Here is a 57,671-nt window from a genome sequence, read left to right on the forward strand (position 1 = left end):
GACTTAGAGTTGCTGTTGCTGGACGTACTAGAAACGTTGAGCGTGAAGGAACTGGAAGTGCAAACCCAGGGCGGGCATTGGTATCTGCTCCGCATCCGTCCCTACCGCACACTCGAAAACCAGATTGATGGCGTGGTCTTGGTGCTCATGGATATTGATGCCCTCAAGCGTAGTGCCACGACACTCGAAGCGGCGCGAAACTATGCGGAAGCGATCGTCGAAACGGTGCAGGTGCCGCTAGTGGTGCTGGAGTCTGATTTGCGAGTCAATAAAGCCAATCGCTCGTTCTATGACACGTTTCAGGTCGCACCGCTCGAAACTGCCCAAACGTTGATCTTTGAGTTAGGCAACGGGCAATGGAACATTCCTGGACTGCAAGCGCTACTGGAGGATGTGTTTAGCCATGATGCGGTGCTGCAAAACTTTGAGGTCGAGCATGAGTTTGAGCGCATTGGGCAAAAAACCATGCTGCTGAATGGTTGGAAGATTCGCCAAGACGGAGAGACTCAACGGCTTTTGCTGTCGCTCGAAGACATCACCGAGCGCAAGTACTTTGAAACGGAGCGCTCACAACTTCTGAGCCAGGAACAGGCGGCACGGCAGGCAGCGGAAACTGCCAGTCGTGCGAAAGATGAATTTTTGTCGAACCTCTCCCATGAACTTCGCAACCCGCTGAATACGATGCTGGGCTGGGCACAAATTCTCCGCCAGCGCCAACAGGATGACGCAACAGTTGAGCGGGCACTCGACATTATAGAGCGGAGCGCCAGAGCGCAGTCTCAACTCATTGAAGACATGCTGGACATTGCGCGGATTACCAGCGGCAAGCTGCACCTCAGCACACACCTGCTGGATCTAAGCACCCTTATCAATAATGCAGTCGAGTCTGTCCAACTGGCTGCCGACGCTAAAGCGATTCAAGTGGTGGCGCAAGTCAACTCTGCCACCGTGGTGGGGGATGTTGATCGCTTGCAGCAAGTGTTGTGGAATCTGCTGTCTAACGCCATCAAGTTCACACCAGCCGGTGGACGGGTGGACGTCACGTTAGCAACGGTGCAGAATCATGCCGCCATTCGCGTGACGGATACAGGACAGGGCATTCGGGCAGAGCTACTGCCTTATGTGTTCGATCGCTTTCGTCAGGGCAATTCCAGCACTAGCAAAGATAAGCAGGGGTTGGGTTTGGGGTTGTCGATCGCCCGGCAGCTTGTGGAACTGCATGGCGGCACTGTGCAAGCAGAAAGCCCTGGCGAAGGACAAGGCACTACGCTGACTGTACGCTTACCGCTGCGATCGCTGCCCGTAGACATCACACCACCTGGTGCGCTAGAACTGACCGCGATCGAGCCTCTAGCGGTTGAGCCTCAGGCGTTGCCTTCGCTGGCAGGCTTAACCATTCTGGTGGTTGATGATGAGGTGGATAGCCTCGACCTGAATCGCTGGACGCTGGAAGATGCTGGTGCCACAGTGGTCGCTGTGACCGCAGCCAGAGACGCGATCGCGGCTCTCACGGCGTCTCCTAAGCGGTATGATGTGCTCTTGGCAGACATCGGTATGCCGGATGAAGATGGACTGATGCTGATCCGTCAGGTGCGAGCGCTGGAGGCAGCAGCGGGAGGACAAATTCCAGCCGCGGCTATCACTGCCTACGTGACCGAGCGTGAACGGCAAGGGGCGATCGAGGCTGGGTTCCAACGACATCTGGCTAAACCGTTCGACTTGGCACAGTTGCTCTGGGTGGTGGCTGACCTAACTGGACAAGCCAGGGATGCGTCAGCCAAGCGTCAAAATTAGTGACTGGATAGGGGTTGCCAAAGACTCTGACTGCGTAAACTGTTAGAGGACTAAAGCCACCCCACCAACAGTCAGAGTTGGCTTAGTTATAGCATCAGAAAAATTCTGGTCGTTAGTGAGCAGTTGGAGTGAACTGTCCCATTCTGCAAAGTTAGCTTTAAGTTCTGAAAGCCTGATCTGGAAGAACTTAAAGCTATCATTACCTCTTTAGGACTACCAACGGATGAACTGCCCATTGTTTTTCATTTCACGGTACTGTTGGTACGATCGCTTCTATAACTTAATGAAAGTTTAATAGCGGGTTTGTAATCAAGGCAGTTGATCGCCTCTTCACTCAGCGCTTTGTAGGGATGAACAGGGCATTTTAGATGGTAATCATGAGTAAAAAAGGTGCAACGGGAGCACGGAACCTGGTGCAATCGTTGCACCTTTGTCCACCCCTGTGTGGCAGCCTTGCCAATTGACCATAAGAAGCTAACTAGAACAAGCCAAAGGCAAACGGTAAAAATAGTGCTCGTCATGACTGGGGTAGCATCAGCAAAAGGGGGATCGGTATGAGAAGCACTTGGGGTTGCATAGAGTTGTCGCCAGGTCGCTGAGAACATTGGAGTAAAAGGGCTGTAGACTTTGTCTAGCTAAGGGCTTTACGGCTGCACCCCTTCCTGACCTGAGTGGCGATATGATCACGCTCAGATCAACAGCTCGCTCTAGTCGCCGTATAGATGGGTTGCAGTTCTACCGCACCTGGTGCTTGAGGTTGCTCCAGGTTCGACCCATACAAATCGACAAAGCGCTTAAAGAGCTGCATTGTTTTGTGATTCACTTGACCAAGCTGGGCAGAACGGTGGATCTTTGCTTTGTTCAGCTTTTGGAGGTAAGGTAAATCCTCAAACACGGTTAAGCCCGCAGCAAGATGCAAGGCAATTTGCAGCAGCGGTCTTGGTAAAGCCAGATTGCTGTAGATATCAATGAATAACTTGTGCTCGTTCTGGCTCAACGGTAAGACGTTGAAGAGCACAGCAATTTTATTGCCGTTATGAACAGGAATACTCAGTTCAATGGTGTAAGGCGTGTGCAGCGTGAGCTCTACCTCAACTACAGGCTGTCTTACCAGGCTGAGTACATTAGGTGAAGCCTCTAGAACCGTTTGAAATTTCAGGCTACCCCCGATTGCGGTTGCTTCAAACTGACTCACATCAATCACTTTCAGGTTGTTCAGGCTAAAGCCATGCACTGATTCCAAATGCTTTAAATTCAACAGGTGATAGATCTGACACAGGTAAGGAATCGGTAAAACATATTCCTGAGTAATCAAGTGATATTTTTCCAATTGAAGCATTCTTGCCTCAGTTTGGTGACGATAAGCTGCGTGCTGAGGCGTAGTGGAACTCAGTTTGTAGTGCTTGAGCGTACTGATCTGATCGGCGCTTAAACGTTCGGTTGCCATCTTGGCTGGCTTTAGATCAAGCCATACAATGAAGAGCAAAGCAACCAGAAGCACCTGGGCAAGCGCGATCGCGCTTGCCCAAGTGCCAGCAGCAAAGCAGGCAAGGCTGCGATCGATAAGGGCAACCATCCAAGCAAAACTGCCAAAGTTCCAGAGTCTATCCCGAAGGTTGGTCACAAGCAGAGGCACTTTAGCCAACGCGCTGGTACTCATGCCATCATCCGCGTGATGGCGTTGTGTATCGTTAGTCATAGGTAGTTAAGATTGGTTTGCAGGCAAGCCCTTGCTGTACAGGCCGTCTGTTTCGGGCGACAGAGTAGTCTTAAAAAGCAGCAAAGCGCTGCTCTTTAGACCTTGATTGAGAACACACAAACACTACGATTGCGTCACAAGCTTGACCGTCGCGTTTTGTAAGCCGGGACGCTGCACGGCTGCTAACGTCTGATACACGGCATATTTTTGGTTGATGGCGTTAAGCAATTGAGACATATCGTGCTTTCTAGCCATGCCCCAGAGGTCGGTAATTAAATCAAGCGAACCGTCCTCGTTCTGAGACCAGCCCATGTCATAACCGCCCTCAAGCACGGCAACAATATCAGCCCGAACGTGTTGGCAATTAGAGCCACGCACCATCGCATCAGTCTGAACAACAAAGCCCAGTTGACGGAGAGAGTCTTGCAAAATAGCAATATCGGTCAATTTGCTGCGGAAAGTATTGAAGTGAGACATTGTAGATTCCTTAAGATTGAATGTTAACAATCAGTGAATGCAATGAACTGGAACTGCTGATGAACGCTCTTCACTCATCGTCTTTGTATCGATTGGTTACGAAGAAACAGTTGTGTAAAGATTTGTGCTTCCTTCAGAATGGCAGCCGTATGTTCGAAATTGAGTATAGGTAAGGGTTGCTTTTCTGTAGGAGTTGTAGAAGTTGTATAAGTAGCGTCAGAAGGTCCGTAGATTCACTCGGAAGACTGAAAGCGGCTCTACCAAATTGGGTAAGAAAACGATTACGATCAGCCAATAGTAAGAGTTTCACCTCTTAGCGGTGGTCGCTGTTGATCAACGATTGAAAGCGCCAATTAGTGCTGGACGCTGAATGTACAGCAGCATTCACGAGTCGGGCTTCGACGTAAGCGCTCAACCGAATGTAGCCAGAAGTCAGCAGTGAAAAAGGCTTCTGGGATGGCTTTCAAACTGAGTGACGTACTTTATTTACTTAAAAGTAATTTATGCTTGGACGCGACATCATTGTCATTGGCACGTCAGCCGGCGGACTCAAAGCACTCGGCACAATTTTAGGCGCGTTGCCTCCTAACCTGGATGCGACTCTCTTCATCGTGCGGCACCTCGCTGCCGATCAGCCCAGCATCCTGCCCCAAATTCTTGCCGATGTCGGCTCTCTCCCGGTCTCTCACCCTACTGACGGCGAAGCCATTCAAACGGGACACATTTACGTTGCGCCGCCCGATTACCATCTCTTGGTCAACCAAGGCTCGATGCGCGTGGTGCGTGGACCGCAAGAAAACCGCTTTCGACCCGCGATCGATGCGCTCTTTCGTTCCGCTGCCCGTGCGTATGGTGCCAGAGCCGTGGGTGTTGTGCTCACTGGCTATTTGGATGATGGCACCGTGGGCTTGCAGGCAATCAAGCAGCGTGGCGGCGTAGCGATCGTGCAGGACCCCAACGAAGCCGAATATCCCAGCATGGCCAAGAGTGCGTTGCGGTACGTGAAGGTTGACCACTGCCTGCCACTGGCGGAAATCTCAGACCGGCTTGTGCAGTTGTCCCATACACCTACCGCTGAGGCGGAGATACATCCTATGAGTGACGCGCTCGACATTGAAGCCAAAATCGCGGAACAGCAGATGAATACCCAGGAGTTGTTAGAGCACGTCGAAGCGATCGGCACTCGCACGACTTACACCTGCCCCGAATGCAACGGCAGTATCTGGCAAATTGGTCAGGACGAGCTACTCCGGTTTCGCTGTCACATCGGGCATTCCTTTACAGCGAATGTGTTCCTAGCAGAGCAAACGCAGAATGTTGAAAATGCGCTGTGGACGGCGGTGCGGGTCATGGAGGAAAAAGTCACCTTTTCGCGTCAGATGGCGGAGCAGATGAAAAACTACAACTTACAGAAGGCAACAGCCAAATACGAAGAGCACGCCAAACAGCTGGATGCTGAGGTGGCACTCATTCGAGGCATTATTCTCGACGGCTTTGCGACTAAACGCGCCGTTGCCGCAGTCGAAGAGGAGCAGCCAGAAGCACTGTAGCGCCAGACCTGCCGCCTAAAGTGTGAAACTGAGCACGGACACTAGACGCGTTCTGTGTGTTCCGTTAGGCTTGCCACCAGGACAAAAACGTTCGGATCCCACCCCGTTGGCCCACAGCATTTCCTCAAAGCACAGGCACTGAAGTATCATGCTGCTGGTTAAGACCCGTTGGCTCAGTTGGAGCCGCTTTGATCGCTAAGCGATCGCACCTAGTAACCTCGACTAGAGCCATAGTCGAAAAGTTTGTGACATAAACTTCCAGTTGGGCTTCTGGTAGTGCTTCAAACAAAAGTCGCTCTCTGGGAAAAATGACGCGTTCGAAGTACCAGTTTGGCAGATTGGTAATCCGAACAAGCTTAATTTTCCGAGTGTTATTGGAGTAGTAGCAGAGAATGCGATTCGCACAATCAGCAGGCAAGCTATCTAAAATTTGAGTCATTGTGATGCCTTTTATAAGGTTTACGACCAGTGCAGTTTTGTGGCGATCACGCCTAGCAGGACGACCAAACTGAGCGCTCACTGAAAAGAGTTAACACCCTGAAAAAGTTCCTGCTAGGCCCAGGTAAACAGAGAGCCAAAAGCCACTGCCTCTAGCCCCTTGTGCTTGTTGCCGCTGGTCATTGAAAGTGTTAAGTTAGGTCGCTACAAGCTAGACCAGAAGCGGTAAATTTGGCTTTTGAGCAAATGCAGTACATTAAACTTCTTTAACTCAAAAGAAAGTAAGTCTGACGTTAAAAAGCAGTATGCTCCTTCACTGTTAAAGCTCGTGTCTGAGTTCATGCCTTACTTGCGTCTAACTTAGACAAAGACAACTAAAACATTCAAAAGTTACAGACGAGGCTTGACTGCTTTACCTAATCAGATACAGAACTTCTTTGGTGCTTTCTGCTGTAGTAAGAACCATTAAAGCTGGTTAGAGGAGTCTGATTCATGGCTGCAATCCGCGTCACAGGACCCAAGTTTCGTCAGACCCAATGGGTGAGTTTTATTGGTGGCGAAGGGGCTGTGCGAAGCTACACACCTGGCGCTGGCAGCTGGACTTACCTGATTGAAATGACACTGGGTCCAGAACCCAACTTTGGCAGAGTGGGCGCCGAAACAACAGTGATGCTCAATGAGGCCGATCTGCGTGCAGCCTGACCTCAAAGCGAAATTATTCACAGAGCTTCTAGTGGCCTTGCTCGTCGTGATGCTCTGGATCAGTAGCTTGGTCTTGCTTTCACTAGACATCACTAGACATCGCTCCGCTAGCAATCATCGGGAGCGTGCCTGCTGTGTGAGGGCGAACGTGTATGCAGACTGGGTGCTTTAGCGTGGCGCCTGCTGCCATACCGGAAGTTGTGGTGCCGAGCCAGCACCGTTGCCATCACTGGGTCGGACCATGAGCACTTACACTGTACGCACTCTTGCCCGAGCAGAAGCGCTCTCTTAATCACTGGCAGCAACATGAGTAGCCTTGGCTTCCCTGGTATCACCTACCGTTGGTTCGGCAACTTAAACCACAAAGGCACCACGCTTCAAAGTCTTTCAAGGCTGGTGTGTTAGCAGCCCTGAATTTAAACCAAGGTTAAAGCAACGAGGAGTTACCGATGTGTGGTTCAAGGTGCTGGCGAGCGAACTCAAAGACTGAAGGTGAACTGATACTATAGCCATTGCCACTAAGGTTGCGGTGAACTCTAAAACTCACTAAGCAGCAGCGTCCGTTTGCAAAAATGCAATGCCGCAAGCTTTATGGCGACCGCTATACATTTAAGGAAACGTTCCGCCGCTCCTTGGCTGCCTTACACGGCCTGCCCTCAGTATCAGGTGCCTGATGATCCCCTTCCTCATGGTTCCAGGGGTGGGGTACCGATCAAAAGCTGAGGCAGGCGGGTTGGACGTTAGTGCCCACGGCTCAAGCACAAAACGCTTTGATGCGACCGGCAGTACAACAGGTCTAAACCACTGTTTGCTTCAAGAAACCAACCCATTGCCGCTCCTCAAGCTCTTTTTGAGGCAGTAACAACGCCGCTTCGATCGCTTGCCGCACAGCAGTCGTCACGGCACAGTTGCTGTTAAGGCAATCAAGTAAGAGCTGACTCGCGTCATAGTACTGTTGCAAGCACTCTTGCTGCTCTGGGCTCAAAGGCCATGACTGCTGAGTTTGACGGTGCTTTATGATCGCCGCTTTTAACTGTTCTAGCCAAGCTAGATAATTTGTTTGCCACCAGGCCTGCACACTTTTTTGGCTTTTGGTTCGCTCAGGGAGTTGCGCTTGCAATGCTTGCAGCGCGTGATGTAACTCCATATCAAGCGTCATAATCAGGGCATTGTTGAGGGCCTCGACACAGGCTTGTGCCAGGGTGGGATCAGCGCTGGAGGCAAGAGCACACTTCAGCATTAAGTCATCTAACACCATGTCCAGAAAAAACTCCTGGTTCAAAGTGGAGTTAAGCGCTAAGAGCGGGACAAGATGGGGCTTATTAGCAAGGGCAAAGTAAAAAGCGCGGATGGCAGCAGGCGGTGGCGGCGTCGCCAGAGACTTCTCGCTTACCCAGGCTAAGAACTTCTGTAGAGCGGGATCGTGAGCCACGAGCGCCTCCCTTTGTTGCATCATTAACTGCAACAGGGAGTCTGCATTACTCAACATGGTCGCCGTCAACAAAAAGATTTCTCGCCAGCGGGGTTCAGTCAGATGCCTGACTAGCTCCTCTAACGCTTGATTGGAGGCTTGGAGTTTGTGACTGGCAACAATTTTGCGAGCCGTAAAATATTCTTGAAACGTCAAAGAAGAGAAGGAGAAAATGCCTTGCACTCGTTCTGCTAGCAGCCCGTGTTGGAGTTCGATCGCCTTGAGCATGTCTTCACTCTCTAACTGTAAGACTTCTGGCTCTTTCGAAGCATTTGGTAAGCCACTGAGATAAGCACTGATGTGCTGTTCCACAGCCTGTTGGGCAAAGAAATAATCGCCTTGCTCAAAGGTGACGGCGGCAATCTGACTCAGCAGTTTCAGCTTTTGGGGCAGTAAAAAGCCGTGAGACATGGCGTCCCGCTCAAGGCCTTTAGTTTCGTCCCATTTACGCAGCAAAAGATCTAAACATTGCTTAGAGAATTCCGCTCGCTGGGTGGGAAACTTGCCCTGCTGCTGAAACACCCAGCAGATAAGATGCAGAAACAGCGGTGTCACCGCCAGCCGACGGAAAGACACATTTTCTGGCCAGTGTAATTGCTGGACAAACTGTGCTGCCTGCGACTGTCCGTCCTGCCGCTGCGGTTTCGCCAGGGTGGTAAACCACTTTTGAGCAAACGCCTCCATCTGGTCTGACGTAAAGGGAGCCAGCTCGACATCAGTGAACCGTCCAAGCTGAGCGGCTTTCGTGGCGGTACGGCACGTCACAACAAACAGATTCTGTTGATACTTTTCAGACAGTCTGCGAATTTCCTGCCCAATGACCCGACGCTCTGGCAGCAGCACTTCGTCTAACCCATCGAGCAAGAGCAAGACTCTGCCCGCTTGCAGTAGCGTTTCCAGCACAGACGAGTCTGCCAGACCAGATGTGAGGAATTCGTCACGCAGATAGTTGAGCAAGCTGAACTCGCCTTCGGCTCGCGCTTCAGCGGCAAAATCCCTCAAGGTGACAAAAACGGGCACCCGCTCAGCGGCAAAGCTGCCTCGGTTACACCACGTTGCTAGATGTTGCAAGAACGTCGTTTTACCTGCCCCTGGTTTCCCCAGTACCCGCAGCTTCGAGTAGATCTCGACGGCTTGCAGGCCCGCCATTTGAGTTTGGGATGCGTCTCTTAAGCCAAAGTGATCAAATTCTTTCGGTGTGAAGCGTTGCAGATCAGCTAACTCTAACCACTGCTGGCTCGGAAGCTCCTCCAGCATATTGACAGCAATATAAAGGTCGTCCAGTTTGGCAGGGCGGCTCATATCCAGCAGTTGCAAGGTGCCACATTGCGCCTGGATTCTAGCCTGACGCTGTGCTCGCACCTGTCGGACGAGCGTGTCGATCGCTACAGCCGGCGCGTTTGCTCCTGATTCCGGAAAGGCGGCAGGTGGATCAACCGCAATGGCTCGCCAATCCAAATCTAGAATGGCACAAAGCTCCTGAAAAACCTGACGCTCAACGGGTTGTCCTGTGAAAAACCGCCAGACCGATTGGCGTGTTTTTAACCCCACTTCCCACGCCAGATTTTCTTGCGTCCACCCTTTAAGGTCAAACGCGCGTTTGGCTTGTTGAGTGCCGAGTAGTGATGCTTGGAGCGAGCGCTTGACCATAAGAGAGAACTCCTGGTCTTGCTCTCCACAACTTATACATCATGACGTATGACTTGACAGTTTGCCTCTGTAGCGCTAATCCTTCGCTTGACTGAAAGCCGGTGATGGAGCCAAGCTTTTCAAGCGTTTGGCACCTTCGACGCCCCACAGTCCCACCTTAGTCCGAGTTTTTGGGGTACTTTTTGAGACTTTGTCTCAGTGAGCTGCAAGTCAGACATGTACTCAAACATGATCTCTAACATCAATGTGTCAGCCTAGTTTTGATGGCTACATTGCCGAGCGAGACCGAGCAGAGAACTTCAACATGAATGAGACGGAGTCAGTCTTGCAGTCTACTCCACGCTCCCAGGTGGCAGCGTTGAACCTGGAGTTAGAGCAACAGTCACAAGACCAGGTAGCACAACTGCAGCGCTCGTTGGAGTTAGCGCAAGTGCTGCGACAGGTGACGGATCAAATGCGCCGCACCCTGGACTCAAAGACGGTGCTGACCACGATTGTGCAAGAAGTCCAAACGCTACTGCACACCGATCGGGGCGTGATGTATCAGTTTGGGCAGGCTTGGCTGGGTGAGGTCGTAGTGGAAGCCGTGCGAGCGCCGTGGCACTCGCTCTTGGGCAAGCAACATCAAGATGATTGCTTTGCAGCCGAACACGGGCAGCAATATCTGGAGGGGCGCGTACGCGCCATCGCTAATGTCATGCTCTCTGACCTGACGCCCTGTCATAAGGCATTGCTGCAAACCATGCAGGTGCAGGCCAATCTCGTCGTGCCCATTCGCATCGGCAACAACCTTTGGGGCTTGCTCATTGCCCATGAGTGTAACGCTCCTCGCGTCTGGCAACCGTTTGAACTCGATTTACTGCAACAACTGGCTGACCAAGCGGCGATCGCGCTGCACCAAGCGGAACTCTACGAGCAAAGCTGCGTGGCTACGCTTACGGCGAGGGCACAAACGCGGGCGCTGCAGCGGACCACGATTGAACTCACTCAAACGCTGCAAAGGCTCCAGCAAACGCAAAGCCAACTGGTTCAAACCGAGAAGCTGTCTAGTTTGGGACAACTTGTGGCCGGCGTCGCCCATGAAATCAACAACCCGCTCAGTTTCATTCAGGGCAATCTGGCCCATGTCGCGGCGTTGAGGAAGGGCGTATTGTCTACGACGAGCAATGGGGATTCATCTCAGGCGATGAGCTAAAGACATAGACCGCTTGCAGGAAGTATAAGGAGGGAGCCAGTTCAAAGTTGAGGAGCGCGGCAATAATTAGGTTGAAGCGTCAGCTAAAGCGTCTGCGTCGGTTGCGCTAGCGGTTAGCTAAAAGACGAAAGGTTTGCAAGCGACGGTGGATATATTCAGCCACAATCCGCAAGCGCGCTAGTACTATACTTTCGGTTCGGCTGCTAGTCCAACCCCTTAGCTGGCTAATCTTTCTAGGTTTTCCAATGTGGCAACTAAGAACCCCTATCACTCGAAGAGCAGCACTAGACTTTTCGGCTTCTGAACAGTCTAGGGTTACTGTAACCCAGCTAGGCGATGATAGCGTGCAGCTGATTAATGCCGTTGAATATGTCAATTGGGGAAAGGCACAGCTCCAGTTCTTGGTTTGTGAAGATTGCGGCTATGTGGGATGTGCACCTGAAGGTTGGGTTGAACTCAAACGAGCCGACCCGTTAGTCCTCATTATGCCTGCGTTTACGAGCATCGGTGAAGCGTCTGAAATCATACACAGTGAATATTCACCGCCTTACTACCTTGTGGAGAGAGGCGCGATCTACGTGGAGCAGGAAATTTATACTAAGACATTTTGTCAAATCGCTGCGTTCCCTCGCTTGGAAACGTTAGCGCCCTTATCGGCTTGGGAAGCAGCCAAGCTCTTTCAGTTGGAAGCCCCCAGCCGTGTTTTAGGCCATCTTTCGACGCCTCTACAGTTCAATCAAGCGCTTGTGATTGCTTCCTCTGAGGGCAACTTCAGAGAGCAGACAAAAGCGTTAACCGCGTTAATTAACCGCTTATTAACGCAGCTTCATCCAGCTAAGTTGCAGCGCGTCACAGAGCAGGACCACATTATTTCGCTGTCTTTAGATCTGGCTGGGTTTCCTGAATGGCAAGCACTGAGTTATAACGGGTCACGCTATGCCTTATACCTTGAGCCGGGGTACGTCATTGAGTAGTCAAATGGTTGCCGCCTCACCCTGCATGGCACCGGACGGCGGCAAACGATCAGTTAGGCTTGAGATGAGGCTTGAGAGGAGAGGCACAGCCAGTACCTCTCGCCGTTAAGCTGTGGTAGGAGGGCATATGGGTTTTTACGATTGTTGCTGCATGGTGACCGGCGTCAGCCTTAAGGGTGCGAGCGCCGTTCTAGTCATTCTCGAAGGGACTAACGGCACGTTTCTTCCTGCTGCTCTCGCCATCAAGGGCACCTACAACCGTCTCGGTGCCATTGATACGCTTGAGGAGGACGAGAATGTGGCGCTCATCGAGGACTACTTGCGGCGCCAGCTTGAAGCTGGCGAGTTCCTTGTACAGCACGACTATCTTGAGCCCGGTTTAGACTACGAGCAGTACAAGGCCGAGTGGTTCCTTGAGGTCTTGGAGAGAAACATTAATGATGATCCAGAGACAGCACTCTTGAACCACCAGCCTCTAAGTTTCGCACTCGTCTGTCAGTCTGTATGGCAGTCGCTAGTCAGTTCTCAGTTAGGCGTGACTGCCGCTCCTGACAAGGACTTGTTGCGGGAGTTGTTTGACGGACGAACCATGCCTTACCACCTCTACAGCGCGCATCTCCCGGCCGGCCGGACACAACTGCTAGAGCTCCACACAATGAGCGCGTTCCTCAGTGCCCGCGGCATCCCTTGAGCAGTGGCCGAGGCTGGTGGTCAAGACGACCCTGAAGAGATGCAAGCGTACCTCCGGCTTGCCCGCGCCACGTTTGCTGGTTGTGTCCCTGTGCTGCAGGGCTTAGATGCCTACGCCCGTGAGGTTGAGGACTTGCTTACCGAAGGCTGAAACGCTCTGGCAAGCACAGCAACAGAACGCCACCGAGCAGTGCGCTGTACCTGACGATGCCCTGCAAGTCCTGATGTAAGCGTCGGCGCGGCAGTTCAAGTCCACAGTGACCGGCGTCTGCTAGGTGCTGACCGTCCATAGACTCAAGGCAAGTGCCAAAGGGAGGCGTACTTGCCCAGCGAGCAGCGGCATGATCAACTTACGGTTCAAAGGGCAAAAAAGCACCCGCTCGCTCTGACCGGGTTGGTTCTAGGGTGCCATTGGTAAGCACAGCTAACGTTCATATGGCGCTTCCTCTGCTGGACTAGCCGTCAACTGGCACAATTGCTAAAAGCCCTGCACCGCCGCTCTTTTCCTCTTTAATCCCGTTGCACCGTTGCGGATTGAGCAACTATGCGAACTGGCAGAAAAGCAAAACTGCTGCTGTGCAAAGTTTTCAAGGATCGTGCCAGTTTGTGGCTAGTCCAGGCTTAGTTTTAGCAGCGGAAAAATTCTGGTCGCTAGTAAGCAGTTGGAGTGACCTGTCCCATTTACGGAGCCTAGTCGATCATGGCTGAGGAACCTGTAAGGGCGCAAAATCGTTGTTTGTGATTCGGACTGTCCCATTTAGGGGTGAAAATGGGACAGCTCAAGCCGCTAGGTAGATAATGGGAGCGATCGCTGAAAGCTTTATTTCATGAGCTTTCTAGCCTTAACGACCACTTTTTGTCCGTTGCTATAACTAAGCCCTGTACGGCTTTTGTCTATGTGCTTGTGTTTGGGCAAGACAGTCTTGAGCGACGTACCGCTTCAATTACCCCTATCTACCACGTCTAAGTGTCTTGTTTCTTCGGATTACAAATTGCTATTCCTGTAATATGACACCTAAAGCCGCAAAGCCAGCACTGGCGAACAGAGCCGATTGAAAGCCTTCGGTTGCAGCAGATAGTAAGTTTTCTGAAGGTACATTAGCACCTGCCGAAAGCGAGTTTGTACGAGCTGTTGCGATCGCCATGACAGTCGCTAGCCCCACCGCAGAACCAATTTGCTGAAAGGTGTTGAGTAGACCCGACACTAACCCCTGCTCGTGACCTTCAACTCCGGTAGTCGCCAAAATCGTGACTGTAACAAAGCAGGTAACAATGCCTAATCCAACGAGCACGGTTCCCGGTAGAAGATCGTGAACAAAAATGCCATTGGTGGACAGGGCTGTTAATTGCAACAGTCCGATCATGGATAGAATTAACCCGATCATCAGAGTGAACTTCACCGTTGTTCGATGAACCAAGTGAGATGACAAGGGAGCAGCGACGATCGCCGCGACCGCATGAGGTAAAAAGGCGATTCCAGTTTGGAACGCGGTGTAATGCAAAATCTGCTGCATATAGAGCGTGAGAATAAAAACCATCGATGCACCAATTGCACTCACGAAAGCAGCAACTTGACTCGCTGCCATGAGTGAACGTTGAGCGAAAATATGAAGTGGCACCAACGGAACGGAGACCTGAGACTCAATCCAGATAAATAGCGCAAATAGAGCGATCGCCCCCATGCCTTTGAGAGCGGTTGCAGGAGATGCCCATCCCACTTCTGGAATTTGCACCAGCGTATAAACCAGCAGCATTAAGCCAAGCATCACCACGACAGTACCCGCTAAATCAATCTGTCGTTTGACTGTGGCTGCACGGCTTTCCTGAAGTAGAAAAGGAGTCCCAACCATCAGAGCTAATCCGATCGACACGTTGACAAACATCACCCAGCGCCAGCTTAGGGAATCTGTTAATAGCCCCCCCAGTAATACTCCAGCCGCAAATCCTCCGGCTGCCATTGCACCTAATGCACCTAATGCACGACTCCGTTTGGCATTTTCCTGGAGTGTACTCAAGACAATTGCCAGAATTGCAGGGGCAACCAGAGCTGCCCCCAATCCCTGAAAAGCTCTAGCGGCAATCAAGGCTACTTGAGATGGGGAGAATCCACCGACCAGCGAAGCCAATGTAAATACCCCCAATCCTAGTAAAAGTAGGCGACGACGACCAAACAAATCAGCAGCTCGACCGCCTAACAGCAGAAATCCACCAAATGTTAGAGAATAGGCGCTGACAACCCACTGTAGCTGTTGAGGAGAAAAGCCCAAACTTTGCTGGATTGAGGGCAGCGCGACATTGACGATCGAAAAATCGAGCACAATCATGAACTGAGCAGCGCAGAGAAGCACCAGCGCCAAGAATTGATAAGTTTTTGACGAACGGCTGACGTAAGTTTTCTGCATACGTGTGAGAGCGCAAATTGTAGTGTTGGATTAATTGATGGAATACAACTATTTGAATGCCAATCCTGATCCGATTGAGTTTATGAATAGTAAATCTGGTTGTTGAGCGATGACAGGTTCTTTTGTCATGGCAAGCTGTTCGAGTAGATCTATTGCTAAAGAAACCGTATTGCAACGAGCAATTTCAGCTTGCAGACCTTGGGCATTTTCTCGGTAATGCGGTTCACTCAACATCTGTTTCACTGCCGTTCTAATTTGAGTCGGTGTTGGTGTTTTAGTTCTTAAGTCAATGCCAACCTGTGACCAAGCAATTCGCGCACACACCTCAGGCTTTTCTTCCGTCTGTCCTGCTGCCACCATTGGAACACCAAAGGCTAACGCCATGTGAGTGCCGTTGTACCCCCCATTTGTCACCATCACATCCACATGCGGTAACAGACAAGAATGGGGAATAAACGGTTCAAGCCGGACATTTGCTGGTAAGGAATCAAGGGCAATTGCGTCGATCGGTTGTCCACCTGTTGTTGCGACCACTAGCACCTCCTCCTCTGCCAATGCTTGCAAGGTTGGAATCAATAAATCACTTGCCTCAGTCGCAACTGTGCCCTGAGTGACATGCACTACAGGTTTACTGCTCTTTAAGTCATTCCACCAACGGGGAGGAACAAACTCAGTTGGAGGTTCTGTTAAAACAGGTCCAATGAAATGAAGTTGTGGTGGGAGATTTCGCCGTGGGTATTCAAATCCTGAAACCGTGGTTTGGAGGTAGAGATAGGGGGAAACGACACTATCGAAAAAGAACTGAGAATCAGGCGGCAAGCCAAGACTGGCTCGAAGTGTGTTTAGATAAACGGTTAAATCCTTTGCGAGAATCTGCTGGAATAACCAGTTCAAACAATTATTTCGTAAGCGTCCTAACACCGACGTTGCCGGGGGCATCGCTAATCCAAAGGGAGCTGTATCGTTGCTCGTAATTGCCAACGGCGTTACGCCCAAGGTTGCCCAAGCAGGACCACCCTGTTCGTGCGTCCAAGCAGCCCCCAAAAAACAGACATCAGCCAGCATTACATCCGCCGGAAATTGCTTCAAAATTTCGAGATAGTCCTTGACCTGAGCTACGGCTGAGTCGCCAAATAGATACTTAAAGCCAAACTTGAATTGCGCCAATCCGGTGAGAGAATTCTGTTTCGCCAACAGCTCGGTTAGCAGACTAGTGGGATCAGTCAAATCAAACCCAGTTTTAATCGGCACAAAGTGAGCACCGATCGCCTCAACCTTCGTTTGAAACGCTTTTCCGGTGTACCACCAAACGTCATGTCCCCGCTCCACTAGAGTGCGAGCGATTGGCAAGGCAGGATTAACGTGCCCGATTACGGGAATAGTTCCCACAAGAAATCGTGCCATGATGTCTCCTTAAAATGGCGTCTTGTGCAATGACAGCAGCACCGATTCACGGCAGCTTCATCCCCGTGAATATTTTTTCAATTATTTAATGCTAGATGAAACAAGAATACCCCTTCACGTTTTAAAATACGAAAAGGTCTTCGCGTTTGTCAAGGAAATAGCGATTCATGTCGAGCGATTCGTCCAAAGCCTCCTCTTTACGGCGGCTGCCACAACAGGATCGCAGTGCCAAGCGAGTAAACCACATTTTGAATACGGCAGATGCTCTGTTTGCTGAGTTGGGGTTTGAATCGGCAACGATGGTTGAGATCGCTGCCCGTGCTCAAACGTCGGTCGGCTCCCTCTATCGTTTCTTCCCCGATAAAGTGTCAATTTTGGAGGCATTAGCCCTCTGTTATCTCGACCAGTTACAGCAAGTCATGGCAGAGTTGCATACGCCAGCAGCGATTCATGAACCATTAACAACCTATGTCGATCGTGTCAGCGCTGCATTTAATCAATTTTTCCTCAGCCACCCCGGCTTTCGCACCATCTTTGTCGACTCCTATGGAGTATCGTCTGAAATATTAGCAATTAAGACACAAGTGGATCGCCAAATTGCCGAGCAACTTGCTACTTTTTACGCTCAACGAATTCCAAATTTAACAACTGAAGATGCCGAAGTAATTGCGTTGGTGATGGTTTCAATTGTGAGTAAGTTACATACTCTAGCATTCAGTCGCGACGAAGAGTTTCAAGCACGAATGATGGTGGAAGTAAAACGATTAATATTACTTTATTTGCAATCCTATTTATCGAGTGGTGAATCACCTTAACACATGTTCTGTCTGTTCTACTGACGAGAGGCTTGTAGGAAAGTCGTAACTGTAAACTCGACAACTTGTTCAAGAGTGTAATCAGGATAACTGCTTTAAGGTCTCCCTAATTGCTGAGCTTCTTACAGAGTAATGTTTTTAGAATTTATCGATTTATAAGAGATTTTTTGAAGAAGAGCATGTAAAAATAGGCGTTTCAAACTTTCGTGGCACTAAATTTCACACATCCTGATTACACCTCATGTAACAATAAGCCCTGAGCCGGACGGGGCTGTGGGAGTGCGTTCGGCTTTGCTGTCTCGCAGAGAATCACTCTAAATCTCAGCATCTTGTATATCAAAGTGAACGACTCGAGTGATAACTTCGGAGACGTCTCTCGTCCCGATGTTGCATTAGGGTGATGAGCGGTATCGATAAGCGTTGAGAGCCCCAAGAGGTATTAGGGTGAAATCGCCCCTGTTGTATCAATACCGTCAGGTGAAAGTCCTCTAACCCAAAACAAGCCGCTATAAAACTCATCCTGTGACTTCAGTTCAAATCCACTCAGCAGCATCCCCAGCCATACTTCAATCCGCGGCATTCCTACCCCCTGACACAGCTGAGCAAACTGCACTTGACCTGCGGCAGTTGTCCTTAGTCATCGGGTGATTGCGTTAACCCAAGCAGACACGTTTTCGTCGTGGGGTGTAATCAGAATAGGTGAAATTTAGTGCCACGAAAGCTGGAAACACCAGATTTTACGTTCCTTACGGGGTTCATATAGAAAATAGGTAATTTCTAAAAGCCTTGATATGTAATGGTTACAAGAGTTGGTGGCACTAAAAAACACGTATCCTAATTACACCTCTCATTGACTAGTTGCTGTTTTTGCAACTAATCAACAAAATTAGCCCTATTTCGGGTCGAACGCTGAGATCTCTTCTATGTAAAGCTTTAACACCCGTATGATAAACTTTTACACTGATCTCGGCACGATGCCGGATACGCCATTGGCGAAAACTCGTTACCCCGCTTTACGGAGCTTAAGCCAAGATCGCATAGTCTTTTCTCTCATGAATTCGTCAACAGTATCCTCGCTACCTTTGCCTCTAGAACGACGCGGATTAACCGAAAGAAGTGAGAACATCCCTTTAAGCTGACTGTACTTTTCCAAAGTCTTAAGTAGAGGATGAGGGTGCCGAAACTTCCCTAACAATAGTTAGAAAAGCTTGTGTGATAGGATACACGGTGATTGCTCCAGATATGCGCGGCTATGGTGACTCTGAAAAGCCGGAGGGTGGCTATGACGCCTACATGCTGGCAGAAGACTTCCATCAACTGATTGCACAATTGGGGTTCAAGCAGATTTATATCGCCGCCCATGATATGGGTGCGCCGCCTGCGCTGATTTATGCAGGTGAACATCCTGATGAAGTCTTGAAGCTTGCTTATCTGGCTGAACCCGTGCTGCTAGAACAGCATCTACAGCAGATCTTTCAGTTTGCTCCTGACACGTTAGCCAAGGGTGGCTTGTGGTGGTGGACGTTTAGTTTGACAAAAGGCTTACCTGAAACCCTGATTGCTGGTCATGAACGGGAGTTCCTGACTTACTTCTACAACACCTATTGCTATGACCCAGCCTCGATTGAGGCCACCGCGATCGATGAATATCTGCGGACCTTTGCTGCACCCGGTGGTATCAGCGGGGCGCTCGGAGTCTACCGAGCAATTTTCGAGACAATCAAACAAACTGAGCCCTTCGCTCAGCACAAAATTCAAACTCCCATACTGGCACTTGATGGCGACAAAAGCATGGGTGAGCGTGTGAAAACAATGCTTGAGAGCGTTGCCACTAATGTTCGCGGTGGAGCAATGGAACGTTGCGGACATTTTATTCCCGATGAGCGTCCTGATGAGTTAACTGATCGATTACTGAAGTTTTTTGACGAAGTGTAAGTTTCACCAGGAGTTAGCAATGACACAGCAATTAGCAGGCAAAGTGGCGATCGTCCGGACGGTTCGGGCAGTATCGGTTCTGCCATTTGCAAACGATTGGCAGAGGAAGGCGCGAAGGTTGTCGTTCATTACGGTGGTCATGCGGATGCGGCAAATGAAATCGTCAACGCTATTCAAGCAAAAGGTGGCGAGGCAATCGCCATTCAAGCAAACCTCAGTCATGTGGATGAAATCACGAAGCTATTTGACATAGCCCAGCAGCAGTTTGGTAACCTCGATATTCTCGTTAATAATGCGGGGACTGGCGTGAGTGGTGCGGTGGCTGGAACGGATGAAGCCGCGTTTGATAAAGTGTTTGGGCTAAACGTGAAAGGCACCTTTTTCTGCATGAAAGAAGCTGCCAATCGCCTCAACTTAAACGGGCGAATTGTAAATATCTCGAGCGGTCTGGTGGTGCGTCCCCTGCCAGGCTTCAGTTTGTATTGCGGCAGTAAAGCGGCGATCGAGCTAATAGGCAAAGCCCTATCAATGGAAGTGGGTGATCGCGGCATCACCGTTAACACTGTCTCACCAGGACCGACCGACACCGAAATGTTTGGTAGTTCGGGGGATGATCCCAAAGCGGCGGCTGAGCGATCGCCCTTCAACCGACTGGGCAAGCCTGAAGACATTGCGGATGTGATTGCTTTCGTTGTCAGCGATCAATGCCGCTGGACTACAGGACACACGTTTCAAGCAGGCGGCGGCTATGTTTAATTCACTCGTTAAAGTAACCATTCATCGCGCATCACCTCGACGATGCAGCTTTTGTTTTTAAGCTTTGATTGAGACCTTAAGTAGTGTTTTCAAACCCTCTCGATTCCCCATCATTGCTGCAAACCTAATTTGGCGTTCCCGTAGCAATCGGACCAAAAACAACGCTTGTATTTTAGAAGAGGGTGGTAGACCAAGACAACGCAGGTGCTAAGCAGCCACCCCTCGCAAAGGTCACCACTCAGGCAATCGCAAACTCGAACAGTTGCCTAGGCATCGTCGCCTGCATTATGCAAGCGCGAGTGTGAGAGATATTCTTTTAATGAAGGGGTTAATGAGGAGTCGATAGTATCAGCGAATATGCTACAAGTAGGATTACAAAGATGAAGCAAGCACTTCGACGCTCGCTTTTCGTTGCTGCTTACTCCTTATGGTAAGTTTGCGAGTGCCGTTGTCATACATTCGTCAACAGCATTGAGAGCGACTTAAGTCCCAAAATGGTTATGGGCCTCAGGATGCGCTAGCACAGACGATCAGCCTCTGTTTTTCCACTTCTACTCATTAACTATTGACAAGGAAGTTAATGAGTAGTAGCACCTACGCAGATCTTAATGATTGGGAAATGGCTAGTAACCAGAATCTACTGCAAGTACTTGTATTTTCCAGGCATCATTTGATTGAGGTGGAATCCGCCATCAACTTGCGACGATAGCTGTATTGACCATAGACATTGACTAGATAAGGCATGGCATACGTGATCGCTGTAGAAATCCATCGCTCACGAGACATTTCCCCACGCAAGAGCGCAGGAGCATGATTGATTAAGAAAAGCAGAGAACCAACAAATACAGCCGTCTTCACACCTGTAGGGATCAATTCTGGATCCCACAAGCTTGCAATATAACCCTTTACTATTCTCATAGATAACCAGCTTAAAACTGCGAGCATGACTCATTGAGCATAAAGCAGAGCGTATCGTTCGATTGGTGCCTAGTTTACAGAACTGTCTACAAATGAAGGCTTTGATCAAGCTTGGAAAACAGCAACTTCTTCTAAGTGACTGAAGATCTACAGCACAGTACCGACTTGGCAATCAAAGTTGGTACTGTGAGCTTCTGACAATTTAGCCTTTGAGAGGAACTTGAATTCTAGCGGTTCCAACGGGAATTTCTCCTTTTAGTCCCGTGCGTCGGGCCGTAATGCCATAAAACAGCGTGTCTCCACCTGAGGTTGTCATTCGCACTCCTCTAAACTCGACTTGTAAATAACTACCAGGAGCAACGGGTTGGTCAAACGTGATCGCTAAACGCTCTTTGCTGACGCTGACCTTAGATGGTACTGCCTTACCAGACTGGTCAATCACCTGCACTGAGTCAAAGCGCTCCATTTGGCTAGGAATAGAGACCATCAGCTCTTGCAACGACATCCCAATCACTGCAACTCGAATAAAGTGCGTACTGTTTAACACACCGGAGTTGGTAATCATGGGTCCCGTGAAGTTGAAAACCATTGCTGTTTCATGCAGTGGTGCTTGTGCCTGCACTCTCGTTGCAGGTTCAGCCATTGCTGCTGTTGCTGTGGTGAGTAGTAGTGCCGATAGTCCACCATAGATTAAGCTTTTCATACGAGATCCTTTTCGGTGAAGTAGGTCAGTGACTGGTCTAGTGGAATACTTTCACAACCGCTGCTCTATAGATTCAACGACTCAGATGAGCTAGGACTGACCTGAAAATTAAAGTAACCTGAGAAATTAGAAAGAATAGTTGAATGACAGTCATTTCTAAAGCAAGAAGCCACCGTCGCTTTTTAAGCAGAAGCAATAGCCTCGCTCAGGAAAAACTCATTTTTCTTAAGAACAGTTCCACTACATTGAAAGCAGAGATCAAAAATAGGATGAGAAATTGTAAAGTCTTGTAACATGTATGAGAGCACAGATTACAGTTCAATCAATACCTAATTAAGGCAACCCCTTTATTCTGACCCTGCCTGTTTTAGGAGAACCCTATATGACAGCTCATATCCTTTTAGTTGAAGATGAAGTTAAGCTCGCCCGGTTTATCGAACTGGAGTTGGATAGCGAAGGCTATCAGGTGACTGTAGCGCATGATGGAATGTCAGGACTATCTCTGGCACGAGAATCTGAGCCAGATTTAGCGATTCTCGATTGGATGCTGCCAGGCTTAACGGGCGTAGAATTCTGTCGTCGCTTACGGGCTACGGGGAGCAAAGTGCCCGTCATTTTGTTGACTGCACGGGATGAAGTGGGCGATCGTGTCGCGGGTCTAGATGCGGGAGCTGATGACTATGTGGTTAAACCCTTCAGCATTGAAGAACTGCTGGCGCGCATTCGGGCTCATCTGCGACGCACCCAAGAGTTGGATGAGGATGTGTTGCAGTTTGAGGACTTGACTTTAAACCGCCGTACGCGGGAGGTCTATCGTGGTCAACGCGCGATCGACCTGACCGCAAAAGAATTTGATTTGTTGGAATATCTCTTGAGCCATCCCCGCCAAGTTTATACCCGCGATCAAATTCTCGAAAACGTCTGGGGTTATGACTTCATGGGCGATTCCAATATCATTGAGGTCTATATTCGCTATTTGCGGCTGAAATTAGAAGAGAGGAGCGAGAAGCGGTTAATTCACACTGTGCGTGGTGTAGGGTACGCACTGCGGGAGCAATAAGATAACAACGAATCTTCAAGTGGGCGGTCGCTTTCCTAACATTACCCTGCCAAATCACCAGTATGAGCCAGTAACGCTATCTCAGCTCACTCAGCCCGGACTGGTGGATCAAAAGCTGGGGTTCTTTGATGGGACCCATTAATTCTGGTTTTTTATCGAGGGTTCTTTTGTCCGCGCGATCACCAACAGTTGCGTCAGCTTGTGCAGTTTCAAGATGAGTTAGCGGTCAACTATTGTAAGCTTGCTGTTGTTAGCGCCGATTTGCCGATCGTGCAGGCGGCTTTTCGAGCCGGATTGGGAGCACAATGGCAATTTCTCTCTGATGAGCAGCGAACTGTAATCAAACAAATCAATATTTTGGATGAAACAGAAGGCGAATATGCCTACCGCGCTCAACCTTACACGTTTGCTTTGCGCCCTGATCGCACAATCCACACAATCTACAATGGCTGGTTCTTTGGGGGGCGACCGACGATCGAAGAGTTGAGATATGACCTGCGGGCAATGATAGAAATGCGATCGGATTACTGCTACGAGGTGTACAACGCTCCAAGCGTGAAACAGATCCGGCTTCCGCAGCAGGAGTGGCTTGGTGGTGCACCACCACTGGGTGCAAATGGATTACCTGTCGGTCAGGGCGTTGTGCATTGGTTTGATCTACAAACAGGAAATGGATTAATTGTGAGAGATGGCACGAATGATGAAATATTTTTTAATTTCACAACCATTCCTGGTGAAGGCTACCGCATACTGCGAGCAGGCACACTCGTGAAATTTGAAATTGTTGAGAGTAGTGCCGATTTCACAGCACGCAATGTGCAAAAACAATGATGGCTGGCACGCTGGAAGCCGATTACTTCATCAGCGAAACAGCTTTTAGCGACTTCCACCTCCCGATTCCCGATATTCATTCGTACTGCTGTACACAGTTCATTGCAGCTATTTAAGAGTTGCAGGGTTCGGTGATATCTGAATAGTGCAAGGGTGTTTGTCACACTGTTGTCCGTAGAGCTGGTTGATATAAGGTTCTTGCCACGTCAGAGGGACTTCCAAAAGCGCCTGAGTACCTGTTATGCCCTGACAAATGAAAATGAGAAGTGCGATCGAATTGAGAACGATGTGGACAGTGCGCCAACGATTGGTTCTGTCCTGATAAATCTCTCGTAGAATTGCCAGCGAAAAAATCATCAACAAGGCGGCTGTCATGCCGTAGTAATAGTGGGAAACATACCACTGATCGGTTTTGCGATAAACCCCATCCTGACAACCAAGGATGACCAGGGCTGCGCCTACAAGGGTTGCGAAGGCTCCTCGCCATAGCCGTGTTTTGGCTCGATAGAGTAATGCTAAGGATGCGATTGCCACACCAAAGACACTAACGATCAAAATGACGTTTAGCGGCTGCTTCTCCCAAATTTTATTGTCAAAGATGGCACCAAAGACATCGTTGCCCAGAGCCAACAGCACAAGTCCAACGATCGCTCCAGTTAACCAACGACCTAATTGAACATGCTCTTGTCCTACAATTGGTGGAATCTTGCTTTTCCCTTCAGTAGCCGTTTGTAACCGACGTTGACGGGTTTGAAGCGCGCGATTTACCACAATCCCAAGTAGTGGAAACACTACAACTACAGCAAACACTGGATGCAGCAGTAGGATCACATCCCTAAATTCCATACAAACTCCTTAAAGAATGATGTCGCACGGTTTGGGAGTCAGAAAGCGCTTTTCTGCCAGGTTTCAGCTCCTGACCCCTCCACCCTGTCTTTTATTTCACTTCATTAGGTGGAAATTGTGCTACTCTGCCCCGTTTGACTGCAACCACCACATCATAGTGAGAGCAGTACGAAAAGGTAACATCATTGGCTTTGTTGTACAAATTGACGACGTGACCAGCACCACCAACTTGAATACCGATTGGCTCTAAATTGCCATAGAAGAACCGTCGCAATTGATCACCGCCACCAATCTGTCCTTTGTTTTTGGTGATGAGATCAATCTTTTCTTGAACGGAGGGTCCAGCTTGTTTTGCTTCAGCAGCAGTAGCAGAATTCACTGACAAAGAATGCATTCCATTCAACCCGACATCTCCAACCGTAACCAATCCAACCATCGCAAGACCTGTAAGCAGAGAAGCTACTTTCATGGGTTACTCCTAGTAACGATTGAACCGTAATGCAGTCTTCTTCAGGTGAAGCCAATCGGCTCACTGCTCAAAGCATCGCAGGCAGTACTGAAACGCCTCTGAAACAAAATCAGGCATTCCCTGAATTTCTCCTGACAGGCTTCTCAGACCAGACTCAGCAGTTTCTCAGATTATCGCTAGAAGGAGGGTATGCTCGATGTAGGAAAAGGGGATACGGAGACACGGGGATGACCCGTTTTCTGGCTCTTTCGCCTTCTCCCCCTCTCCGCCGCCGCCTGTCACTGCCCCTATGAACTCTAGAGAGGGTGTTCATGCAGCTACAGGTGAGCGAGGAAGTTAGAGCGGTTTAGCCTGTGTTGGCAGAACGAGTGTAAACACACTGCCTTCATCCAGCTTGGATCGCACCGTAATGCTGCCGCCCATTCCTTCTACTAGTGTTTTGACGATCGCCAGACCTAGTCCATGACCTCCAGCTGAGCGGGCACGCGCTTCATCCACCCGGTAGAAGCGTTCAAAAATGCGGCTCTGGTCCTGGAGCGGAATACCGACTCCTTGATCGCAAACCTGAACAATTGCCTGTTGCTGGGCGTGATCAACAATCAATTCAATCGGTTGGTCAAAATCAGAATATTTCACCGCATTATCAATCAGGTTAATCAATACTTGTTTCAGACGATCGCGGTCTACGATTGCTAAAACGGGTTCTCTGATCTCCACTCGAATCAAGCGATCACTAAATTTCTCTGTCATGTCAGCCAGCTCTGCAACCACGTCAGCCAGTATGACTGGCTCTAAGTGATAGTGCGTATAACTACTATCAGCTCGTGCTAGATCGAGCAGATCTTGCAGTAGGCGCACGGTGCGATCGGCCTCGGCGGCGGCCGTTTCTAAGGCTTCTTTTTGATAAGCGTTCAGGTTAGTACTACGACGTAGTATGCTTTGCAAGTAGCCCAGCACAACGGTTAAGGGCGTGCGTAACTCGTGGGAGACATTGCTGACAAACTGTCGCTGCTGTTCCCATGCCTCTGACAGCCGGGACAGCATCATATTAAACGTTTGTGCTAATGCTTTGACTTCGCTCGGAGCAGACCTCAATTGCAGTTTGGCTTTACTTAAATCGTCGGCTGAAATTGCTCCTGCCATATGGCTCATGTCCTGCAACGGTTGCAGTGATCGCCGAATTCGTAGGGCAATTGCCACCATTGTAAAAATAGTTGCCAGGGTGCAAACAGCAGCTAACCCTTGGACGGCGCTGATTAATTGCCGCTGAGCGGCTGTGACATCCTGCGCCATATAGACTTTACCCAAGAGTCTTCCTTTGGCGGTTACTGGTCCCTGATACAAAATGAGATACCGGCTACCCATCTGATAGACTTGGGGTTTGAGCGGCATCTCAGCGATCGACATCAACTCGTCCGTTGCCCTAAAGGATGAATGCGTTTCCGTTGATTCAGCGAGCACCTTTTTGCCATCCGTACTTTTAACCCAAATCGCTAATCCAGGCACCGACACATTATTGATCGTCTTTTGCAGTCCAGCTTCAAGCGGCAACATTTCGCTGTAGAGTTCTACGTCGCGGGGAAACCGCGTTGCAATGTATTCCACGCTCTGAGTATGCGTTGTAATCAGAAGCTGCTGCATCTTCCAGCTTGTCCAGACAGCGACACTGCTCAAGCCCAGAATGGAGAGCAACGCGATTTCTACCGTTAAGCGAAATTGAAGCGAAGACGAGTCAAAATGCCTTTGCTTAACGTGACGGATTGCCCCCCAGAGCCTATGAATCAGTTGCATTGGAACATCATTTCATTCCGTTCATTGGTCAATTGCTTGTGAATCCACACAATCAAGATGCTTGGTCAGCATCCTCACCAGTGCATTGATTGCGAGTGCGGATCGGTCAGTTCGCTCGTTACAACTATCCTACCGATGCCTTCCTGCAGGGTAACTATCTCCACTGTAGTCAAAACCCTTTACATAGCCTTAATAAGAACCTCACGGAAAGATGAGTTTTTGCTGAGAAAACAGATTACCTAAAGGTGGGCTGCAATCTCAAGCTCTAATCAAATTCTCAGGCAGAGCTCAGATTGCCTACATAGGATGAAGCTCAATAAACGACTCGATGTTCTATCTGGTGCCGTTAATCACGTTCATTAAAAGCACGTATGATGCACTTTGCGAGGCAAGTGAGGCACCCTTCTATGCAACCAGCGACAGAACCGAGCCAGCGTATCAACCGCACGCCTGGACAAGCGTACCTTTGGCTAGCGGTGCTAATCTTTGGCGCTTCTAGTGCTGTTACCCGCAAGATCACAGAAATTGGGGCTCAACACTTCGTTGGTGGGCAGAATCCCATCTCCTTATGCAATGTTTTGTTTGTCGGCAATCTCTGTGCACTAGTGGTGCTGCTGCTGCTTCATAGGCGACACTGGAACCGCAGGACATTAGGGCAATTAGCCAGGCGGGAATGGGTCAGCTTGGCTATGGTTGCAATTTTATCGGGCGCCTTGGCTCCTGGCTTAATCTTTCAGGCATTGGCGTTAATTCCAGTAACCAATGTCGTTTTAGTGAGTCGATTGGAACCGCCAGTCACGCTCGCGCTATCCCTCTGGCTCTTACGAGAGCGAGTGAATCGTTGGGAAAGCATGGGAGCAATCGCGGCTTTTATCGGTGTGGCCTTAACCATTCTGCTTCAACCCGCAAAGGAACCCTTGATGCAAATGGGCAACTTCCACATCGGTTTGGGGGAGCTATTAGCCATCTTGGGCGCAGTCGCCTTAGCCATCTCTACAATTATTGGCAAAAAGCGGCTTTCTAAAGTACCGCTCGGCATCTATAGCACTGTTCGGACGGGACTAGGAACCCTGATCTTTTTCATTGCTGCCTTAGCGCTTTACGGTCAGGATCATTTTGCCGGTGTGTTCTCCCCGTTTCTGTGGCAGTGGATGCTGCTGTACGGCATCATTATTGTAGTCGTGGGGCAATCGTTCTGGATTGCGGGCTTGCGAGCCTCATCCGTTTCTACTGCATCCCTGATTGGCTCTTTTGTGCCGCTTGCAGGCATTCTAGCGGCCTATTTAATTTTGGGTGAAGTGCCCACACGCGCCCATTACATCGGTGGGGGCGTCATTTTGCTGGGTTTGCTTCTCAGTCAGGTAGGCATTCAGCACCAGACCGCTCGTAGGGTTGCCATGACCAGAGTGACCGCTGCTCCGGCAGAGCAGGCGATCGAAGCCAGAATGGGATTCAAAGGCATTTAAGGTTGTAACTTTACGAACAGTGAAGCAATCACTAAGAAGGCTTTCTTTTTTAAAAGTCAAAAGAGAAAATCTAGATTAATTTCAGTTCTTCTGACCGCTGAGCCGTTATGGTAGCGATTCCTGGTTACCAGATGTTCGAGAAACTCTGCAAAAGCTCTAGAGCTCTGCTCTACCGGGCACAGCGTGACTCAGGTCAGACAACGGTAGCGCTTGATTTAGCAGCCCTGATGAAAGCATCGCAAGCTCTATCAGATGAGATTGTGCTGGACAAACTCTTGGCAAAATTGCTGGTCATCTTCATGGAGAGCGCTGGAGCTCAACGAGGATGCTTGCTTTTAGAACGCAATGGCGTCTTACAGATCGAAGCGGAATCAAATGTAGAGTCAAAGACTCTTTCAGTTTCACACGTTTCCATGACCAGTGAATTTGGACGCGATCGGCTTGCTTGGGCGATCGTCCACTATGTCGCTCGTACTCAGGAAAACGTTGTCCTTAATCATGTAACCCAGGACGACCGCTTTAATCAGGATGCTTACATCCTTAAGCATCAGCCCAAAGCAATTCTTTGCGCTCCACTCCTCCATCAAGGAAAACGATCTGGCATTCTGTATTTAGAAAACAACTTAACCTTCAATGCGTTTACACCCGAACGTTTCAAGGTTTTGCAGGTTCTCTCAACCCAAGCAGCCATTTCGATCGACAACGCCCGACTCTATAGCGAGTTGGAGTTGCGGGTTCAAGAACGAACCGCAGCACTCACGCAGACTAACGAGCGCCTCCAGGCTGAAATTTTAGAGCGCCAGCGATCAGAACAAACGCTGCAGATGATTGTGGAGGGAACCGCTTCCGTCATTGGCGTTGATTTCTTCCGCTCGCTGGTGCGCTCTCTGGCTCAAGCTCTTAATGTTCGCTACGCCTTCATCAGCGAATGCGTGGATGCTGCACCGACTCGTGTGCGTAGCTTTGCCTTTTGGGAGGGAGACGAGTTTGGCGATGCCTTTGAATACGATTTGCCTGGCACACCCTGTGAGCGCATTATCAACAGCAAAGGTTGCCAATGTTTCTCAGATCAGATTCAGTCTCTCTTTCCTGAGGATCAAGACCTAAAGGACATGCAGGTCCAAAGTTACGCTGGCATTGCCCTACTAGACTCAAGCGGCAACCTTCTGGGACATCTAGCAGTGCTGGATGATCAACCTCTAGAAAACGAATCTCGCACTCATGCCGTACTGGAGATTTTTGCAGCACGTGCAGCGGCTGAGATGGAGCGCAAACAAGCAGAAGATGCCCTGCGAGTTTCTGAAACTAAGTTTTCTACCGCCTTCCGATCGTCTCCCGATGCCATGACTATCAGCACACTCAAGGATGGCTGCTACATCGAAGTCAATCACAGTTGTCTAGTCATGTTGGGCTACAGCCACGAGGAGATGATTGGACACAGTGCCTTAGAGTTGGGAGTTTGGGCAACACTAGAGGATCGAAACACCATTCAGCAACGTCTGCAAGCACACGGCAGCGTGACCAATCTAGAGACTAAACTTCGCAGAAAATCAGGGGCAAGCTTTCCAGTTCTCTTTTCAGCCGAGGTGATCCTTCTAGAAGATGAGCCCTGCCTGCTGGCAGTAACGGCTGACATTACGATGCTGAAGCAGGCTGAAAAAGCCTTGGAGCGGTTAGCCGAGATCGGTGAACTTGCTGCGATGATTGTCCATGAAGTGCGAAATCCCTTGACAACGATTTCAATGGGCTTAAACGCCTTTAAGAAACTACAACTCTCGGAGCGCTTTCAAGAGTATCTTTCTCTGTCACTGGATGAAGCAGACCGTCTGCAACGGTTGTTAGATCAAATTCTGCTCTATGCCAGACCACAAACGCTCCAGCGATCGCACTTAGAGCTAAACAGCTTCATCGCCAGCAGCTTGAGCACATTAAAAACACCCCCTGCCGCTTTGGGCAAACACTTGAAACTGATTGCTGCCACTGCACCGGTGACGGTCTTAGCGGATAGGGATAAGTTAAAACAGGTATTGATCAATCTAGTCACCAATGCTTGTGAAGCGGTGGCTGTAGGAGAAACCATCACAGTTCGCGTTCAGGTGATCGAGCATGACCAAATTTGCATTCAAATTCACAATGGTGGCGTACCCATTCCTGTCGAATTTTTGCCAAACCTAACCAAGCCCTTTTTTAGCACCAAAGCAAGTGGAACGGGTCTAGGGCTAGCGATCGTGAAACGCATTGTCGAAGCCCACGATGGAGAACTCCGCATTGAATCCTTGGCAGCGACTGGAACAACTGTGAGCGTGCAGTTGCCTCTAACCCATTAACCTTCTCAAGTTGAAGGCCCCTAAACTCTGTATTCTTCTTTAACGGCAAAGGAATCTTGAGACTCTTGACTGGCTCAGCTAAAAGATGAGTGTTTGTTGAGGAAGAATTAAAAACCTTCTCATCGCAATATCAGCATTTTAGAGCCAACTTTCTACACACCTATCATCTTGCGATCGCCTGCTTCCAGCAAAATTGATCGTGCATTCATGAAGCACAATTGATCTTAAATGCAGGAGATTTTGGATGAAATTGAACCGTTGGCTCGTCTTTAGCCTAGTTTCTCTCGCTCTCGTCGGTTGTGCCGGAGGATCTGAGACCAAACAAGCGGCTGAAAAGACTGCTCCTGTAACCACGAGTGCTCCTGCACCAACCCAGGTCGAGACTACAGCCCAAGCAGCAAACGCTGCAAAATCAGCAACTGTTAAGTCTGGTAGCTTTGTGTCTGGAGAACACCCCACTCAGGGAAGCGTTCGGCTTGTCGACGAGAATGGCAAAACCTTTCTAGAACTCGATCAGGCATTCAAAACCTCCAACATGGGACCGGATCTGGTTGTCATTTTGCATCGCTCCAGTGATGTGTTAGGTTCAACCCAGCCACCTGCCTATGCCTTGAAAGAGGGTGATTATACGCTTCTGGCACCGCTACAAAAATTTAGTGGTGCTCAACGGTATGCCATTCCTGCAACCGTCAACCTATCAAGCTACCAATCTGTGGCTATTTGGTGTCGTAAATTCAACGCCACCTTTGGTGCTGCCAAACTGATGCGTTAATGTCACGCCCCTCAGTTGCAGTTAAGCCTGGTTTGAAACTGTCTTGATTGCAGGTTTGACGGTTTATGATTGCAGGCTGCTACAGTTAACCTTTGTCACAAGACCGACTAACTTTGTCAGTCGGCTCCCATCAGATTGTAAGCTGGCTGGCACTAAACACAAACGACCACAGCTCACGACCCCTAAGCGGACAGTGCTTTGCGGAAAACAAGCTTGTCTGCCCCTTCAGCGTAGAACTCGCGGATACGCGCTTCCTCGTTGTAACCGTGCTTGCGATAAAACGCTCGCGCAGGCTCAAAGTCTGGTGTACCCGCAGTCTCAACCAGTAAGAGCCGCGCCCCTCGCGCTGCCAAAGTCTGCTCCACCAAGAGCAATAACTTTGCACCGCGTCCTTGCCTTTGATACTGAGGGTGAACACCAATTAACTGGAGGTTCCATGTCCCACTAGTCATACGTTCCGGTTCGCAATACGCTAATCCCACCAGTCCGTCAGCCGCATCGGTCAACCAAAAGGGACAAGTGTCGCCCGCTTGACTGAACGAAGCGGTCAACAGCTGACGCAACTCCTCGAGTCGGTCGGGCGCAAAGAGTGCTACAGAACTGGCTAAGGCAAGCAGTGCCTCTGTATCCTCCGGTGTGATGGGGCGAATCATCGCCCACTCCAGGTGTATAAAAGCCTGAACATAACAACTGTTGTGACGTTACAGAAGAATATAACAACAGTTATGATCAGTAGTCAAGCGGCTTGTTTGAAGTGGGCCTGCATACTAGGGAGAGCGATGAGTTATGACGAGCGTCGGCTTGAAGTCGCGCAGGCCGCCTGGCGGGTCATTGTCCGTGAAGGCTTAGACCGTACCAGTATGCGGGCGATCGCGCAGGAACTTGGCACTTCCACTGGGGTTGTGACCCACTACTTTCGCGATAAAGAAGCACTCATTTTGTTTGCCCTCGAACGCGTGTTTGAAAACACCCTAGCGGCGATGCAAGCCAAGGCTCAGGAACAGCAAGGCCTTGCTCAGCTAGAACAGATGCTGCTGACGGCACTGCCGCTGGAGGGCAGTGACCAAGCCGACTGGAAAGTCTGGGTGGCGTTTTTGGGCTATTCGACCGGTCGCGAACCTTTAGTCCAGGAGCACCAAAAACGCTATGCCGTTTTACGCCAAATGCTGGCTCAAGTGTTAGCCGACTTGCAAGCAGCAAAGCTGATTCGAGCGGAGCTTGATGTCATGCTTGAAGCGAATGCACTCATTGCCTTCGTCGATGGCATTGGCACTGGCCTTGTTATCTGTCCTGAGCAATTTTCGGCAGAGCAACAACAATATCTGGTGCGGCGACAGATCAAGGCGTTACTGGCACCCTCTTGAACACCAACTAATCAGCGTTAAATGACTGCTACCACCTGTCAGCGAAGCTAGCTCACTAAACACAGGCAGAAACTTGCTGTCTCTCTCTAATCACTGACTGGACTAGAACTGACCTCTATCACCATTCGGTGGTAGTCTACAACATTGATGCCTTCGTTCCTGTTGGCTCCTCTGCACAAGCTAGAATGCCGCTGCTGACGTTGATTAGCAGCGGCTGGCAGCACATCACCAAGCGACTCGAAAGTAGAACTGCTACTGTGTCAGGCTTCTAATGGTTGTGCTAGTTTTGAGAGAGTTCAGCAGCAGCAGTGCCAGCAGAGCATTAGCCATGCTGAGTCAGAGGCACCTTAGAATCAACAGAGCCAGAGCTGACTCGGTCACTGTTGGCTGTAGCTGACCTTGCCCCTGAGTGCAGCGTCTGCAGCGTCTGCGACTACCGGGACCGGGCTGTGAGGCAGACAGCACACTGAAGCAGCGCCGCACTCAAAGCTGATGACAGGCAGTATCTACAAGCTTACGAAGAAACTGACAACGGGCGGTTGCTTGAAATTTATCGTTTTACCCAGTCGCCACCGGGTGTCGTGACTGCTTCTTCCCTTGCCGACAGGGTCAATGGCTACGAATTATCTAGCCGGTTTGACTATCGCACTTAGGAGTCGTTGAGTCAGTCCGGGTTGCTTAGCGGGGCGACCACTCTCGAGTACGCGTCGGCACTTGCAGCAGTCAGAGCGTATTGTGATCATGAGGCAGCAGCCTTAGCGCAACGTGGCGACGAACCACTGGCACTCCCGCTCACTGACCGCGAAGCGAAGACCTTGCTACATGCCCGACGTGCCACGCCGGGGCAGGAGCGCCTTGCAACGCGCGAAGTGCATGATCGCCTGGACGCTTGACTGCAAGCACCAGTGGCGGCTGAAGATGCCAAGCACAATCCAGACCTAACCTGTTGCGCCTTCGAGTGTCCGCTGGGTAGTGCGCCTAGGCTTTCTCTAGGACGGCTTGCCCTCAATCGGCAACAGCGGTTGTCTCAACCAGTCGTCGGCTCAAGGGGGTTGGCAGCGATTCAGGTAAAAATGGACCATTGACTAATTTTCCTCAGGTTTTGCGCGCTGAAACCCTCATGCTTCCGCCCCTTACCAGAATTTTTATTAGAAAGTAGCAAGCACTGAAAGTCGGTCTAGATGGAGGTTTCAAATAAATAGTTCATTTTGCAGCGAATCGTTACTAGACCTCCGATTGAACTAGGGTTTCGCTACTGCCTCTAAAGGCGACATTAAGGACAAGCTTAAGATAAGTTTTTAGTAAAGCTTTGGACCAAGAATGTAAAGTTTTTAAGAAGTATGCGGTCTATATTTATGACGATGAAAAAATATCCTGTAACTTGATACTGAGGCTTATACATTTCTAGGATTTATCGCTTCCAAGCGGCTGAAAGGGGATTCAAAGAAGCTTCCCTTCAGGATGTGTGAGCAGATAATTTCAAAGGTAACAAGTGGTAAATGCTTGCTAAAGTCATAGGTTAGTATTTCGCCATTTGTAAAGGTCTCTTTTGAGAAGCGGGTTAGCCAAAGCCCAAACCGTTGCCAAAAACGTAAGAGAGGCTTTTGTCATGTTTCATTCAAACAACCGCAGCTATTTCTTCTTAGCAAACCGCTACAAGCTTTTGCTCAAGGGTGTTTTGTTTTTTACTCCTGAGCTAGTGATTAACCTGGTGAATGCGGTGAGAATTCCAGGTGGTTTAACTCCCCCTTGAGCGGAGAGGGACTAGGGCGCTTCTGAGCGAATTGAAAGACAATGTGTTCTTGCCAAGGTAGGACTCAATCTACTGCTTGTCTTTCAATCAAAGCAGCAAGGCTACCAGTCAGGTGTTTTCTAGCAGGGAAAAGACCATAAGGGCGCTTGCTTCAGCCCAGCTCGTTGACTCAGCCTTTACCTCGGCTGAGCCTAATCCCTCTAGGCAAAAGTATTCTTAGCTCAGAAAGCTCCTTAAAACTTTCTGCCTTATCACTGCTTACGCTTTGTCTTAAGTGCCTGACAATCCAGGTGCATGAAGCTGCTTACAGCAATGCGTTGTTGCGTCAAGCAACGCTTTTCTGATCTCAGATTGAGGCACTTGTAAAAGCTCACACTCAGTTGACTGGACTCTTCGTCACCAGTTGGCTCTGTTATGGCAACCACCTTTTTGGAGTGATGAACAATGGCTTTTGATGTACGCTATTTCCAAGAAATGTATCGAGAAAAATGGAAAGTAACATTATTAACGATTATTTTTGGCTCGGTTCCGCTTAAATTGGGTAAAAGATTGCGTGGGTTCGTTTATCGTTCGTTTCTGGGACAGTTAGGAGATGGAGCCGAAATCGGAGTAGGACTGGAATTGGTTGGTGCTAAGCGAGTGTTTTTTGAAGCAAACACGATCGTCAACAGCAATATTTTTATCGATAGTTGGGAGCCTCAAAGCTGTGTCCTTCTTGGCTCTAGCGTAAAGCTCGATCGTGGCGCAGATCTTAAAGCTCTTGGCGGTTGCATTGAAATCGGAGAGCGGACTTATATCGGTCCTTACTTTTGTGCAGCCGGTCCTGGAGACATCAAGATTGGCAAGAATTGCATGATTGCTTCCCACTCCAGTATGTATGCCAACAATCACATTTTTTCGGATCGTGATGTTCCCATTGCTCACCAAGGCGTCATTTGCAAGGGTATCTTGATCGAGGATGACTGCTGGTTAGGGACTGGAGTGAGAGTATTGGATGGCGTCACTATCGGCCGGGGAAGTGTCATTGGTGCAGGGGCAGTGGTGACGAAAGATATTCCACCTTTCTCCGTTGCGGTAGGAGTACCCGCCAAAGTAATGGCCCAACGAGGGGCAGTAAAATCAGAACTCTTTGTTACGACATCCTAAGTGAGCAGAAAGGTTCGGTATTGCTCAAGTTCGACTGAGTTGATTAGAGTTTTTCTCACCGCGGTACTTCGGCTTTTTCATCAATTGTTTGGCGTTGCTAGTCATGCTTCGAGTGGTTTACAACACGATCACTGAAAGCATTTCCTAGGAGCTCCCTACTGGGCGCTAGCCATGACAGCACTACTGTCTATGGTTGTAAGTTTTTGCCTTCTACCACTGGAGACACTTTGAATCTTAAGACATTTAAGCGCGACTGGCTCTCAAACATGCGCGCAGACCCTCTAGCCGGAACAGTGGTTGCTCTTGCCTTAGTTCCAGAAGCGATCGCCTTTTCAATTATTGCGGGTGTTGACCCTAAAGTTGGACTCTATGCCTCATGCATCATTGCCCTGGTGACGGCTCTCTTTGGCGGACGACCCGGCTTAATTTCAGTCGCTACCGGCTCGATGGCTCTGCTGCTGATTCATCTGGTCAAAGATCACGGCTTGCAGTATCTCTTTGCCGCCGGCCTTTTGACTGGGATCTTGCAGATGCTGTTTGGTTGGCTGAAGCTGGGACGACAGATGAAATACGTCCCTCGTGCCGTCATGGTGGGCTTTGTCAATGCGCTGGCAATTTTGCTTTTTCTGGCACAATTACCGCAACTGACCAATGTGCCTGTCGCGGTGTATGTCATGGCAGCGGCAGCTTTGACAATTATTTATTTGTTGCCACGCATAACGACCGCCCTCCCGTCACCCCTGGTGGCGATCGTCACGCTTACAGCCATTTCCATCTTTGCTGGCGTCAAAGTTCCGACGGTGGGAGATCTGGGCTCTCTACCAAGTACCTTCCCACCGTTTGCAATACCGCAGATACCGCTGAATTTAGAAACCCTCAACATCATTTTTCCCTATGCCCTCACGCTGGCGACCGTCGGGTTATTGGAATCATTGCTGACCGCTTCGTTACTAGATGAATTAACCGATACACCCAGCGATAAAAATCAGGAAGCAATTGGGCAGGGCCTTGCCAATCTCGTCAGCAGTTGCTTTGGAGGGATGACAGGCTGCGCCATGATTGGACAGTCCGTGATCAATATTCAATCAGGCGGACGCGGACGTTTATCGACTTTTAGTGCTGGAGTTTTTCTACTCTTCTTGATGCTGGCACTCGGCAGTTGGGTCGAGCGCATTCCGATGGCGCCCCTGGTGGCAGTGATGATCATGGTGTCTATTGGCACGTTTAACTGGTCATCGCTGCTGCAACTCCGTAAAGTGCCCCGCAGCGAAACAGCCGCGATGATCACCACAGTACTAATTACGGTCTTGAGCCATAACTTAGCGCTTGGTGCGGTCGTGGGTGCAGCGCTCAGTACTGTCTTCTTTGCTCGAAAAATTGCCAAGGTGGTCTGTGTCGATGCTGATGGCACCCATCGCACCTATAGTGTCGCTGGTCAAATCTTCTTTGTCTGGGTCGATGACCTTCTGGAGAACTTCGATTTCCATGAAGCCTTAGAAAAAGTGACCTTAAACTTCAGCCATGCCCACCTTTGGGATCAATCGGCAGTGGCGGCGATCAACCAGGTGGTGCTTAAGTTTCGCCAAAGTGGTGCAGCGGTGGAATTGTTAGGACTGAATCCAGCTAGTGCGACCTTGGTGGACTAACTAGCTACTCACAACGACTCCAAGGCGCTCGAAAAAATGGCGAGTCACTAGAGGAGACGCAGCCGCAGGAAACGAATTTTATTGTCTACCGATGGTGCCGTTTTTTCGTAAAGCACCGATCACGACGTGGCTTGGTTGGCAACTCAGCTCACAGCAGCGGTGGTTGAACCTTACCTAACACTTTAAGTTGCAACTGTATTCGCAGATTGAGGATTCATAACATGGCTGAATTACTAGAAAATGAACCTAACCAACCTGATGTTGAAGCAGCGACCGCTCTCGAAAGCTTAAGCCGGACTGCCGCACATTGGCATCGGCTGCGCGAGGTCGCTCTGACTGGTCTACTGGGGGGCATACCGCGTCCACTTGGCACCGGGCTGAGACGCCGGTTCTATCCTTTCATGTTCGCTCACTTTGGCCACGGTGCTTACATCCAAGCAGGCTGCGAGTTTCTGGGCGCTGAGCGCATTGACCTCCAGGATGCGGTGAAAATCTTACGTGATGTGAGGCTCAACATCACTACCAATAGTTGCTTACGAGTAGGTAGGGATGTCTGTTTGGATCGAGGGGTTGATATTAATACAGCCGGCGAGGACTGCGTGATTGAAATTGGCGAGCGCTCTTATTTGGGTCCTTACGTCTGTATGGCGGGGCCTGGTCACATCAAAATCGGTCAGCATTGTTTGATTGCTGCCCAATCAGGGCTCTATGCTAATAACCATCGAGCCTATGGTCTGAGTCGGGAGGGTATTGAAATTGAGGATCATTGCTGGTTGGGCACTGGGGTGAAGGTCTTAGATGGAGTCAAGATCGGACGCGGTTCTGTCATCGGTGCTGGTTCTGTCGTGACGAAAAACATCCCACCTGCCTCGATCGCAGTAGGCGTGCCTGCAAAGGTGATTAAAGCGAGCAAAGGCGAAGGTGTTTGCTGAACAACGGCATAGCAAGGCAGCGGCAGGGCTTTTTCGTCACGTGCTCAAAGTTCAGCACACTTAAATCAAAATTCACGCAACGGCATCGCAGCCGCAGGGCTAGCATCTGGACGTCTCCTTGGGCTTTACCTGAGTAGAGCCAAGGCGCTCGTCGGCTCACCGCCTTTTCGTCCCGGCGACCACGGCGACCTCAAGCTCAAAGTGCCCTGCTACCGGCAAACCTTGCCCTTGATCGTTTGACACCTGTTTGTCAGACTTGCCAAACGTTTTGACCAGTGGAAAAATATTTCCCAGCTTGAGCCTTCCCAACATCGTTCCCCGGTCAACTGTTTGGTCAATCTGGTCGTTGGTTAATTGCTGACTGTCATCAACCCCAGAAGCCGTTGATCGCGATTGGACATCACTTGCTGCACACGGCTTAACCAAAACTAATGTGGTAGTGCTCAAGATGTAATGTATAGAGGAATAGACTTTTGCTGTTCTCCTGCCATGCCAGCGTGTCCCATTTGTGCATCGTCCAAAACGGTCAAGAATGGTTGTATTTACAATGGCAAACAACGATTCAAATGTCATGACTGCGGACGACAGTCCATTAAACAACTAAACAAAAAGGTTATCGACCAAGCCACGTGGGCTGCTATTGAAGCGCATCTCTTTAGCTGGCATTGCTCGTGCTGCACAGGTTTCTGAACAATGGCTACAAACTTATGTCAACGAAGAATATGCCAAGGTGCCCCGCCAAGTGTCGGTAACACCCCAACAAAGGGGAGACTAACGATTTAATGTGATGAATCATGGTCGCTTGTCGACCACAAAAGCAACAAGCAGTGGGTTTGGTTAGCGCTTGACGCAGACACGCGTGAAATTGCCAGGGTCTACATCGAAGCACGTGATGAAGCGGCTGCTCACAAATTGTGGGAATCTTTACTGCCGCTCTACCGCCAATGTGCCATTGCCAATACCGACTTTTGGGCAGCTATCAAGTTGTTCTACCGAGCAAGCGGCATCGAGCGGTAGGCAAAGAAACAGGCAAAACTAGCTACATTGAGCAATTCAACAAGACATTAAGGCAGGGGGTGTCTCGGTTAGTGCGGAAAACCTTGTCTTTTTCCAAGTCATTAGAAAATCACATTGGTACCATTTGATATTTTATCCACTATTACAACGCCTCATTACTTGTTTATGAAGAATTAGTATATATCTTTTTGAAACTGATGCGCTTCCAGTGCACGGATGATAGAGTTCAAAATTATATTGGCATAAGTAGATGGTCCTAGATAGTCTTTAGCAATGAAAGCCCAATCTAAAAAGCTCTTAATACTAAGTTGCACCGTTAAAAACTTGTTTTCAACCTAACTCCATTGAGTGTGTCAATCGGTAATATGTCAGTCTTTTGAATCCTTAATAGACTAGCAGCATAGCAAGTCGCGGCTCTCAGGTTGGATCGATTTTAATTTTTCAGTGGTTTCTATTTTAAAGAAGTTTAGGATGAGCGTATGCAAAATATATTTATAGATAATGGTGAATGCATTACAGGATCTTGAGAATTTAGTAATTAGTCAATTCCTGCAGTATCTAGCTGCTAGCTGAATTTTATGGTTATATTGCCTAGTAAACTGGCTTTTGAGTACCCTGCGGTGGATAGCTACTAGCTCAGCAAAATTATTAGTCACAGAGATTAGCTCAACAAAATGTATTTTAATGTCGCGGTATTAGGCCTGCTTTGGATTTTTCTATATAAGCTATTTCCATATAGTTTTCCGCTGACAAAAAGCTTCTCGCTAGAATTTGTTGTTCACAGCTTTGGCGAGGATGAGCTTTCTCAGGCAAAGGACTTTGTCGAGCTTATAATTAGCCTTTTTACATTTACTCTGTTCGGGGTTGGCTTAGCCGATCTATTGCAGAAGAAAAAACTGGTCTCAACAGTTAATCTTGTCATTATTCTCTTGATAAGCACTAGTTTGAGTGCCGTAACCGAGGTGCTACAAACCATTTCTGCTGTTAGAAATGCTAACGCTCTAGATATTCTGACCGATAGCCTTGGCGCAGCCATGGGGTGGTTTTGCTTTCATCAAGCGCGCTTTTTGAAATTAGCTCGTTATGCTTCGGTGATTCGCCTCCGTGCGAAAAGTTTATTTCAATACTACTGCTCCCTACCAATCCTAGCAACAGGCTTTGTTGCTTACTTTATAATTACCTCTACTGGAGTGGCGCTGCTGCCAACAGCAGCAGATTTAAGAAATTGGGATAGCTCTTTTCCTCTGCTGCTCGGCAATGAGCTTACTGGTGGGCGCCCTTGGTCTGGAAATATTGAGCTAGTTCAAATTTTTGATCAAGCGCTAACGGAAGCAGAAATCAGCCGCTTTTTTTCGGGCAATCAGCACAGCTTTGCTCAAGAAAGTTCTCTACTTGCTTTCTACGAGTTTACTCGCGGTGGTAAAGAATATTCTGATCGGACGGGTCAACTTCCTGATCTTTCTTGGGTGGGTGAACCTCCACACAAGGGGAATGATGATGAGAGAAAAGATTCCGGCGTCTTGCTAAACGCAACAAACTGGTTACAGTCTTCTGCCCCGCCAACTTATCTCAATGAGCGGATTAAGCAGAGTGCTCAGTTTACACTTAATGTAATGGTTCAATCAGATGGCTTAAAGCAGCAGGGACCCGCAAGAATCCTTTCACTGTCAAAGGACCTTCAACACCGTAACCTTACTCTTGGGCAGGACGATAGTAGCCTCGTTATTCGTTTGCGGACTCCTGCTACAGGAGTTAATGGCAGAAATCCTGAAATTGTTGTTCCCCAAGTTTTTACAGAGGGCGGACCGCATCATCTGGTAATGACTTATGCAGATTCTAATCTACGTCTTTATGTCGACAAGTTAGAGCATCTCTACACGTTTAACGTTCCTTCCTGGGGCTACAAAGTGTTGTACTACGGGCCAGTTTTTGTTCCACTTGCTATCCTGTTCAACTTAATTCTTTTAGTGACAAGAGGTCTTTTACCTTTACGGATCATCCTTTTGGTGTCGGGGGTTGTGCTGCCCTCGCTGCTGCTTGAAGGACTTTTAGCCAGCACAAATCACCGCAACTTCTCACCAGAGAATCTATTGATGTGTTTGGCTTTCACCATTGGAACTTTGCTAATCGCAAGAGGACGGGTACAGCCTTGGCTAAAAGCCCATTGAGGCGATAAGTAGGGCCTTGTTCCTGTATCTAGATGCTACTGTGCCAACTTCTGCTTTCAGAACCTATTTATAAAGGGAAGCCTTGGGCGGCTAAACAACGCAATATGATGCGAACCATCATGGCAGAAACAGCAGCCTCAATCATCTCAGGATGGGGTTGAGCTAACATACGACGAAAAAAGTTCCGACAAGCGCAGCAACGGGAGCAAGTCAGACCACGACAGCAGATTGGGATATATCACATCTTCCAGAACCTTTGCTAGAAAAGGATTTCAGCAATCAATTTCTCATCAGAAGGAGCGTTCGGACGACCTTTGAGCAGTAATCAGATCACCGTACCCATCAAGAAGGGTGAGCCTTTAGGTATGATCAAGCAGCTGAGACATGAGCAAACAACTGCATTGATAAGTTCTACTGAAGTCGAAAAACCCATACTACAAGTGGGTTGGACTCGTTTTGAACTGTGCTAGCCTCGAAAACTCGTACTACAGGCGTAATCTTGCAGAGTTCAAGCCCCTAAAAGCTCGGTCTCGTCGTGACACTGCTGCCGGACCTGCAGCAGTATAAGCTTCACAAGAGTATGAGCAGCAGTGATCAATCGCTCTGCTCCTCAACGCTTGCATCGCTGCTGCTATGCCTCAACGTTGAGCAAAAGCGGCAAGATTACAGTCTGAAAGTTAGACTGTGAGCAGCGTTCAGGCGACGTGGTACTTCATAGGCAGGAACGGTGTCATACCCCCAAAATGGCTTGGAAGGGTGTTTGCCTCAACTGTGTTCCATACCAGATGTTCAATTAACGGCTGCACGCGTTTTAGTGAGGCGTTAGAGCAATGAATCGAGGTTACAAAATTTAGCAACAGTGAGTACCACAATGAAGCCGTCCAGTAGTCTAGACTACTGTCTCGACACATTTAACACAATTTCGTCCCGCCGCTTTAGCGACATAAAGGGCTTGATCAACTACTTGCATGAGCGACTGACTGGTGTCCCCATGTTCAGGAAATAAACCGACCCCCAGCGACAGTGTCGTGCGGATCGTTGCAGCACCAAACGGCACGCGCATAGCTTGAAAGGAGCGTCGAAGCTGTTCGGCTCGCTGACAAACATCCTTCAACGTGATCGCCGGCAGCAGCAGTACGAATTCTTCACCACCGTACCGACACGCGATATCGCCTTGTCGACTGTGAGCGCGCAGCAAACGACTAACAGCCTGTAAGACGCAATCACCACCTTGATGCCCGTAGGTATCATTGACTTGCTTAAAAAAATCGATGTCCATCAGGATCACAGCGACCGGATAAGCTGCCCGCGCCGCGCGTGCCAACTCTCGAGGGAGCGTCTCCTCAAAATAACGTCGATTGCATAAGCCCGTCAGAGCATCGCGGATCGCCTGTTCACGTAGCTGCGTTTGGAGTACCTTGATCTCGCGCAACTGGGCTTGTAAGCGTTCGTTTACCTGTCGCAGTTCCAGGTCAGCTTGTTGCCGTTGCGTGACATTGCGTAAGACAAGCAAGTGCCCAGTGAGACAGTTACAGTGATCGCGTAAGGGTATGACGTGTAATTCCACATAGCAGCCTGTGCTTAGCTCCAGTAGCAATTCACTCGGCACGGTTGCAGACGCTGAGCAACGGGACGAGCGCTCCGGCTAACGCCAGCCGCGATTGTTGCTGCTGGAGTCGCACGGGGCGCCGCGCCGCTTGCACCAGTAGCCATGAACCAGCGAGTGTATAAAGATAAACGCAGGTCATGACCCAATAAAAACCGGGACCATGCTGGTAAACAATTTGGTTGGTGCCCTGGACAGATGGTACAAAGCCACGCCAAACCAACTGATGCTGTTCGTTGGTCGCCACCAAAACCACATTGAGACTGGGGAGTAGCCAGAGCAAGACGGTGTTTTTGAGGGTGAGCCACTGCCTTTTGTGCGTGAAGTGGAGCGCAAAGATGAGAAAGAACGTCATCACGCCGCCAGAGCCAACATATTCCCACTTCGACCAAAAGATTTTGTCGGGTAGAGCGATCGCTGCCGCTTCGAGCGCGGCAACAGTGGCATAAACAGCAGTCGAAAGCAACAATAAAATAAACGGTCTGCTGGCAGAGGCGGCAGCACGCCGACGCCAAGCCGCCACCGCAAGCGCAACCGCGAGCAGCGCTGTGAGGCTGAGGATGGCAAAAGAGGGATTATGTTTCAAGAGCATAGTGACGCTGGGTGCTGAGGCAGGCTCTTACCGCGAGAGCCGCCAGCGAGTGCTGGCGGCTTAGCACTCGCTGGCTAGTCAACCAGAAGCCTTAGAAGCCTCAGCGACGGTATCAAAAGGCTGCCCGAGGAACGGCATAGCAAGGGTTTGAGGCTCTTCAGTGCCAGAGGGTTCAACTTGTACACGCGGCTTGAGCAGCTTAACGTACTTTCGGTGTGGATGAGACTCAAACCGCCTCTATGCGGTGAAAAAACTAGGACAGAAGCCAGCGTGTCTTGCCTGCTTAGAGCCTACGCTGGATGCTGCTGCACCTCAGGCGAGGACCCCAACCGCAACCATAGCGTTGATGCTCAGCCTGAAGGCTGAAAGCTACGATGTGCTCAGGCGTGGCAGGAAATTAGTCAAAAGAAAAGCTAAAGGGTCCAAGCGAGATCGTCGTGGACTTGACACTGTCTTTAAGCGTTTCTTCAAGTAGGGGCATATCAACAAACCGCACTGCCACCGGGGAGCTAAAGGTGATCTCACCGAGGCGTTGGTTCGGTTGAGCGGTGATGCTTAACAAGCGCAAGGTGTAAGTATCGTCTCGGTTAAACGGCTGCAAGCTTAAGTCAACCTGAGCTTGAGGCTGGCTAAAGGTAGATGGCTCCAGTTGTGTCACACGATGGTGACGATCTGCGGTCTGGACTTCGAGCTGAATGACCACATCCTGAGCTGATAGAGTAAGGCCGAACTCAAAGTGGTCAAAATCCTGCTTGGATTGATTCTGCACTTGCACCTGCGCTAGCTGCAAGTGGTCATAGCTGTAAGTCTGCTCACCATCAGAAAGTTCAAGCTGCGCGCGCGGCAAAGCGGTGCCACCGAGGCTTTCAAACAGCGGCGCCCGCTCCACCCGACACCCAACTCTCGGTTTGCGCTGCCGATAAGCCGTAATGAAGGCGTACGCCAAGGCACCAATGGCACTGCCACCCAGGAAGATGAGCGTTGCGAAGAGGAGTGTGTACCAGGAAAGAGAAGCCATGTGCAGCAAGTGGGAGGCTCAGACTGCCTTGAGGTGAAGGCATCGGTTGGTGTGCATGAGCGCGCCGCCATCAGGAAAGCGTGCCGCCGCGTTCCAGTATTACAAGGGATCGTGCCGCCTGCTGACATCACCCCAAAGTCAAAGCGCCGCTCCCAGGTAACAACCAAAAGGTTGATCGGTCTGCAACCAAGCGGCAATAAAGGGGTCAACCAGAAACCGGAAAAGAGAGTACGTGAAGCAATTTTCACCAGGGTTGAGTCAGGCTTGCGATCCCCCTTCAGAGGCTCTCGCAGGGAAGGCCAGTGCTATCACCCTCTAAACGAAATGGGTCGCCAGGATAGGCGCGAAAAACGGCAGCGACCGGGGCGCGGCTCTCAAAGTCAGAACCGTTGCAATCAGGCATTGACGCAGGCTGGAAACTGCGGTCCCACTGTTTGGCTTTGGGGGCAAAGCTTATGGCTGTCGTGCCCCTTGCCCTCGACGAAAAGCCCAGGACATGACTGGGTTGGCTGGCTGCCACAAGCCGCTTCTTTGGGATCGCGCCCGTCGTTCCGCCGTGGCTTAGTTTTAGTAACGAATGCTGCTGGCGCATGTATGACAATTGCTCCCCTAAGGAGACTACAAGGATAAGTGGGAACGAAAAAGCAGACAGCTTAGCGTTGGTCACCTTCTTGCCGTCCTGCCTATAGCAGATTCGCCACCCGCATCGACGACTCATTGAACGCCTCACAAACGCTCACTCAAGTTGACTACGACGGCAATAAATTCAGCTGGCTCCACTGGCTTGGGGACATGGGCTTGAAAGCCTGCCGCCAAGGCTTTGATACGGTCTTCTGTACGAGCATAAGCGGTGAGGGCAATGGCTGGCATTTTGCCTCCCTGTGCTGGCGTTAAGGCGCGCACTTGCCGCATCAACATATACCCATCTTCCTCTGGCATGCCAATGTCACTGACTAAGAGGTCCGGCCTTTGCTCTAACGTGCTTTGAGTCAGGGTAGCTAACGCTTCCCTGGCGGATGTCACGACGGTGACCGCTGCCCCACTTTGCCTCAAGAGTGTGGCTAGGAGTGCTCGGGCATCCGCTTCGTCATCGACAATCAAAACCTTTAACCCTGCCAAGCTGGGCGCATCGAGGACAGGAACCGTATCGCTGACGGTCGGATGCACACGTGCATGAGCGGTTGGTTCGGGGCGAAAGATTGTAATAGGTAAAGTGACCATGAACGTCGTACCTTGTCCTTCCCCCGCACTCGCGACCTGCACGTGTCCACCATGGAGTTCAACTAAATGCCGCACAATGGCTAAGCCCAGACCCAACCCACCATGCGTGCGAGTGGTGGTACTATCCGCTTGCTGTAAGCGCTCGAACACATAGGGTAGAAACTCGGGGCTAATACCCTGTCCGGTATCGCTGACTGTGATCTCCACGTGTGAATTAATGCGCTCTAAGCGCAACTGAATGCGACCGCCTTTCGGTGTGAACTTCACGGCATTGGACAACAAATTCCAAAACACTTGCTGCAGACGGTCCGGATCGCCCGAAATGGGTCCCGCAGCCGGGTCTAACAAACTTTGCAGGCGAAGGCTCTTGGCTTCTGCAGCCGGTCGAATCGAATCGAGCGCCGCCTCCAGCACCGAAACCAGCACCACAGGGCGCACATCCAGGCGAAGTTTGCCAGTAATGATCCGCGAGACATCTAACAGGTCATCAATCAATTGATTTTGCGCTCTGGCATTCCGCTCGATCGTCTCAAGCGCTCGCTGTTGCGTGGCTTCATCGAGTTGCTTGCCACGCAGCAGGGTGGCCCAGCCCAACATCGCATTCAGGGGTGTCCGCAATTCATGGGAAACGGTTGCGAGAAACTCATCTTTCAGCCGATTGGCGCGGGCTAACGCCTCCGCTTGTTGACGTAGTAAGGCTTCAGTCTGCTTACTTTCCGTGAGATCCAACACAAAACAGACCCAGGCGAGTGCGTCGTTTTCAAGCCGTGCCGCTCCTAACAGAATTGGTAGCCGACTCCCATCTTTACGAAAATATTCTTTCTCAAAGGGGGTACAGCTGCCGGTGATCGCCAGTGCTTGTAACACCTGCTGGTCTTGCTGAACATACTCTGGTGGTGTCATCTCACTCCAGTTCAGGACTCCCTTGTGCAAGTCTTCACGGGTATAACCCACCATTTTGAGGAAGGCATCATTCGCCTCCAAAATCGTGCCGTTAGGACCGGCCAGAAGCACCCCAATCAGGTTGGCTTCTACGAGGCGACTGAAGCGGGCTTCGCTTTTCTGCAGTGCCAGCTGTTGTGTTCTTAAGTCTGCCGCTAGCGCTTCGGCTTGCCGCCGTGCCACCACTTGAGTGGTGACCTCAAAGCCAAAGGTGATAATCCCTTCGACTGCACCGTTCAGATCGAAGAGCGGCTGGTAGACAAAGTTGAAAAACCCTTCCTCGAGCGTGCCGTTGCCCTGTCGATCCAAGCGAGCCGCTACTTCATTGCCGACAAACGGTTCTCCGGTGGCAAACACCTGATCGAGCCGTTCAAAAAACCCTTGTCCCGCCACCTCAGGGAAAGCTTCCCGCACTGTGCGTCCGATCAAGGCTCGGTTGCCCACCAATTGACAAAAGAGCGGATTGGCAAACTCAAAGAGATGATCAGGACCACGATCGATACAAATCGAAGCCGGAGCCTGCACCAGGATCGAGTAAAGACGATTGCGCTGCACCTCTGCTTCGGCTCGGGCCGCTTGCTCTCGCAGCAGCGCCTGGTGACGTGCGACTTCTGCTTGCTTGCGTTCAGTGATATCCCGAGAAATGACTACTACAGCTTGGGTTGAGGGGTCTGTACTCAACGGCGTGAGAATATATTCGTAGGACCGTACCCCCTCGTCTGTCAGAAAATCAGTTTCACTTTTGAGTGATCGCCCGGTCGCCATCACTTTCTCTCGCTGGGCATCCACTGGCTCCATGAGCGCCGCTGGTAAACCAATGTCTCGCCATGTCTTGCCAAGTAAAGCATCGGGTGAAAAACCGAGTACCTGAGCACCACCATCGCTGACATAGCCATAGCGTCCCGCTTGATCAAAAACGTAGATATGATCGACGGACGCGGCGAAAATTGCCTTTAACGTCTTTGCCTGTTCCTGCGACTGCAGAGCAAGTTGCCGATATTCTGCTTCACTGCTCCGTAGCTTTGACAACGTGCGCTCAAGGCGCTGCTTGGCTACCCGCAGGGCATCAGCGAGGACACTGATGAGCACGCCCTCTAGCAAAAATAAACTCAGCCGCGAGCCACTGACCCAGTTGAGCGAGAGGGAGTAAAGGGGTGGGAGAAAGTAGTAGGTGCTAATGAGCCCGGCTAAAGCAGTGGCAAACAGTCCCGGACCGAAGCCCCCAGACCAGGCGCTGACCATCACAGCACCAAAGAACAACAGGAAAGGACTCTGAGTCATCGCTAGCACAGGGTCCAGTAGTAACATCAGCAGGGTTGCTAGCAAAACGCTGAGTCCAGCGAAGCTATAGTGCGATAGTTGAGAGCGTGTTAGCTTTGGCATCCTCTTCATTGCAATCACGTGCGGCGCTTCTAGAGCGGGAGGTGGTCAGACGGCTCCCGCCCCAGAAGCGCACAGATAAGGGGCTGACACCGTTCTAGGCCATTCGATATCACAGCTCCCAGCACCTTCGCCAGGAAGGGACTCTAGTCATCAATCTTCCATCAAAATAAGCGTTTGGACGACATTTGAGCAGTGATCAAGACACCTTAACGCCTTAGGAGGGCTGATCATCTAGGATTGATCGAGCAGATGAGACCGGAGTAAACAACCATTGATCAGTTCTACTGAAGTAGAAAAAATTAGTGCCAGCACTGACCGCCTTCTTAGAGGAACGGTCGTCTAGCCTACATAGTCGGATCATGAGGTGCAGAAGGCAGTCAGTTGACTTGCGTGCCGTGTTCGTCTCTTGCGATGTCAAAATAAGCCGCTGTAGCTAGGCTTCAGCCACTTAAGGAGATTCAAGTACTGCTGGTAGAGGATGAGCCAGCTATCGCGGTGTTGCTGACCGATTTACTCGAAGCCAAAGGAGCCGTCGTTACTGTCACGACTACTGCTCTCGAAGCCTTGCAAGTGCTCAACAAACAGTGCCCACAGATCCTGGTTTGCAATCTGCGCTTACCAGACCTAGACGGTAGACAGTGGCTCGAGCAAGTGCGTCAAGCACCGAATACGGGTATCCGTCAGCTACCAGCGATTGCTGTCACGTCTTAGAGCCGAGAGTACAGTGCCGCTGCCGCTTGCAGTGCTGGTTTTGACTACTGGCTCGCCAAGCCCATCGAGCCAGAACGCTTGGTAGAAGCAATTTTGCAGCTCATTGCCTAGCGGTAGAAAAAGAGGGTAAAATCTGCTTGCAGCGTTTCAATCAGCAGAGAGTACATGACCGCAATGGCACCGTCGCATCACTTACAGGGTGTGCCCATACTGGTGCTGGATGATGACCCAGACTCCCTGGCGCTGCTCACGTTTGCACTCAGGCTGGAGGGTGCGGTGGTCAGCGCTACAAACAGTGTTGCAGCGGCTCAGACCAGTTTTTTAGCCCAGCCTCCGCAACTAGTCGTAAGTGATCTTGCGCTGCCCGGCACTACTGGTTATGACTTCATCGCCTGGCTAAGAGCGCTGAGTCCGGTTGCCGGGGGGCGAGTGCCAGTGCTAGCCTTGACCGCGATGGCAAGTGCAGCGGACCGTCAGCAAGCCTTAGAGGCTGGGTTCAGTGAACACCTCACGAAGCCAGTCGATCTAGCGTTACTGCTGGCGGTGCTCAAGCAGTTGCTGCAGAGTGCTCAGCCCAGCCAAGGGCTAGAAGCGCCAGAGGACAGCACTGCTGTCCCTTAAAAAGCCTTTGGTGCAGTCGTGCAAGGCAACGCTTTGCAGTCAAACAGAAGCTGAGTAGCGGTGCTCAATCACGCTCTGTCTTGCCTGAGGGTCTGGTAACGGTGCGTGTTAAAAGGAGCCTGTTGTCTCAAAGTGGTTGCCTGATTTGAAAGTGTGATCGCTTGAAGGCAGCACCACGAAGAGGGAAGACTACAGCAGTAGATTAATCCTTCAGCCAGCCCTCCTGTAAGAGCGTTCCTGTATGACTACTCCCTTCTCCAACTTTGGTTGGCATACAGTGCTGGTGTTTGCGGTGCCGACCGGTGCACTGACCCAGGATGAATTGGGGCAGGCGATCCCGAAAAGCAACCGTATCAAAGTCATGGCACCGCTCAAAGTCAAACCGCTGACGTTTGCGCACAGCCGGATTCAGCGTCCGCCAGGCATGGACGAGCGCGCCCTGCTGCTTGAAGGCTACTGCCTGGAGCCAGTACCATTGCCACACAGCATCTTGCCTCAAACTTGGGCGGAAGCCACCTGGAGCGGTCAACCAGGGTTACTTCTACCTCACGGACCCCATTAACCCACCTTACGGCAGGGAAGGGCTGGGGGCGCTTTTAGAGGAGAGCGCTGGGACTAAAATGATAGGCTGGTTTCAAACGTCGAGGGCTGAGTATGCCTAAGTTAGGCGATGACGAAGCGGTAGCGGCACGGCTGCCTGCTGGAGCGAGACTTGTGGTCGAGCGTCAGCCGCTGAAGCAAGCAACGGCAACACCTGTTTCCGACAGAGAGCCCTCCGGTGCACTACGGCGTCGGCATCAAAAGCGACTGCGCGAGTATGTGGACCTGCTGTTGCGCGCGCTGCAGGCCTTTCTAGGGGTCGCCCCGGTACGACAGTCAGCCGAAACGTCCAGCTCATTCTCTGCACCCAGGAGCAGCGAACGCCATGTGCAGCATTGGGACGTTGATGGGCAGCAGGGTGGGTACTGCCAGGTGGATGGTGGCGCTGGGCTTACGTTCCCACTGGTCTCTTTTCAGCCCCATCACGACAGGGTGCTGCTCACCTTCACGGTGCCGTACGACCAGGTGCGCGAAGCTAACCGCTGGTCTTTAAGCTTGGAAGGCAGCGCCATCATCTTTGGTGAAGTGCTGGAGTTGAGACAGTGGCAAGACGACCTCGCTTTCACCGTGCTCCTGCATCCTGAAGCCAGCGAAGTGAAAGCACAGGCGGGTGGTGGCGTCCGGTATCACTTGGCGGTGCCGACTGGACGCTATCGGCATGAGTTGGCAGCGTATGAGCGGCGGCTAGAGCGGGCTGGTTTGCTACTTGAGCGCCTTAAAGCACTGGAGCAACTGCGGCAGGAGCGGTCGCGCCTAACAGTCAAACAACCGGCTCGCTGCCAAGGCTGTCGCCACCGGCATGGGCGCTCTTATGGCGGGACGCTCCTGGTCTGTGGGATGCATCCTTATGGTAATGGCGAAGGCTGTAGTGACTTTGAAGCGCAGTAGTGGAGAGAGCCTGACTGACAAGCGTTCAATCGAGTGGCACGGCGACTGGCCTAAACGCCTGCGGTCTTTCCTCACGGCGCACTGCTAGAGGGCTGCCTCTGACTCTGTTCTGGAGTGGCTTGACGGATGGGAATTTCAATCACAAACTTCGCCCCCTGCCCCGGTGTGGAGTGGCAAGACAACTGCCCCCCATGCTTTTCAGTCACGATTTGATAACTAATCGATAAGCCTAACCCAGTGCCCTTGCCAATGGCTTTTGTCGTAAAGAACGGATTGAACAGGTGCGCTTGTGCTATGGCCGTAATACCCGACCCATTATCCGCGATGGTGATCTGCACGCGGTCTTGACCGACCACAGCGGTATGGAGCCACAGTGTATTTGGTTCTGCTACGAGCGCCTCAAAGGACTGCCCCTGATTCGCTTCCTCAAACGCATCGATCGCATTACTCAGAATGTTCATAAAGACTTGATTGAGCTGTCCGGCATAACACTCCACTAGCGGTAAGGGACCGTAGTCTTTCACCACCTGAATCTCGGGTCGTTCGGCTCGTGCCTTGAAGCGGTGCCGCAGAATCACCAGCGTATTCTCAATGCCCTCGTGAATATCCACTGCCTTAAACTCCGCTTCATCCAACCGTGAGAAGTTGCGTAGCGACAGCACAATTTCGCGAATGCGTTCTGTCCCCACCTTCATCGATTGCAACATTTTGACCAGATCCGTGAGCAAAAACGCCAAATCAGCGTCCTCCACGGCCGCCTGCAAGTCCTGCAGTGGCTGCGGGTAAGCGCTCTAATAGCGTTGCAGCAGACCCACTAGCTCCTGTGTATATTCCTCGACATGGTTCAAATTGCCATGAATGAAATTGACGGGGTTATTAATTTCATGGGCGACGCCAGCCACCATTTGACCGAGTGCCGACATCTTCTCGCTCTGCACCATTTGGGTCTGCGTCTGGTGCAACGCTTTGAGCGTGGTTTGGAGTTGGCGATTGTTGCGGCTGAGTTCGTGAGTGCGTTGGTCCACCCGGTGCTCTAACTTGGCGTTGCTTGCCTCGAGGGCGTGGAATGAGTCGCGCAGTTGACCGGCCATGGCGTTGAACGACAGAGACAGACTGCTGAGTTCTTGAATACCTTGAGCTTCGACCCGCTGATCGAGGTCGCCCGCGGCGATCGCCCGCGTCGCAGCACTGAGGCGGAGGATCGGGCGCGTAATCCAGCGTGAGGTGTAGAAGCCGAGCAGGGTGGCACCCGCCAGGGCGGCCAAACACAAGAGTAGGGTGGTGCGCGTGTTGGCGTTGATTTGGGACATGAAAGCGCTTTCGGGGACGCTGACGACGACCAACCAATCCAAGCCGTACGGGTCACGCCAGGGAGCCACCCGCACGTAATGGGATTCGCCCTGCAAGTCAATTTGCAGTGTTTCGTTTGCCAGGGTGCCAAACCCGTGGAAGCGTTGCTGGAGTTGTTGGGCGACGGCTTGGATGGTAGCGTCGGTGCTGTCGCTCGCGTTTAACCGCTGAATCTCATCTTTAACCACTTTGAAGGGTGGGGCTTTGCCAGAATTGGCAATCAAGGTGCCGTTACGCTCCACGATAAACACGTGCCCAGAGGCACTGACTTCTAATTTTTTTAAGAACTCACTCAGCTTCAGCAGATGGATATCGATGGCCAGCGTGCCTAGGAAGCGCTGCTGCGCATCGTAAAGGGGGCGACCGGCTGAGGCCGCAATATAAGGATGATTGGGATAGTTGAGGGTATAAATACGTGACCAGAGAGGCTTTTGTGCTTTCGCGGTCTCGGTGTACCAGGGTTCGGTGAGGTGGTTCCAGGTAAAGGTCGCCGCAATCTGGGTACGGTGCCCCTGCGGATCGGTCGCATAGCTGGTCGCCTGATAAGGTGGCTTGCCATCCCAGTCATCAATGACGAGGTTTTTGCCATCGTAGCGTCCAGCACCGCCGCCTTCGCCTGTACTCAAGCCAAAGCCGATATAGGTAAGGTCATAGGCTTGCATCTGATGCCAAAAATACTTGCTAACCGTCTGGCGATCACGCACGTTCAGCAAACCTAGCCGCACAGCATCGGCGTTCATCTGGTTCAACTTATGGGGAAGCGACAAATAAGACGTTAAATGTTGATCCACCGAACGGCTCGTGCGTGCCATCAATTGGTCTGCTAGCTCGTTGACCGCTTGCTGTCCATTGCGGAGCGAGAGGTAGCCCACCAACCCCACTGCCCCAAAGATTTGCAGCACGAACGGTACGATGAGCACAAATTGCAGCGGCAGTCCTTGCAACTTGTGAAAGGGGAGCGCCTTCATAAAATATTTTTTTGTATAAAGAGTAACTAACTTTAGGGTGCCCGCTTCGCTTTTGGTCCGCTCAGTCGTCTTGCTGACCCTGCACAGCCGTTTTGCTGAATCACCCCTCTGACACCGCCGCTAGAAATGGCACGACGCCCGTCGGTTACCAACGTTAAGCTTGGGCGTGCGGTCAAAGTTGTTGACGTTGAAGCTGGCATCGCAAGCAGGCACGAGCGCCAGACGCCCGTTTAATGGGTAGTAAGACGAGGCTTCCAGTGCATCAATCGCGCTACCGTTACCGCCACCCGCAACGAAGTACTGACGACCACTAACGATAGCGATCGGTACCACAAACGTCAGCGTGCCCAGCGCCCCTTGCTTGCCTAAAGCGGGGGAGGCGACACCGACTTGAAACCTTAGTCACTTGGTGGTCTGCACACTTACGATCGCTCTTAGTGATCGCAAGTGTGACCATGCGTACCGGCTACGATGACCTTAAATTCAGGTGTACGGCGGTCAGAGACCGGCACTGCCGCCGCTTGAGGTGCGCGTTTCACTCAGACTGGGACTGGGCTGCCTGATGGCGCAGTGCCGCCTCGCGATTGCGTTGTGCCAGTTTCACTAAATCAACCTGTTGCTGTTCGTCCAACAGCTGCTCGCGCTGCAGAAATTCCGTGAGCACCTGAGCAAGCGCCGCTTCCAGCGGTCGCAGCTGGTCACTTAACCAATGGTGCGTCGTGGCGGCTTCTGGCACTAACACCAAGCAATCTTCCTGGGTGTAGCGGCGAAACTGGCGGACGCGGCGAAACAAATCGACCAGGTGCGCCGGACATTCGCAAGCAATTACCTCGGCGGCTTCACAAATCACTTGCAGTTGCTCGTCGGAAAAATCTGACATTGTAGAATTGACACCACTTTGTACAAGGTCACTCTCTCTAGAGTGCCCGCCGCCTTTGTCTGTCAGTCAGCGAGATGGCTCAAGTTCACCTAGTGAATGTGCCGATCACTAGTGCCTGTGTTGGTACTGCGGTGCCTCTGGTGCAGCGTGGCTAACGCTCCGCTGGTTGTGCCAGTGCTGAGCGAGTCCAGCACTGGCACAACCCCTATCCGTAAGACCGAACTGCAGCAGTTTAGCAATAATATCCATGCAGTGTATGTGATGAGTCGTCCTGTGGCAGCAACGGCATCACACTCCGCTTGCACGCGGACCATATCGAGCTGGTTGGTTGAGAACGAAAGGTGACTAGCGGTGAGTGAAGCAGAGTGTTAACCTGCTTCCTTTCGTTAGGTTGGCAGTGGTGGTCAAGTTAGCGGTTGGTGTTTAACATCAAGTCAGAACAAGCAAACCCACAAAGACTGAGAGGAGCTAATGGTGCAGATTGATCGGTCAAACACTGCGAGCGTCGGGCTGGATTTGTATACAGTTGCAGAGCGGCATCAAGCCGGCTTAGTGGAGGCGATCAAGGAGCAAAGCAAAGCCTGGCAGTCCAACCCCTACTTTGTCTCAGCCAGTGTCCATCAAAGTTTAGATGGCGTTCGAGTCTTCACTTACAGCCAATGGCAACCCAAGTTTGATCATCGCAGTTTGCAGCGTCCCGTAGTGTTCGACGAGTTTTTTCCGCCGGACTCGTTGCAGTTAGAGGTGTCGGCCAGCAAAGCAATCGCGGCAGCAGTGACGATTGTTGCCGGTGATCGGCTGACGCATCTCGCAGAGTTTCGCATGCTGGCTTCGAATCAACCAGAAATGGTGCAGCGGACAACGACGGAACTCGACCGAGCCATGAGCCATTCACCAGGACTGCTCTCAGCGAGTTTTCATCGCAGTTTGGATGGCACCCGCATGTTCAATTACGGCCAATGGGAGAGTCAAGCGGCGTTTGAGGCGATTTTGAAGCAACCGGGTTTTAATCCAGACAAGCCCTACTGGGAAGGATTGGCACGCAATGAGTTTCATTTGTACCATGTCGTACATGTAGAAACAGCCGGCTAACGAGCTGATCGGAGCGGACGGGCAAAGGTGGTCGCTGTTGTAGCAAAGGTTACTTGCAGCCACTTAACCGGCACGCATGCGGCTTACATGGCTAGTTAAGGTATCGTTGAACGTGATTGCTTTTTGTCTTTATTATGTCAGAATGCTTCGTGAAAACAGCAGCCTTGGAGGTTTAAGATGCCAATTGTGAGTAAAGCGAATGGCTTCTTAGCTGAATTTGTCATCTTTCCAGTAGAGCCTGACCAACAAGCAAACTTAGTCGAAAAGGCAGTGCAGAACATTGAAGCTGTTCTGAGGCAGAAGCCAGGCTTTGTCTCTGGCACAGTGTTGCGTAGTCGTGATGGGTTAAGAGTCACAAGCTATACGCAATGGGCGCAGCAAGATGCTTATGTCGCGACTCACCCCTTCACAGATGTTGCTGTTCCTGATGTTCATCTGTATGAGATTTTTGCTGAAGCACCAGAAGCGAGCGCATTGCACCTCTCGTCCGGCATGGATGGACTGATCAACTTCGGCATCTTTAAGATGAAGCAACCGGAAAATCAGACTCGCTTCATCGAGTTATTTCGTGAGGCGTTAGTCATGGTGTCAGGGCAAGCAGGGTTGCTTTCGACTCACGCTCATCGCAGCTTAGACGGCTGGCGTTGTATTAATTTTGGGCATTGGCAATCGCTGGAAGCATACGCCGCGATGGATGCCAACCGTCCCTTTGCACCGCTCTTTGGCGAGATGCTTGCTCTAGCAAATAACGAGTATCAGAAGACCTTACATGAAGTTGTGTTTACAACTTGAACAGACAAGGTAAACCGCCGCCGAACTACCTCAACGCATACCAACCGCCGAGAGGCTAGTGATGAGAGTTCGAGGTTAGCTGCAGCAGGCAATGGGGAACGTTAGGCGACTTCACCATGAGCAAAGTCAAGAAGGAGAGCGAGCGCCGGACGGCGCTCGCTTTGGCTGCCATCAAACGGTTGTTCGACGACGGTAACGGCAATTCCGGCGTCTCGCTTTTCGCATCTCATCAGCTTGAGGAACGCGACGCGGCGTACTGGAAGAAACATGCCGGGACACCTCGGTCGAGTGTGAAGCAGGTCGTCGATGGACTCAAACTCTGTTCGCACTGGGGAGATGAGGACGAGGGCAGCATCAATACGTTCGACTTCACCCTTCCCGCCGAGGCAACGGACTGCTTGCTATCCGTTCGTTTTGATGAGGACGGGGAAGGTGAGGACATCTCCTTGGAGAGCTGATCGCCAGCCGCCTCACTAGCCAATGCAAGTCTGGCTCCAGCAACACACCCTTGGTTGCTTTTCGTTTGAGCATGCCAGCGCCCACGAATGTGACTGAAAGAGCCTTCCAGTAGCGACATGATCCCAACTTGGAATTGAGCCGACATCAAGGTAAAAAGGTGCCAGATGACCTAGAAGTTTTGTCTAGACTGAGTTTGAGCAAAGCTGTAAGCTGTTGACCTCAAAGCTGCCCTGCTGCTGCCACCCGCAACTAACCAGACCGTTGGCGCACTTGCACGGTTGCTCCGAATGCAACTAATCCAAGGCGATCGCCTCTAGGAGCTTGCTCTTACTTAGGCTGGCACAAAAACATAGTCGCGCTCAGAAGATTGGCAGGCTGCCCATAATGAAATCGTTAAGTAATTAACGTTAGTTCGGGATAAGGAATCGTTAGAAGCTCTGATTTTCCGTGACCTGCTACCACGCTTTAGGTCAAACTTCTGTCAATAAGCCTCACAATTGCAAATACTTGCAGTAGCAGGTCTTATTGAGAGAGGCTTTCTGACTGATTGCTTGGCTTAAGCCAGCTTCAGTAAGGATTTCAGGTTCCGGCTTAACCCGAACTCAGGTTAAGTAATGCTGACGGCTAAGGGTGTGTAATACTTTGGCTGCACAATTTAATAGCAAACGATCTCTAGGGAGTTCGTCATGTGAGACCGGTCTTTTAGAGATAGGACATAGGTATCTAGCACAATGTCAGGTTCATCGATGTTGCAGAAGATGCGAGAGCGCTAATAGAAGGAAGGATACTGCCAATTCGACCAGTGCTGCCCACTTAAGGGTAATTGAAGCATCGCTGCTAGGAGGAGCAATGAGGCTGAAACCATGACAGAGACAGCAATTTAGATTGGTTTGTTTGGGCTAATGCTTTTGGTAGGTCTCAAACTTGCCGCGCTCAAGCAACGAATTGACGCTGTTTCAAGCTGCCGCTTGCTCCTCATAGTCCCTGGTGATAGCCTCGCTGCCAGCACTCCCTTCACAAAAGGCAGCCATTGATAAACTTTCTTGGAAAAGATTCACTAAGGCCCCCATTACAGCTGTGCAAGGCGTAGCTTTGTAGCGTTAGTACTTTCCAAAGAGCGGCTAGAAGCTCTTAGTACAGGCAAACTATTCGTAATCTCCTTCCCTGCAAAGGTTTCAGCCTAATTGCATTCTATGACAGCAACCCTCCAATCACCCCTTTTAAGAACGTCAACCTTCCCCTAAACAATCAACAGTGGGACAGTTCAGCGGACCACGTACCCATTAGGACGATTACTAGAAGCTAGGATCAGCAGACTTTCCAGCTTTAGCGACCAAAATTTCTCCATTACTCAACAAAGGCGGATATCAGAGACATCATCCAATTA

The 57,671-nt window shown here is 50.6% G+C and carries 50 protein-coding genes and 4 pseudogenes; 34 read left to right on the top strand and 20 right to left on the bottom strand.

What is annotated here, in order from left to right; genetic code table 11:
• On the top strand, positions 1 to 1,794 hold a 1,794-nt coding region (locus H6F76_RS22210; RefSeq protein ID WP_190511588.1), incomplete at its 5' end, for an ATP-binding protein.
• Positions 1,795 to 2,488: 694 nt separating this feature from the next.
• On the opposite strand, the gene H6F76_RS22215 is transcribed toward H6F76_RS22210, so the two are convergent.
• Together H6F76_RS22215 and H6F76_RS22220 are read right to left on the bottom strand one after the other, a co-directional pair.
• Entirely contained in the window at positions 2,489 to 3,493 is a 1,005-nt protein-coding gene (locus tag H6F76_RS22215) for a hypothetical protein (protein WP_190511590.1), read from the bottom strand.
• A gap of 123 nt (positions 3,494 to 3,616) precedes the next feature.
• Positions 3,617 to 3,970: a DUF1257 domain-containing protein gene (locus H6F76_RS22220; protein WP_190511592.1), complete on the bottom strand. Its 354-nt coding sequence runs from the start codon at positions 3,968 to 3,970 to the stop codon at positions 3,617 to 3,619.
• Positions 3,971 to 4,473: 503 nt separating this feature from the next.
• Here H6F76_RS22220 and H6F76_RS22225 point away from each other — a divergent pair.
• Positions 4,474 to 5,520 (top strand): chemotaxis protein CheB, encoded by a 1,047-nt coding sequence (locus H6F76_RS22225; protein WP_190511594.1) that lies wholly within the window; start codon positions 4,474 to 4,476, stop codon positions 5,518 to 5,520.
• Positions 5,521 to 5,644: 124 nt separating this feature from the next.
• Here the strand turns inward: H6F76_RS22225 and H6F76_RS22230 are convergent, their stop codons facing one another.
• The gene (locus tag H6F76_RS22230) at positions 5,645 to 5,959 is read right to left on the bottom strand and encodes a DUF1830 domain-containing protein (RefSeq protein WP_190511595.1); all 315 of its coding nucleotides are present in this window, start codon (positions 5,957 to 5,959) and stop codon (positions 5,645 to 5,647) included.
• Between the two features lie 491 nt (positions 5,960 to 6,450).
• Here H6F76_RS22230 and H6F76_RS22235 point away from each other — a divergent pair, with 491 nt between their 5' ends.
• Positions 6,451 to 6,660, top strand: coding sequence for a hypothetical protein (locus H6F76_RS22235; RefSeq protein WP_190511597.1), 210 nt, complete (start codon positions 6,451 to 6,453; stop codon positions 6,658 to 6,660).
• A 591-nt stretch (positions 6,661 to 7,251) separates the two neighbouring features.
• A pseudogene (locus tag H6F76_RS31605) lies at positions 7,252 to 7,460 on the top strand (hypothetical protein).
• Here H6F76_RS31605 and H6F76_RS22240 read toward each other — a convergent pair.
• A complete protein-coding gene (locus tag H6F76_RS22240) occupies positions 7,457 to 9,781 on the bottom strand; it encodes an NACHT domain-containing NTPase (protein ID WP_190511599.1) in 2,325 nt (774 codons plus the stop codon). The pseudogene H6F76_RS31605 and the gene H6F76_RS22240 sit on opposite strands and share 4 nt — an antisense overlap.
• Before the next feature lie 244 nt (positions 9,782 to 10,025).
• Here H6F76_RS22240 and H6F76_RS22245 point away from each other — a divergent pair, with 244 nt between their 5' ends.
• From H6F76_RS22245 to H6F76_RS22255, 3 genes are all read left to right on the top strand, one after another.
• Positions 10,026 to 10,976 (top strand): GAF domain-containing protein, encoded by a 951-nt coding sequence (locus H6F76_RS22245; RefSeq protein WP_190511601.1) that lies wholly within the window; start codon positions 10,026 to 10,028, stop codon positions 10,974 to 10,976.
• A gap of 344 nt (positions 10,977 to 11,320) precedes the next feature.
• Complete coding sequence (locus H6F76_RS22250) at positions 11,321 to 11,950, top strand: hypothetical protein (RefSeq protein WP_190511603.1); 630 nt, start codon at positions 11,321 to 11,323, stop codon at positions 11,948 to 11,950.
• Positions 11,951 to 12,077: 127 nt separating this feature from the next.
• Positions 12,078 to 12,641, top strand: coding sequence for a hypothetical protein (locus tag H6F76_RS22255; protein WP_190511604.1), 564 nt, complete (start codon positions 12,078 to 12,080; stop codon positions 12,639 to 12,641).
• Between the two features lie 994 nt (positions 12,642 to 13,635).
• On the opposite strand, the gene H6F76_RS22260 is transcribed toward H6F76_RS22255, so the two are convergent.
• Positions 13,636 to 15,042, bottom strand: a complete 1,407-nt coding sequence (locus H6F76_RS22260) for an MFS transporter (RefSeq protein WP_190511606.1) — start codon at positions 15,040 to 15,042, stop codon at positions 13,636 to 13,638.
• Between the two features lie 48 nt (positions 15,043 to 15,090).
• On the bottom strand, positions 15,091 to 16,446 hold the full coding sequence (locus tag H6F76_RS22265) for a nucleotide disphospho-sugar-binding domain-containing protein (RefSeq protein ID WP_190511608.1): 1,356 nt from the start codon (positions 16,444 to 16,446) through the stop codon (positions 15,091 to 15,093).
• A 167-nt stretch (positions 16,447 to 16,613) separates the two neighbouring features.
• On the opposite strand from H6F76_RS22265, the gene H6F76_RS22270 reads away from it, so the two are divergent.
• On the top strand, positions 16,614 to 17,261 hold the full coding sequence (locus H6F76_RS22270; protein WP_190511610.1) for a TetR/AcrR family transcriptional regulator: 648 nt from the start codon (positions 16,614 to 16,616) through the stop codon (positions 17,259 to 17,261).
• Between the two features lie 439 nt (positions 17,262 to 17,700).
• Here the strand turns inward: H6F76_RS22270 and H6F76_RS22275 are convergent, their stop codons facing one another.
• Positions 17,701 to 17,841, bottom strand: coding sequence for a hypothetical protein (locus H6F76_RS22275; protein ID WP_190511611.1), 141 nt, complete (start codon positions 17,839 to 17,841; stop codon positions 17,701 to 17,703).
• Between the two features lie 632 nt (positions 17,842 to 18,473).
• On the opposite strand from H6F76_RS22275, the gene H6F76_RS22280 reads away from it, so the two are divergent.
• Positions 18,474 to 19,196 carry an alpha/beta hydrolase gene (locus H6F76_RS22280; protein ID WP_190511612.1) on the top strand — a complete coding sequence of 241 codons (723 nt, stop codon included), beginning with the start codon at positions 18,474 to 18,476 and terminating at the stop codon, positions 19,194 to 19,196.
• A 96-nt stretch (positions 19,197 to 19,292) separates the two neighbouring features.
• A complete protein-coding gene (locus H6F76_RS22285) occupies positions 19,293 to 19,952 on the top strand; it encodes an SDR family oxidoreductase (protein WP_199322290.1) in 660 nt (219 codons plus the stop codon).
• A gap of 666 nt (positions 19,953 to 20,618) precedes the next feature.
• On the opposite strand, the gene nrtS is transcribed toward H6F76_RS22285, so the two are convergent.
• Positions 20,619 to 20,870, bottom strand: a complete 252-nt coding sequence (gene nrtS, locus H6F76_RS22290) for a nitrate/nitrite transporter NrtS (RefSeq protein WP_190511613.1) — start codon at positions 20,868 to 20,870, stop codon at positions 20,619 to 20,621.
• A gap of 202 nt (positions 20,871 to 21,072) precedes the next feature.
• Positions 21,073 to 21,573, bottom strand: coding sequence for a DUF2808 domain-containing protein (locus tag H6F76_RS22295; protein WP_190511614.1), 501 nt, complete (start codon positions 21,571 to 21,573; stop codon positions 21,073 to 21,075).
• A 382-nt stretch (positions 21,574 to 21,955) separates the two neighbouring features.
• Between H6F76_RS22295 and H6F76_RS22300 the strand changes: the two genes are divergently transcribed.
• Both H6F76_RS22300 and H6F76_RS22305 read left to right on the top strand, forming a co-directional pair.
• The gene (locus tag H6F76_RS22300) at positions 21,956 to 22,633 is read left to right on the top strand and encodes a response regulator transcription factor (RefSeq protein WP_190449937.1); all 678 of its coding nucleotides are present in this window, start codon (positions 21,956 to 21,958) and stop codon (positions 22,631 to 22,633) included.
• Between the two features lie 189 nt (positions 22,634 to 22,822).
• A complete protein-coding gene (locus tag H6F76_RS22305) occupies positions 22,823 to 23,464 on the top strand; it encodes a cold shock domain-containing protein (protein WP_242036799.1) in 642 nt (213 codons plus the stop codon).
• A gap of 108 nt (positions 23,465 to 23,572) precedes the next feature.
• Here H6F76_RS22305 and H6F76_RS22310 read toward each other — a convergent pair whose 3' ends face one another.
• The gene (locus tag H6F76_RS22310) at positions 23,573 to 24,310 is read right to left on the bottom strand and encodes a DUF4079 domain-containing protein (RefSeq protein ID WP_190449936.1); all 738 of its coding nucleotides are present in this window, start codon (positions 24,308 to 24,310) and stop codon (positions 23,573 to 23,575) included.
• Positions 24,311 to 24,401: 91 nt separating this feature from the next.
• Positions 24,402 to 24,779, bottom strand: coding sequence for a hypothetical protein (locus H6F76_RS22315; protein ID WP_190511615.1), 378 nt, complete (start codon positions 24,777 to 24,779; stop codon positions 24,402 to 24,404).
• 29 nt (positions 24,780 to 24,808) lie between these two features.
• On the opposite strand from H6F76_RS22315, the gene H6F76_RS22320 reads away from it, so the two are divergent.
• Positions 24,809 to 25,072, top strand: coding sequence for a hypothetical protein (locus H6F76_RS22320; RefSeq protein WP_190511616.1), 264 nt, complete (start codon positions 24,809 to 24,811; stop codon positions 25,070 to 25,072).
• 43 nt (positions 25,073 to 25,115) lie between these two features.
• Here H6F76_RS22320 and H6F76_RS22325 read toward each other — a convergent pair whose 3' ends face one another.
• On the bottom strand, positions 25,116 to 26,570 hold the full coding sequence (locus tag H6F76_RS22325) for a HAMP domain-containing sensor histidine kinase (RefSeq protein WP_190511617.1): 1,455 nt from the start codon (positions 26,568 to 26,570) through the stop codon (positions 25,116 to 25,118).
• A 407-nt stretch (positions 26,571 to 26,977) separates the two neighbouring features.
• Here H6F76_RS22325 and H6F76_RS22330 point away from each other — a divergent pair, with 407 nt between their 5' ends.
• From H6F76_RS22330 to H6F76_RS22340, 3 genes are all read left to right on the top strand, one after another.
• Positions 26,978 to 28,036, top strand: a complete 1,059-nt coding sequence (locus H6F76_RS22330; protein WP_190511618.1) for a DMT family transporter — start codon at positions 26,978 to 26,980, stop codon at positions 28,034 to 28,036.
• A 107-nt stretch (positions 28,037 to 28,143) separates the two neighbouring features.
• Positions 28,144 to 30,363, top strand: a complete 2,220-nt coding sequence (locus H6F76_RS22335) for a GAF domain-containing protein (RefSeq protein ID WP_242036800.1) — start codon at positions 28,144 to 28,146, stop codon at positions 30,361 to 30,363.
• 244 nt (positions 30,364 to 30,607) lie between these two features.
• The gene (locus H6F76_RS22340) at positions 30,608 to 31,135 is read left to right on the top strand and encodes a DM13 domain-containing protein (RefSeq protein WP_190449932.1); all 528 of its coding nucleotides are present in this window, start codon (positions 30,608 to 30,610) and stop codon (positions 31,133 to 31,135) included.
• A 182-nt stretch (positions 31,136 to 31,317) separates the two neighbouring features.
• Here H6F76_RS22340 and H6F76_RS22345 read toward each other — a convergent pair whose 3' ends face one another.
• Positions 31,318 to 31,788: an N-acetyltransferase gene (locus tag H6F76_RS22345; protein ID WP_190511620.1), complete on the bottom strand. Its 471-nt coding sequence runs from the start codon at positions 31,786 to 31,788 to the stop codon at positions 31,318 to 31,320.
• 126 nt (positions 31,789 to 31,914) lie between these two features.
• On the opposite strand from H6F76_RS22345, the gene H6F76_RS22350 reads away from it, so the two are divergent.
• The 10 genes and pseudogenes from H6F76_RS22350 to H6F76_RS22395 all read left to right on the top strand — a co-directional run bounded on the left by H6F76_RS22350 (position 31,915) and on the right by H6F76_RS22395 (position 41,161).
• Positions 31,915 to 32,499, top strand: a complete 585-nt coding sequence (locus H6F76_RS22350) for a TetR/AcrR family transcriptional regulator (RefSeq protein WP_190511622.1) — start codon at positions 31,915 to 31,917, stop codon at positions 32,497 to 32,499.
• A 659-nt stretch (positions 32,500 to 33,158) separates the two neighbouring features.
• The gene (locus H6F76_RS22355) at positions 33,159 to 33,392 is read left to right on the top strand and encodes a hypothetical protein (protein WP_190511623.1); all 234 of its coding nucleotides are present in this window, start codon (positions 33,159 to 33,161) and stop codon (positions 33,390 to 33,392) included.
• Between the two features lie 12 nt (positions 33,393 to 33,404).
• A complete protein-coding gene (locus H6F76_RS22360) occupies positions 33,405 to 33,584 on the top strand; it encodes a hypothetical protein (RefSeq protein ID WP_190511624.1) in 180 nt (59 codons plus the stop codon).
• Positions 33,585 to 34,108: 524 nt separating this feature from the next.
• Complete coding sequence (locus tag H6F76_RS22365; protein WP_190511625.1) at positions 34,109 to 34,252, top strand: hypothetical protein; 144 nt, start codon at positions 34,109 to 34,111, stop codon at positions 34,250 to 34,252.
• Between the two features lie 444 nt (positions 34,253 to 34,696).
• Positions 34,697 to 35,398 (top strand): acyltransferase, encoded by a 702-nt coding sequence (locus H6F76_RS31150; RefSeq protein ID WP_277881266.1) that lies wholly within the window; start codon positions 34,697 to 34,699, stop codon positions 35,396 to 35,398.
• Between the two features lie 266 nt (positions 35,399 to 35,664).
• Positions 35,665 to 37,044, top strand: a complete 1,380-nt coding sequence (locus H6F76_RS22375) for a SulP family inorganic anion transporter (RefSeq protein WP_190511626.1) — start codon at positions 35,665 to 35,667, stop codon at positions 37,042 to 37,044.
• A 221-nt stretch (positions 37,045 to 37,265) separates the two neighbouring features.
• Positions 37,266 to 37,976, top strand: a complete 711-nt coding sequence (locus H6F76_RS22380) for an acyltransferase (protein WP_190452708.1) — start codon at positions 37,266 to 37,268, stop codon at positions 37,974 to 37,976.
• 270 nt (positions 37,977 to 38,246) lie between these two features.
• A pseudogene (locus tag H6F76_RS30660) lies at positions 38,247 to 38,398 on the top strand (IS982 family transposase); the annotation flags it as partial.
• Between the two features lie 67 nt (positions 38,399 to 38,465).
• Positions 38,466 to 39,121 (top strand): annotated as a pseudogene (locus tag H6F76_RS22390) (IS1 family transposase).
• 546 nt (positions 39,122 to 39,667) lie between these two features.
• On the top strand, positions 39,668 to 41,161 hold the full coding sequence (locus H6F76_RS22395; RefSeq protein ID WP_190511627.1) for a VanZ family protein: 1,494 nt from the start codon (positions 39,668 to 39,670) through the stop codon (positions 41,159 to 41,161).
• 889 nt (positions 41,162 to 42,050) lie between these two features.
• Here the strand turns inward: H6F76_RS22395 and H6F76_RS29860 are convergent.
• The 3 genes from H6F76_RS29860 to H6F76_RS22405 all read right to left on the bottom strand — a co-directional run bounded on the left by H6F76_RS29860 (position 42,051) and on the right by H6F76_RS22405 (position 44,377).
• The gene (locus H6F76_RS29860) at positions 42,051 to 42,770 is read right to left on the bottom strand and encodes a GGDEF domain-containing protein (RefSeq protein ID WP_199322293.1); all 720 of its coding nucleotides are present in this window, start codon (positions 42,768 to 42,770) and stop codon (positions 42,051 to 42,053) included.
• Entirely contained in the window at positions 42,760 to 43,359 is a 600-nt protein-coding gene (locus H6F76_RS29865) for a histidine kinase N-terminal 7TM domain-containing protein (RefSeq protein WP_199322294.1), read from the bottom strand. Before H6F76_RS29865 ends, H6F76_RS29860 begins: the two co-directional genes overlap by 11 nt.
• Positions 43,360 to 43,756: 397 nt before the next feature.
• Complete coding sequence (locus tag H6F76_RS22405; RefSeq protein WP_190511628.1) at positions 43,757 to 44,377, bottom strand: hypothetical protein; 621 nt, start codon at positions 44,375 to 44,377, stop codon at positions 43,757 to 43,759.
• Between H6F76_RS22405 and H6F76_RS22410 the strand changes: the two genes are divergently transcribed.
• Positions 44,378 to 45,007, top strand: a complete 630-nt coding sequence (locus H6F76_RS22410; protein WP_190511631.1) for a hypothetical protein — start codon at positions 44,378 to 44,380, stop codon at positions 45,005 to 45,007.
• A gap of 96 nt (positions 45,008 to 45,103) precedes the next feature.
• Here H6F76_RS22410 and H6F76_RS22415 read toward each other — a convergent pair whose 3' ends face one another.
• The gene (locus tag H6F76_RS22415; RefSeq protein WP_190511632.1) at positions 45,104 to 47,923 is read right to left on the bottom strand and encodes a PAS domain S-box protein; all 2,820 of its coding nucleotides are present in this window, start codon (positions 47,921 to 47,923) and stop codon (positions 45,104 to 45,106) included.
• 468 nt (positions 47,924 to 48,391) lie between these two features.
• Here H6F76_RS22415 and H6F76_RS22420 point away from each other — a divergent pair, with 468 nt between their 5' ends.
• The 4 genes from H6F76_RS22420 to H6F76_RS22435 all read left to right on the top strand — a co-directional run bounded on the left by H6F76_RS22420 (position 48,392) and on the right by H6F76_RS22435 (position 50,743).
• Entirely contained in the window at positions 48,392 to 48,634 is a 243-nt protein-coding gene (locus H6F76_RS22420) for a response regulator (RefSeq protein ID WP_277881268.1), read from the top strand.
• A gap of 165 nt (positions 48,635 to 48,799) precedes the next feature.
• Positions 48,800 to 49,255 carry a response regulator gene (locus H6F76_RS22425; protein WP_190452694.1) on the top strand — a complete coding sequence of 152 codons (456 nt, stop codon included), beginning with the start codon at positions 48,800 to 48,802 and terminating at the stop codon, positions 49,253 to 49,255.
• Between the two features lie 241 nt (positions 49,256 to 49,496).
• On the top strand, positions 49,497 to 49,817 hold the full coding sequence (locus H6F76_RS22430) for a hypothetical protein (RefSeq protein ID WP_190452692.1): 321 nt from the start codon (positions 49,497 to 49,499) through the stop codon (positions 49,815 to 49,817).
• 92 nt (positions 49,818 to 49,909) lie between these two features.
• On the top strand, positions 49,910 to 50,743 hold the full coding sequence (locus H6F76_RS22435) for a hypothetical protein (RefSeq protein WP_190511634.1): 834 nt from the start codon (positions 49,910 to 49,912) through the stop codon (positions 50,741 to 50,743).
• A gap of 71 nt (positions 50,744 to 50,814) precedes the next feature.
• Here the strand turns inward: H6F76_RS22435 and H6F76_RS30670 are convergent.
• The 3 genes and pseudogenes from H6F76_RS30670 to H6F76_RS22450 all read right to left on the bottom strand — a co-directional run bounded on the left by H6F76_RS30670 (position 50,815) and on the right by H6F76_RS22450 (position 53,941).
• Positions 50,815 to 53,061: pseudogene (locus tag H6F76_RS30670) on the bottom strand (ATP-binding protein).
• A gap of 120 nt (positions 53,062 to 53,181) precedes the next feature.
• Positions 53,182 to 53,394 carry a hypothetical protein gene (locus H6F76_RS22445; protein ID WP_190448440.1) on the bottom strand — a complete coding sequence of 71 codons (213 nt, stop codon included), beginning with the start codon at positions 53,392 to 53,394 and terminating at the stop codon, positions 53,182 to 53,184.
• Between the two features lie 202 nt (positions 53,395 to 53,596).
• On the bottom strand, positions 53,597 to 53,941 hold the full coding sequence (locus tag H6F76_RS22450) for a hypothetical protein (protein ID WP_190448441.1): 345 nt from the start codon (positions 53,939 to 53,941) through the stop codon (positions 53,597 to 53,599).
• A gap of 471 nt (positions 53,942 to 54,412) precedes the next feature.
• Between H6F76_RS22450 and H6F76_RS22455 the strand changes: the two genes are divergently transcribed.
• From H6F76_RS22455 to H6F76_RS22465, 3 genes are all read left to right on the top strand, one after another.
• Complete coding sequence (locus H6F76_RS22455; RefSeq protein ID WP_190448443.1) at positions 54,413 to 55,033, top strand: antibiotic biosynthesis monooxygenase; 621 nt, start codon at positions 54,413 to 54,415, stop codon at positions 55,031 to 55,033.
• A 177-nt stretch (positions 55,034 to 55,210) separates the two neighbouring features.
• Positions 55,211 to 55,825, top strand: a complete 615-nt coding sequence (locus H6F76_RS22460; RefSeq protein WP_190511637.1) for an antibiotic biosynthesis monooxygenase — start codon at positions 55,211 to 55,213, stop codon at positions 55,823 to 55,825.
• A 116-nt stretch (positions 55,826 to 55,941) separates the two neighbouring features.
• Entirely contained in the window at positions 55,942 to 56,283 is a 342-nt protein-coding gene (locus tag H6F76_RS22465; protein ID WP_190448445.1) for a DUF2004 domain-containing protein, read from the top strand.
• Positions 56,284 to 57,671: the final 1,388 nt, after the last annotated feature.

Origin of the sequence: Leptolyngbya sp. FACHB-321 (assembly GCF_014695975.1) — a bacterium.
Taxonomy (GTDB): domain Bacteria; phylum Cyanobacteriota; class Cyanobacteriia; order Leptolyngbyales; family Leptolyngbyaceae; genus Stenomitos.

What these genes read in the sequence shown, in the direction of transcription:
- H6F76_RS22215 (WP_190511590.1), bottom strand. Translation starts at nt 3,493, where the DNA reads ATGACTAACGATACACAACGCCATCACGCGGATGATGGCATGAGTACC.
- H6F76_RS22220 (WP_190511592.1), bottom strand. Translation starts at nt 3,970, where the DNA reads ATGTCTCACTTCAATACTTTCCGCAGCAAATTGACCGATATTGCTATT.
- H6F76_RS22225 (WP_190511594.1), top strand. Translation starts at nt 4,474, where the DNA reads ATGCTTGGACGCGACATCATTGTCATTGGCACGTCAGCCGGCGGACTC.
- H6F76_RS22230 (WP_190511595.1), bottom strand. Translation starts at nt 5,959, where the DNA reads ATGACTCAAATTTTAGATAGCTTGCCTGCTGATTGTGCGAATCGCATT.
- H6F76_RS22235 (WP_190511597.1), top strand. Translation starts at nt 6,451, where the DNA reads ATGGCTGCAATCCGCGTCACAGGACCCAAGTTTCGTCAGACCCAATGG.
- H6F76_RS22240 (WP_190511599.1), bottom strand. Translation starts at nt 9,781, where the DNA reads ATGGTCAAGCGCTCGCTCCAAGCATCACTACTCGGCACTCAACAAGCC.
- H6F76_RS22245 (WP_190511601.1), top strand. Translation starts at nt 10,026, where the DNA reads ATGTGTCAGCCTAGTTTTGATGGCTACATTGCCGAGCGAGACCGAGCA.
- H6F76_RS22255 (WP_190511604.1), top strand. Translation starts at nt 12,078, where the DNA reads ATGGGTTTTTACGATTGTTGCTGCATGGTGACCGGCGTCAGCCTTAAG.
- H6F76_RS22260 (WP_190511606.1), bottom strand. Translation starts at nt 15,042, where the DNA reads ATGCAGAAAACTTACGTCAGCCGTTCGTCAAAAACTTATCAATTCTTG.
- H6F76_RS22265 (WP_190511608.1), bottom strand. Translation starts at nt 16,446, where the DNA reads ATGGCACGATTTCTTGTGGGAACTATTCCCGTAATCGGGCACGTTAAT.
- H6F76_RS22270 (WP_190511610.1), top strand. Translation starts at nt 16,614, where the DNA reads ATGTCGAGCGATTCGTCCAAAGCCTCCTCTTTACGGCGGCTGCCACAA.
- H6F76_RS22275 (WP_190511611.1), bottom strand. Translation starts at nt 17,841, where the DNA reads ATGCCGCGGATTGAAGTATGGCTGGGGATGCTGCTGAGTGGATTTGAA.
- nrtS (WP_190511613.1), bottom strand. Translation starts at nt 20,870, where the DNA reads ATGAGAATAGTAAAGGGTTATATTGCAAGCTTGTGGGATCCAGAATTG.
- H6F76_RS22295 (WP_190511614.1), bottom strand. Translation starts at nt 21,573, where the DNA reads ATGAAAAGCTTAATCTATGGTGGACTATCGGCACTACTACTCACCACA.
- H6F76_RS22300 (WP_190449937.1), top strand. Translation starts at nt 21,956, where the DNA reads ATGACAGCTCATATCCTTTTAGTTGAAGATGAAGTTAAGCTCGCCCGG.
- H6F76_RS22310 (WP_190449936.1), bottom strand. Translation starts at nt 24,310, where the DNA reads ATGGAATTTAGGGATGTGATCCTACTGCTGCATCCAGTGTTTGCTGTA.
- H6F76_RS22315 (WP_190511615.1), bottom strand. Translation starts at nt 24,779, where the DNA reads ATGAAAGTAGCTTCTCTGCTTACAGGTCTTGCGATGGTTGGATTGGTT.
- H6F76_RS22320 (WP_190511616.1), top strand. Translation starts at nt 24,809, where the DNA reads ATGCAGTCTTCTTCAGGTGAAGCCAATCGGCTCACTGCTCAAAGCATC.
- H6F76_RS22325 (WP_190511617.1), bottom strand. Translation starts at nt 26,570, where the DNA reads ATGCAACTGATTCATAGGCTCTGGGGGGCAATCCGTCACGTTAAGCAA.
- H6F76_RS22330 (WP_190511618.1), top strand. Translation starts at nt 26,978, where the DNA reads ATGCAACCAGCGACAGAACCGAGCCAGCGTATCAACCGCACGCCTGGA.
- H6F76_RS22335 (WP_242036800.1), top strand. Translation starts at nt 28,144, where the DNA reads ATGGTAGCGATTCCTGGTTACCAGATGTTCGAGAAACTCTGCAAAAGC.
- H6F76_RS22340 (WP_190449932.1), top strand. Translation starts at nt 30,608, where the DNA reads ATGAAATTGAACCGTTGGCTCGTCTTTAGCCTAGTTTCTCTCGCTCTC.
- H6F76_RS22345 (WP_190511620.1), bottom strand. Translation starts at nt 31,788, where the DNA reads ATGATTCGCCCCATCACACCGGAGGATACAGAGGCACTGCTTGCCTTA.
- H6F76_RS22350 (WP_190511622.1), top strand. Translation starts at nt 31,915, where the DNA reads ATGAGTTATGACGAGCGTCGGCTTGAAGTCGCGCAGGCCGCCTGGCGG.
- H6F76_RS22365 (WP_190511625.1), top strand. Translation starts at nt 34,109, where the DNA reads ATGTTTCATTCAAACAACCGCAGCTATTTCTTCTTAGCAAACCGCTAC.
- H6F76_RS31150 (WP_277881266.1), top strand. Translation starts at nt 34,697, where the DNA reads ATGGCTTTTGATGTACGCTATTTCCAAGAAATGTATCGAGAAAAATGG.
- H6F76_RS22375 (WP_190511626.1), top strand. Translation starts at nt 35,665, where the DNA reads ATGCGCGCAGACCCTCTAGCCGGAACAGTGGTTGCTCTTGCCTTAGTT.
- H6F76_RS22380 (WP_190452708.1), top strand. Translation starts at nt 37,266, where the DNA reads ATGGCTGAATTACTAGAAAATGAACCTAACCAACCTGATGTTGAAGCA.
- H6F76_RS22395 (WP_190511627.1), top strand. Translation starts at nt 39,668, where the DNA reads ATGTATTTTAATGTCGCGGTATTAGGCCTGCTTTGGATTTTTCTATAT.
- H6F76_RS29865 (WP_199322294.1), bottom strand. Translation starts at nt 43,359, where the DNA reads ATGCTCTTGAAACATAATCCCTCTTTTGCCATCCTCAGCCTCACAGCG.
- H6F76_RS22405 (WP_190511628.1), bottom strand. Translation starts at nt 44,377, where the DNA reads ATGGCTTCTCTTTCCTGGTACACACTCCTCTTCGCAACGCTCATCTTC.
- H6F76_RS22415 (WP_190511632.1), bottom strand. Translation starts at nt 47,923, where the DNA reads ATGCCAAAGCTAACACGCTCTCAACTATCGCACTATAGCTTCGCTGGA.
- H6F76_RS22425 (WP_190452694.1), top strand. Translation starts at nt 48,800, where the DNA reads ATGACCGCAATGGCACCGTCGCATCACTTACAGGGTGTGCCCATACTG.
- H6F76_RS22430 (WP_190452692.1), top strand. Translation starts at nt 49,497, where the DNA reads ATGACTACTCCCTTCTCCAACTTTGGTTGGCATACAGTGCTGGTGTTT.
- H6F76_RS22435 (WP_190511634.1), top strand. Translation starts at nt 49,910, where the DNA reads ATGCCTAAGTTAGGCGATGACGAAGCGGTAGCGGCACGGCTGCCTGCT.
- H6F76_RS22450 (WP_190448441.1), bottom strand. Translation starts at nt 53,941, where the DNA reads ATGTCAGATTTTTCCGACGAGCAACTGCAAGTGATTTGTGAAGCCGCC.
- H6F76_RS22455 (WP_190448443.1), top strand. Translation starts at nt 54,413, where the DNA reads ATGGTGCAGATTGATCGGTCAAACACTGCGAGCGTCGGGCTGGATTTG.
- H6F76_RS22460 (WP_190511637.1), top strand. Translation starts at nt 55,211, where the DNA reads ATGCCAATTGTGAGTAAAGCGAATGGCTTCTTAGCTGAATTTGTCATC.
- H6F76_RS22465 (WP_190448445.1), top strand. Translation starts at nt 55,942, where the DNA reads ATGAGCAAAGTCAAGAAGGAGAGCGAGCGCCGGACGGCGCTCGCTTTG.